This window comes from Arthrobacter sp. AOP36-C1-22, assembly GCF_052377515.1.
GTDB lineage: Bacteria > Actinomycetota > Actinomycetes > Actinomycetales > Micrococcaceae > Arthrobacter_H.
The window spans coordinates 1-55,933 of sequence record NZ_JBQSWW010000016.1 but is presented as its reverse complement, the minus strand read 5'-3'; the positions used below and the strand labels follow the sequence as shown (position 1 = coordinate 55,933).

Annotated in this window: 53 protein-coding genes, 1 tRNA gene and 1 riboswitch (1 of these 55 cut by a window edge); of the genes, 17 read left to right on the top strand and 37 right to left on the bottom strand. The window is 67.4% G+C overall.

Annotated features, from left to right (window positions below):
- Both ACT3S6_RS10355 and ACT3S6_RS10350 read right to left on the bottom strand, forming a co-directional pair.
- Positions 1-2,377, bottom strand: the 5' portion of a protein-coding gene (locus ACT3S6_RS10355) for an ATP-binding cassette domain-containing protein (RefSeq protein ID WP_444554873.1). 62 nt of this gene lie to the left of the window's left edge; 2,377 of the gene's 2,439 nt are visible here — the first part of the coding sequence; the start codon lies at positions 2,375-2,377; its stop codon lies off the left edge, out of view.
- Positions 2,378-2,381: 4 nt separating this feature from the next.
- Positions 2,382-3,002 (bottom strand): ECF transporter S component, encoded by a 621-nt coding sequence (locus ACT3S6_RS10350; protein ID WP_444554872.1) that lies wholly within the window; start codon positions 3,000-3,002, stop codon positions 2,382-2,384.
- 53 nt (positions 3,003-3,055) lie between these two features.
- Positions 3,056-3,182, bottom strand: a riboswitch (TPP riboswitch).
- A 69-nt stretch (positions 3,183-3,251) separates the two neighbouring features.
- Between ACT3S6_RS10350 and ACT3S6_RS10345 the strand changes: the two genes are divergently transcribed.
- Positions 3,252-3,521: a DUF4235 domain-containing protein gene (locus tag ACT3S6_RS10345; protein ID WP_444554871.1), complete on the top strand. Its 270-nt coding sequence runs from the start codon at positions 3,252-3,254 to the stop codon at positions 3,519-3,521.
- A gap of 6 nt (positions 3,522-3,527) precedes the next feature.
- On the opposite strand, the gene mnhG is transcribed toward ACT3S6_RS10345, so the two are convergent.
- The 6 genes from mnhG to ACT3S6_RS10315 are packed head-to-tail and all read right to left on the bottom strand — an operon-like array spanning position 3,528 to position 10,038.
- Positions 3,528-3,926 (bottom strand): monovalent cation/H(+) antiporter subunit G, encoded by a 399-nt coding sequence (gene mnhG / locus ACT3S6_RS10340; protein ID WP_444554870.1) that lies wholly within the window; start codon positions 3,924-3,926, stop codon positions 3,528-3,530.
- Positions 3,923-4,189, bottom strand: coding sequence for a monovalent cation/H+ antiporter complex subunit F (locus tag ACT3S6_RS10335; RefSeq protein WP_444554869.1), 267 nt, complete (start codon positions 4,187-4,189; stop codon positions 3,923-3,925). Before ACT3S6_RS10335 ends, mnhG begins: the two co-directional genes overlap by 4 nt.
- Positions 4,186-4,854 carry a Na+/H+ antiporter subunit E gene (locus ACT3S6_RS10330; RefSeq protein ID WP_444554868.1) on the bottom strand — a complete coding sequence of 223 codons (669 nt, stop codon included), beginning with the start codon at positions 4,852-4,854 and terminating at the stop codon, positions 4,186-4,188. Before ACT3S6_RS10330 ends, ACT3S6_RS10335 begins: the two co-directional genes overlap by 4 nt.
- Complete coding sequence (locus ACT3S6_RS10325; RefSeq protein ID WP_444554867.1) at positions 4,851-6,482, bottom strand: Na+/H+ antiporter subunit D; 1,632 nt, start codon at positions 6,480-6,482, stop codon at positions 4,851-4,853. The genes ACT3S6_RS10330 and ACT3S6_RS10325 overlap by 4 nt, the downstream gene beginning before the upstream one ends.
- Positions 6,479-7,051 carry a Na(+)/H(+) antiporter subunit C gene (locus tag ACT3S6_RS10320; RefSeq protein ID WP_444554866.1) on the bottom strand — a complete coding sequence of 191 codons (573 nt, stop codon included), beginning with the start codon at positions 7,049-7,051 and terminating at the stop codon, positions 6,479-6,481. The genes ACT3S6_RS10325 and ACT3S6_RS10320 overlap by 4 nt, the downstream gene beginning before the upstream one ends.
- Positions 7,048-10,038 (bottom strand): Na+/H+ antiporter subunit A, encoded by a 2,991-nt coding sequence (locus ACT3S6_RS10315; RefSeq protein ID WP_444554865.1) that lies wholly within the window; start codon positions 10,036-10,038, stop codon positions 7,048-7,050. The genes ACT3S6_RS10320 and ACT3S6_RS10315 overlap by 4 nt, the downstream gene beginning before the upstream one ends.
- Before the next feature lie 150 nt (positions 10,039-10,188).
- Between ACT3S6_RS10315 and ACT3S6_RS10310 the strand changes: the two genes are divergently transcribed.
- Together ACT3S6_RS10310 and ACT3S6_RS10305 are read left to right on the top strand one after the other, a co-directional pair.
- Complete coding sequence (locus ACT3S6_RS10310; protein ID WP_444554864.1) at positions 10,189-11,532, top strand: MFS transporter; 1,344 nt, start codon at positions 10,189-10,191, stop codon at positions 11,530-11,532.
- A complete protein-coding gene (locus tag ACT3S6_RS10305) occupies positions 11,529-12,296 on the top strand; it encodes an SDR family oxidoreductase (RefSeq protein ID WP_444554863.1) in 768 nt (255 codons plus the stop codon). Before ACT3S6_RS10310 ends, ACT3S6_RS10305 begins: the two co-directional genes overlap by 4 nt.
- A gap of 6 nt (positions 12,297-12,302) precedes the next feature.
- Here the strand turns inward: ACT3S6_RS10305 and dcd are convergent, their stop codons facing one another.
- On the bottom strand, positions 12,303-12,884 hold the full coding sequence (gene dcd / locus ACT3S6_RS10300) for a dCTP deaminase (protein WP_444554862.1): 582 nt from the start codon (positions 12,882-12,884) through the stop codon (positions 12,303-12,305).
- A 103-nt stretch (positions 12,885-12,987) separates the two neighbouring features.
- Between dcd and ACT3S6_RS10295 the strand changes: the two genes are divergently transcribed.
- Complete coding sequence (locus ACT3S6_RS10295) at positions 12,988-13,929, top strand: M15 family metallopeptidase (protein WP_444554861.1); 942 nt, start codon at positions 12,988-12,990, stop codon at positions 13,927-13,929.
- Positions 13,930-13,953: 24 nt separating this feature from the next.
- Here the strand turns inward: ACT3S6_RS10295 and ACT3S6_RS10290 are convergent, their stop codons facing one another.
- Entirely contained in the window at positions 13,954-15,660 is a 1,707-nt protein-coding gene (locus ACT3S6_RS10290; RefSeq protein ID WP_444554860.1) for a fumarate hydratase, read from the bottom strand.
- A 132-nt stretch (positions 15,661-15,792) separates the two neighbouring features.
- Between ACT3S6_RS10290 and ACT3S6_RS10285 the strand changes: the two genes are divergently transcribed.
- From ACT3S6_RS10285 to ACT3S6_RS10255, 7 genes are all read left to right on the top strand, one after another.
- The gene (locus tag ACT3S6_RS10285) at positions 15,793-16,281 is read left to right on the top strand and encodes an SseB family protein (RefSeq protein WP_444554859.1); all 489 of its coding nucleotides are present in this window, start codon (positions 15,793-15,795) and stop codon (positions 16,279-16,281) included.
- A 109-nt stretch (positions 16,282-16,390) separates the two neighbouring features.
- Positions 16,391-16,873 carry a cation:proton antiporter regulatory subunit gene (locus tag ACT3S6_RS10280; protein ID WP_444554858.1) on the top strand — a complete coding sequence of 161 codons (483 nt, stop codon included), beginning with the start codon at positions 16,391-16,393 and terminating at the stop codon, positions 16,871-16,873.
- A gap of 9 nt (positions 16,874-16,882) precedes the next feature.
- Positions 16,883-18,076, top strand: coding sequence for a cation:proton antiporter (locus ACT3S6_RS10275; protein WP_444554857.1), 1,194 nt, complete (start codon positions 16,883-16,885; stop codon positions 18,074-18,076).
- A 94-nt stretch (positions 18,077-18,170) separates the two neighbouring features.
- Positions 18,171-18,241 (top strand) — tRNA-Gly (locus ACT3S6_RS10270).
- 57 nt (positions 18,242-18,298) lie between these two features.
- Positions 18,299-18,730: an aspartate 1-decarboxylase gene (gene panD, locus ACT3S6_RS10265; protein WP_444554856.1), complete on the top strand. Its 432-nt coding sequence runs from the start codon at positions 18,299-18,301 to the stop codon at positions 18,728-18,730.
- Between the two features lie 4 nt (positions 18,731-18,734).
- Positions 18,735-19,664, top strand: coding sequence for an AEC family transporter (locus ACT3S6_RS10260; RefSeq protein ID WP_444554855.1), 930 nt, complete (start codon positions 18,735-18,737; stop codon positions 19,662-19,664).
- A 67-nt stretch (positions 19,665-19,731) separates the two neighbouring features.
- Entirely contained in the window at positions 19,732-20,427 is a 696-nt protein-coding gene (locus ACT3S6_RS10255; RefSeq protein ID WP_444554854.1) for a hypothetical protein, read from the top strand.
- Positions 20,428-20,626: 199 nt separating this feature from the next.
- On the opposite strand, the gene ACT3S6_RS10250 is transcribed toward ACT3S6_RS10255, so the two are convergent.
- The 7 genes from ACT3S6_RS10250 to ACT3S6_RS10220 form a co-directional block, all read right to left on the bottom strand.
- A complete protein-coding gene (locus tag ACT3S6_RS10250) occupies positions 20,627-21,856 on the bottom strand; it encodes an MFS transporter (RefSeq protein WP_444554853.1) in 1,230 nt (409 codons plus the stop codon).
- Positions 21,814-22,317, bottom strand: coding sequence for an MFS transporter (locus ACT3S6_RS10245; RefSeq protein ID WP_444554852.1), 504 nt, complete (start codon positions 22,315-22,317; stop codon positions 21,814-21,816). Before ACT3S6_RS10245 ends, ACT3S6_RS10250 begins: the two co-directional genes overlap by 43 nt.
- A 67-nt stretch (positions 22,318-22,384) precedes the next feature.
- Positions 22,385-22,885: a MarR family winged helix-turn-helix transcriptional regulator gene (locus ACT3S6_RS10240; RefSeq protein ID WP_444554851.1), complete on the bottom strand. Its 501-nt coding sequence runs from the start codon at positions 22,883-22,885 to the stop codon at positions 22,385-22,387.
- Between the two features lie 146 nt (positions 22,886-23,031).
- Positions 23,032-24,249 carry a cystathionine gamma-synthase gene (locus ACT3S6_RS10235; protein WP_444554850.1) on the bottom strand — a complete coding sequence of 406 codons (1,218 nt, stop codon included), beginning with the start codon at positions 24,247-24,249 and terminating at the stop codon, positions 23,032-23,034.
- 1 nt (position 24,250) lies between these two features.
- Positions 24,251-25,639, bottom strand: a complete 1,389-nt coding sequence (locus ACT3S6_RS10230) for an O-acetylhomoserine aminocarboxypropyltransferase/cysteine synthase family protein (protein ID WP_444554849.1) — start codon at positions 25,637-25,639, stop codon at positions 24,251-24,253.
- A gap of 86 nt (positions 25,640-25,725) precedes the next feature.
- Positions 25,726-28,116, bottom strand: a complete 2,391-nt coding sequence (metE, locus tag ACT3S6_RS10225) for a 5-methyltetrahydropteroyltriglutamate--homocysteine S-methyltransferase (RefSeq protein ID WP_444554848.1) — start codon at positions 28,114-28,116, stop codon at positions 25,726-25,728.
- Between the two features lie 63 nt (positions 28,117-28,179).
- Positions 28,180-29,115, bottom strand: a complete 936-nt coding sequence (locus tag ACT3S6_RS10220) for a methylenetetrahydrofolate reductase (protein ID WP_444554847.1) — start codon at positions 29,113-29,115, stop codon at positions 28,180-28,182.
- A gap of 491 nt (positions 29,116-29,606) precedes the next feature.
- On the opposite strand from ACT3S6_RS10220, the gene ACT3S6_RS10215 reads away from it, so the two are divergent.
- Positions 29,607-30,599: a hypothetical protein gene (locus tag ACT3S6_RS10215; protein WP_444554846.1), complete on the top strand. Its 993-nt coding sequence runs from the start codon at positions 29,607-29,609 to the stop codon at positions 30,597-30,599.
- A 6-nt stretch (positions 30,600-30,605) separates the two neighbouring features.
- Here the strand turns inward: ACT3S6_RS10215 and ACT3S6_RS10210 are convergent, their stop codons facing one another.
- The 10 genes from ACT3S6_RS10210 to ACT3S6_RS10165 all read right to left on the bottom strand — a co-directional run bounded on the left by ACT3S6_RS10210 (position 30,606) and on the right by ACT3S6_RS10165 (position 41,436).
- Positions 30,606-31,892, bottom strand: coding sequence for an MFS transporter (locus ACT3S6_RS10210; protein ID WP_444554894.1), 1,287 nt, complete (start codon positions 31,890-31,892; stop codon positions 30,606-30,608).
- Positions 31,893-31,897: 5 nt separating this feature from the next.
- Entirely contained in the window at positions 31,898-32,338 is a 441-nt protein-coding gene (locus tag ACT3S6_RS10205) for a MarR family winged helix-turn-helix transcriptional regulator (RefSeq protein ID WP_444554845.1), read from the bottom strand.
- A gap of 155 nt (positions 32,339-32,493) precedes the next feature.
- The gene (locus tag ACT3S6_RS10200) at positions 32,494-34,443 is read right to left on the bottom strand and encodes an NHL domain-containing thioredoxin family protein (RefSeq protein WP_444554844.1); all 1,950 of its coding nucleotides are present in this window, start codon (positions 34,441-34,443) and stop codon (positions 32,494-32,496) included.
- A gap of 131 nt (positions 34,444-34,574) precedes the next feature.
- On the bottom strand, positions 34,575-35,408 hold the full coding sequence (locus tag ACT3S6_RS10195; protein ID WP_444554843.1) for a hypothetical protein: 834 nt from the start codon (positions 35,406-35,408) through the stop codon (positions 34,575-34,577).
- Positions 35,398-37,536 carry a cytochrome c oxidase assembly protein gene (locus tag ACT3S6_RS10190; RefSeq protein ID WP_444554842.1) on the bottom strand — a complete coding sequence of 713 codons (2,139 nt, stop codon included), beginning with the start codon at positions 37,534-37,536 and terminating at the stop codon, positions 35,398-35,400. Before ACT3S6_RS10190 ends, ACT3S6_RS10195 begins: the two co-directional genes overlap by 11 nt.
- Positions 37,537-37,630: 94 nt before the next feature.
- Positions 37,631-38,908 carry a Dyp-type peroxidase gene (locus tag ACT3S6_RS10185; RefSeq protein ID WP_444554841.1) on the bottom strand — a complete coding sequence of 426 codons (1,278 nt, stop codon included), beginning with the start codon at positions 38,906-38,908 and terminating at the stop codon, positions 37,631-37,633.
- Complete coding sequence (locus tag ACT3S6_RS10180) at positions 38,908-39,441, bottom strand: copper chaperone PCu(A)C (RefSeq protein WP_444554840.1); 534 nt, start codon at positions 39,439-39,441, stop codon at positions 38,908-38,910. Before ACT3S6_RS10180 ends, ACT3S6_RS10185 begins: the two co-directional genes overlap by 1 nt.
- 176 nt (positions 39,442-39,617) lie before the next feature.
- Positions 39,618-40,310: a copper resistance CopC family protein gene (locus ACT3S6_RS10175; protein ID WP_444554839.1), complete on the bottom strand. Its 693-nt coding sequence runs from the start codon at positions 40,308-40,310 to the stop codon at positions 39,618-39,620.
- Between the two features lie 47 nt (positions 40,311-40,357).
- The gene (locus tag ACT3S6_RS10170; protein WP_444554838.1) at positions 40,358-40,996 is read right to left on the bottom strand and encodes a hypothetical protein; all 639 of its coding nucleotides are present in this window, start codon (positions 40,994-40,996) and stop codon (positions 40,358-40,360) included.
- 155 nt (positions 40,997-41,151) lie between these two features.
- On the bottom strand, positions 41,152-41,436 hold the full coding sequence (locus ACT3S6_RS10165; RefSeq protein WP_087001218.1) for an HU family DNA-binding protein: 285 nt from the start codon (positions 41,434-41,436) through the stop codon (positions 41,152-41,154).
- Between the two features lie 306 nt (positions 41,437-41,742).
- Here ACT3S6_RS10165 and ACT3S6_RS10160 point away from each other — a divergent pair, with 306 nt between their 5' ends.
- Positions 41,743-42,417, top strand: a complete 675-nt coding sequence (locus ACT3S6_RS10160) for a J-domain-containing protein (RefSeq protein WP_444554837.1) — start codon at positions 41,743-41,745, stop codon at positions 42,415-42,417.
- Positions 42,418-42,519: 102 nt separating this feature from the next.
- Here ACT3S6_RS10160 and rpsN read toward each other — a convergent pair whose 3' ends face one another.
- From rpsN to ACT3S6_RS10140, 4 genes are all read right to left on the bottom strand, one after another.
- Positions 42,520-42,825 (bottom strand): 30S ribosomal protein S14, encoded by a 306-nt coding sequence (gene rpsN, locus ACT3S6_RS10155; RefSeq protein ID WP_087001213.1) that lies wholly within the window; start codon positions 42,823-42,825, stop codon positions 42,520-42,522.
- Between the two features lie 4 nt (positions 42,826-42,829).
- Positions 42,830-42,997: a 50S ribosomal protein L33 gene (gene rpmG, locus ACT3S6_RS10150; protein ID WP_087001211.1), complete on the bottom strand. Its 168-nt coding sequence runs from the start codon at positions 42,995-42,997 to the stop codon at positions 42,830-42,832.
- 1 nt (position 42,998) lies between these two features.
- Complete coding sequence (rpmB, locus tag ACT3S6_RS10145; RefSeq protein ID WP_087001209.1) at positions 42,999-43,235, bottom strand: 50S ribosomal protein L28; 237 nt, start codon at positions 43,233-43,235, stop codon at positions 42,999-43,001.
- 435 nt (positions 43,236-43,670) lie between these two features.
- Positions 43,671-44,144 carry a MarR family winged helix-turn-helix transcriptional regulator gene (locus tag ACT3S6_RS10140; RefSeq protein WP_444554893.1) on the bottom strand — a complete coding sequence of 158 codons (474 nt, stop codon included), beginning with the start codon at positions 44,142-44,144 and terminating at the stop codon, positions 43,671-43,673.
- Positions 44,145-44,321: 177 nt separating this feature from the next.
- On the opposite strand from ACT3S6_RS10140, the gene ACT3S6_RS10135 reads away from it, so the two are divergent.
- On the top strand, positions 44,322-46,274 hold the full coding sequence (locus ACT3S6_RS10135; protein ID WP_444554836.1) for an acyl-CoA dehydrogenase family protein: 1,953 nt from the start codon (positions 44,322-44,324) through the stop codon (positions 46,272-46,274).
- A gap of 11 nt (positions 46,275-46,285) precedes the next feature.
- Here ACT3S6_RS10135 and ACT3S6_RS10130 read toward each other — a convergent pair whose 3' ends face one another.
- Entirely contained in the window at positions 46,286-47,020 is a 735-nt protein-coding gene (locus ACT3S6_RS10130; protein WP_444554835.1) for a class I SAM-dependent methyltransferase, read from the bottom strand.
- Between the two features lie 236 nt (positions 47,021-47,256).
- Here ACT3S6_RS10130 and ACT3S6_RS10125 point away from each other — a divergent pair, with 236 nt between their 5' ends.
- Positions 47,257-47,946, top strand: coding sequence for an alpha/beta hydrolase (locus ACT3S6_RS10125; RefSeq protein ID WP_087001203.1), 690 nt, complete (start codon positions 47,257-47,259; stop codon positions 47,944-47,946).
- Positions 47,947-48,067: 121 nt separating this feature from the next.
- Here the strand turns inward: ACT3S6_RS10125 and ACT3S6_RS10120 are convergent, their stop codons facing one another.
- A complete protein-coding gene (locus ACT3S6_RS10120) occupies positions 48,068-48,523 on the bottom strand; it encodes a GNAT family N-acetyltransferase (RefSeq protein ID WP_087001201.1) in 456 nt (151 codons plus the stop codon).
- 170 nt (positions 48,524-48,693) lie between these two features.
- On the opposite strand from ACT3S6_RS10120, the gene ACT3S6_RS10115 reads away from it, so the two are divergent.
- Positions 48,694-49,725 (top strand): hypothetical protein, encoded by a 1,032-nt coding sequence (locus tag ACT3S6_RS10115; protein ID WP_444554834.1) that lies wholly within the window; start codon positions 48,694-48,696, stop codon positions 49,723-49,725.
- A gap of 287 nt (positions 49,726-50,012) precedes the next feature.
- Positions 50,013-50,864 carry a metal ABC transporter solute-binding protein, Zn/Mn family gene (locus ACT3S6_RS10110; protein ID WP_241895348.1) on the top strand — a complete coding sequence of 284 codons (852 nt, stop codon included), beginning with the start codon at positions 50,013-50,015 and terminating at the stop codon, positions 50,862-50,864.
- A 73-nt stretch (positions 50,865-50,937) separates the two neighbouring features.
- On the opposite strand, the gene ACT3S6_RS10105 is transcribed toward ACT3S6_RS10110, so the two are convergent.
- The 4 genes from ACT3S6_RS10105 to ACT3S6_RS10090 all read right to left on the bottom strand — a co-directional run bounded on the left by ACT3S6_RS10105 (position 50,938) and on the right by ACT3S6_RS10090 (position 55,764).
- On the bottom strand, positions 50,938-52,077 hold the full coding sequence (locus ACT3S6_RS10105) for a baeRF2 domain-containing protein (protein WP_087001195.1): 1,140 nt from the start codon (positions 52,075-52,077) through the stop codon (positions 50,938-50,940).
- Between the two features lie 124 nt (positions 52,078-52,201).
- On the bottom strand, positions 52,202-53,560 hold the full coding sequence (gene mgtE, locus ACT3S6_RS10100) for a magnesium transporter (protein ID WP_441380731.1): 1,359 nt from the start codon (positions 53,558-53,560) through the stop codon (positions 52,202-52,204).
- A gap of 273 nt (positions 53,561-53,833) precedes the next feature.
- Positions 53,834-54,343 (bottom strand): GNAT family N-acetyltransferase, encoded by a 510-nt coding sequence (locus tag ACT3S6_RS10095; protein WP_198962398.1) that lies wholly within the window; start codon positions 54,341-54,343, stop codon positions 53,834-53,836.
- Positions 54,344-54,354: 11 nt separating this feature from the next.
- On the bottom strand, positions 54,355-55,764 hold the full coding sequence (locus ACT3S6_RS10090; protein ID WP_444554833.1) for an L-serine ammonia-lyase: 1,410 nt from the start codon (positions 55,762-55,764) through the stop codon (positions 54,355-54,357).
- Between the last annotated feature and the right edge of the window lie 169 nt (positions 55,765-55,933).

The window sequence follows — 55,933 nt, the reverse complement described above, 5'->3', positions numbered from 1 at the left end:
GGGACAGGCCTCCGGCCACCAGGGCCCCGTCCCGCCAGGAGAAGGTGGCGGTCCGCGCCCAGGTGCGGCGGGTCCCGCCGAAGCCCTTGGCCTCCATCGTGACCGCCAGCCGCGAGGCGCGGCGGATGGCCTGGACCATCAGCCCCAGGCTCTGCCCCGCATTGGCCCGCAGACGCTGCACGAATCCTCCTTGGGCGCCCACGCCCCGGGCCCGGCGGGCCATGCCCAACGTCACCCATTCCTCGGCCAGCAGCCCGATCAGGCGCATCCCGGCCAAGGCACCCAACACGAAACGGTGCGGAAGCCTGGCTTGTTGGGCCAGGGCATTGGCCAGATCGGTGGGGTCGGTGCTCGAGAGGACGATGACCGCGGGAACCGCTACCGCGAAGATCCGCAGTCCGGTGGCCACCCCGGAGACCAGGGACCCCTCGCTGATCGTGGCCACCCCCAGGTCCAGCAGGACCGCGCCGGCATCGTTGCCGACCAGCGCGGTGCCCCAGGCGGCAAACAGCGCCGCCACCAGTAAAGGCCACGCCCGCAGGAGGAAGCGTCCCGGGGCGATCCCCCCGAGCCGGAGCAGCAGCAGGCTGGCCAGGACGACGATGCTGGAGGTCACCAGGTCCAGAGAGGCGATCAACGGCACCGTGGCCAGCACCACCGCAGCAAGCTTGGCCAACGGGTTGCACCGCCCGAAGAAGCTCGCCCGGGCCCCGGCATCGGGTTCCAGCCCCGGCATCCCCCCGGAGGCCCGGGCGGTGGTGGGGTCCGGGCCCTGCGGTGTGGTCCTGCCCGGTTCCCGGCAGGGGCGTCGATCGGCGACGACCTCGACCGTGGAGGCCCCCAAGGCGGCGGCGAAGCCCGCATCGTGCGTGACCGCGACGACGGCGACGCCGTCCTGGAGTTGTTCGCGCAGCAACAGCGCCAGTTCCCTCCAGGTATTGGCATCCTGGCCGAAGGTCGGTTCGTCGAGGATCAGTAGTCGGGGGCGGGCGGCGAGCACGGTGGCCACCGACAGCCGGCGCTTTTCGCCTCCCGAGAGGGTGAACGGGTTCGCCTCGGCCAGATGCCTCAGCCCCAACCGGTCCAACAGCTCATCGACCCGTCCGGTGATTTCCTCGTCGGTGTACAGCCGGGTCTTCGACCCCGGTCTGCGGGCCCGTCGTGGGCCGAAGGCCAGTTCCTCGCGCACGGTGGCGGTGACGAATTGGTGCTCGGGCTCCTGGAAGACGGTGCCGATCCGGGCGACCAGTTCCCCGGCCCGCCACCGGTAGGGCCGGTCGGCGTCCCCGGGGTCGGAGGCCCCCGCGGCGCCCTGGTCGCCGCTGAGGCCCGGCAGGGCGGCGACGCTGCCGGCCCGTTCGGGCAGCAGCCCGGCCAGGGTCAACGCCAGTGTTGATTTGCCCGCCCCGTTGGCCCCGGTGATGCACAGCGCCTGCCCGGCGTCGATCCGCAGGTCAAGACCCGATACGGCGGCAGGACCCTGGGCCGTTCTGGACACGGCCAACCCCCGTCCCCTCAACAGGCCGGCGGCCGGTGCTGCCGGCTTCAGCCGGGCCGGCAGCACGGGAGTGTGGCCGGGAACCCAGACCCCGGCGTCGATGAGCCGGTCCCGGATGGGTCCGGGGGCGAAGAGCCGGGCCGGTGTGCCCTGGTAGGCGATGCCGCCGCCGGGCTCCAGGACGATCACGCGGTCCACGGCGTCGGCCCAGGCCGCCAGCCGGTGTTCGACGATGATCATCGTCGCCCCGCTGGCGCCCACGGCGTCGATCACTGCGTCACGGACCTCCAGCACCCCCTCGGGGTCGAGGTTCGCGGTGGGTTCGTCCAGCAGGACCAGTCCCGGGCGCATGGCCAGGATCCCGGCCAGGGCCAGTCGTTGCTTCTGTCCCCCCGACAGGGAGGAGGTGGGGTGGTCCAGGGGCAGGCTGAGCCCGACGGCGTGCAGGGATTCGATGACGCGGGGCCAGATCAGTTCCGGATCCACCGAAAGGTTTTCCGCCCCGAAGGCGACGTCGTCCCCCACCCGGGCCTGGACGATCTGGGTCTCGGGGTCCTGCTGCATCAGCCCGGTCCGGCCGTGGGCGGCCGCGGCGGGTCGGCCATCGATGAGCAGTTCCCCTGCGGAGGCGTTGTCCTCATCGTCCTGCAACACCCCGGCCAGGGCATGCATGAGGGTCGATTTACCGGCCCCAGACGGGCCGACGAGCAACACCTTCTCCCCGGCGTCGATGTCCAGGTCCAGCCCCAGCACGGCGGGCTCCTCGCGTCCGGCATGCTGCCATCCCCAACCGCTGGCCCTGACCGCCGCCGCGCGGACGTCGCCGACCCCGGTGGCCGGTGAAGGGCCCCGGGCCCCGGTCGGTGCATCATGTGTCATCGGTTCAACCCAGGACCCGTTCCTGGGCGGCCTTCCGCGACGCCATCGAGGACAAGGCCCCGGTTCGCGACAGGGCCCGGGTCAGTGCCCAGGATCCCAATCCGGCGATGACCAGGCCCGAAATGGCCATGAACACCACATAGGCCAGTTTCATGCTCTCGGTGTAGTCGGGGAACCAGGAGAAGACGAAGGCGTCGTTCACTCCACCGAAGATCCCGGTCAGCAGCCCGGCGAACAGCGCCACCGGCAGCGACCAGCGGCGGTAGAGCAGCACGGCGAAGACGATTTCGGCGCCGAGGCCCTGGATGATCCCCGAGGCCCAGACCGTCCAGCCGTATTCGGAGCCCAGGAGCGAGGAAACGACCGCGGCTACCATCTCGCAGAACAGTGCGGCCCCTGGTTTGCGGATGATCAGTGCCCCCAGGACGGCGGGGAAGAGCCACATTCCGGCCAGCAGGGCGGATGAGGGCGGGAAGGCCACGAAGATGAAGTCGAAGGCGTGGTGGGTGGTGTTCCAGGCCCAGAAGATCACCCCGGAGGCCACGGCGATGACGGAGGCGACGACGATGTCCACGACGCGCCAGGTGTAACGGGCGGTCGGTGCCGCCGAGAGGGTGCTGCTCATGTGGTGTTCCTCCTTGGGTCCAAGGAGGGGAGGACCCCGCGGCGGTTCCGCGGGTCCTGAGATTCTCGACTCCCTTCGCCGGTACGAGCCGGAGCAGGTTCGAGGGTCTGCGGTGTTCCGCACTCTCAGCGTCGAAGATTCCGGCCGTGGCCGGTCGGCGACGCTCCCCTGTCGTAGGTGATTCAGTAGGGCCGAGTCTACAGCGCGTTATGCTGGGCAGGTAATCACCTACCGACGGGAGAATCGTTCGTGAACGCATTATTGAAGATCGTCGGCGCGGTCGTGTCGATCGGCGTCGGCTTCGTCGGCGGCAAGCTCGTGGACACCATCTGGTACAAGGTCACCGGAGAGAACCCCCCGAAGCCGAACGACAAGGAAGCCCAGGCCGAGGCATCGATGCGTCATGCGCTCGGGTTCGCTGTGGTCTCCGCCGTGGTGTCCGCAGTGATCCAGGTCCTGACCAACCGTGGCACGCAGCGGGCCATTGCCCGCTTCAACCACACGGCCGACGAGGTCTGATCCTCGTCAGCGGCCTTCGTCCAGGCGGCGCTGGGCCTCGGAGACCACTTCATTGAGGTCGTCGAGGACCAGCGTCTCCTGTTTGAGGTGCCGGGTCCGGTAGCCGGCACGACCGACCATATGGGCGGTCACCGGGGCGGTGAGCAGCTGGAAGAACCAGGCCAGCACCAGTATCGGCACCGCGGACCAGGCCCTGATCTGCAGGGCGACGGAGAGCAGCATCAGGAACAATCCCAGGACCTGCGGTTTCGTGGCCGCGTGCATGCGGGAGAAGAGGTCCGGGAAACGCAGCAGGCCGATGCCTGCGGCCACGGACAGCAGAGCCCCGGAGACCATGCTGATCACCACGATCCAGTCCAGGACCTGGTCCAGCGTCCCGCCCTCGGTCAGTCCAAGCACGATCATTGCCCCCTCCGATCGGTGACGTAGCGGGCGATGGTGACCGAACCGATGAAGGCCACCAGCGACCCGACGACGATGAACACGATGTGGTTCAGATGCCGGTTCACGACCATGTCCACGCAGAGTCCGCACAGGATGATGATCAACAGGACGTCCAGGGCCAGAGTCCGGTCCAGGATCGACGGGCCCCTGGCCAACCGGATCAGTGCCATGACGGCGCCAAGCGCCAGGGCGACCCCGGCGATCCAGGCAGCGACGATGATCATGGGTGCTCCTTCATCGATCGGTTCGCTCGTGCTGCGGGGTCGGGGCCTGCGGGGCCCTCGGCGTCCAGGGCCGCCAGTTCCTCCCGGCTGCCCATCATCCGGATGATCCTCGCTTCGATGGACCTGACCTGCCGCCGGAAGTCCTCGGCCTCCTGGACGGTGTTGATGTCCAGCACGTGCAGGTAAAGCGTGGAGGTCGTCCGGTCGATCTCCACGACGAAGGACCCCGGGATGAGGGTCAGCACATGCCCCAGGACCGTGGCCATGAGGTCTTCCTGGCTGCGCATGCGGATGCCGATGACCGCGTTGCGCACCTTCGGCCCGCGCCGGAGGACCACGAGCACCACCTGGATGCTCGCCCGCACGATTTCACGCAGGAACAACACCGTGAACACCAGCCCCTGCCAGGGGTTGAACCGGCCGGAGAGCTCCACGGGAGGCAGTTTGAAGGTCGTCACCACCCCCAGGGCGATGACGAACCCGAAAATCAGGTTCCCGGGGCTGAAGTCCCGCCAGAGGGCGCCCCACACCAGGACCAGCCACAACATCAGGGGAAGTTCGATCAGGAAGCGGGCACGACGCCGTCGTGCCCTGGCCCGGGCGCTGCGGGCCCCGGTGAGCAGTTCCGAGGGCCGTGCCGGACGCGGATGCCGGTGCGGGCTCATCGTCCGCCTCCCGTCTCGGAGGCGCCCAGGACGGCCTCGATGTAGGGCGTGCGTTCGAGCATCTGCTGCGAGGCCTGGTCGGCCAGGTCGAAGAGCGGCCCGGCGAAGATGGTCAGGGCCACCCCCAGGGCCACCAGCACCCCGGTGGCGAAGACCATGGTCGGGGGCAGCACGGCCGCATCCCCCCGTCCGCTCAGGCGATGTGGCTGGGTTTTGACGCCGGTCGTCCCGGTGGCGGGACGGCGGGCCTCCTCCGCGGCGATCAGCAGGATCGGGTCGGCGTCCTCGGCGTCCTCGGCGCGACGCCAGAACGCCCGGTTCCAGACCCGGGCGACGGCCAACAGGGTCAGCAGGGAGGTCACCAGGGCCCCGGCCAGCAGGACCCAGGCCAGCGGGGTCCCCAGGTCCACGCCGCCGCGCAGCAACCCGACCTTGCCCAGGAACCCGGAGAACGGCGGGATGCCGGCCAGGTTCATCGCCGGGATGAAGAACAGTACCGCCAGCACCGGTGACAGCTTGGCCAACGACCCGAGCCGGTCCACGTTCGAGGTCCCGCCCCGGCGTTCCATCAGCCCGGCGACCAGGAACAGCGAGGTCTGCACGATGATGTGGTGGGCCACGTAGTAGACGGTGGCCGCCAGGGCGACGGCGCTGCCGGTGGCGACCCCGAACATCATGTAGCCGATGTGGCTGGTCAACGTGAAGGAGAGCATGCGTTTGAAGTCGGCCTGGGCGAGGGCGCCGAGGATCCCCACGAGCATGGTCAGCAGGGCGACCACCAGCAGCGCCGTGTTCAGCCGGCCCCCTGGGAAGAGCAGGGTTTCGGTCCGGATGATCGCATAGACACCCACCTTGGTCAGCAGGCCGGCGAACACGGCCGTCACCGGCGCAGGAGCCGTCGGGTAGGAGTCGGGGAGCCAGAAGGACAGCGGGAACACCGCGGCCTTGACGCCGAAGGCGACCAGCAGCATCACATGCAGGATCTGTTGGGTTCCGGGGTCGATCTCGGCGAGCTTGCCGGCCAGATCGGCCATGTTCACGGTCCCGGTCGCGGCGTAGACCAGCCCGATCGCCAGCAGGAACAGGATCGAGGAGACCACCGAGACCACCACATAGGTGACCCCCGCACGGATCCGGGCCGTGGTCCCGCCCAGGGTCAGCAGCACGTAGGAGGCGGTCAGCAGGATTTCGAAACCGACGTAGAGGTTGAACAGGTCGCCGGCCAGAAAGGCGTTGGACACCCCGGCGACCAGGATCAGGTAGGCGGGGTGGAACACCGAGATGGGCCCGTCCTCGTCCCCGTCGGCCATGCCTTGGCCGGTGGCGTAGAGCAGCACGGTCAGGCTGACCGCCGTGGAGACCACGAGCATCAGTGCGGAGAACTCGTCGACCACCATGGAGATCCCGAACGGTGGGGCCCATCCGCCGATGACGACCGCTTGCGCCCCATGTCTCCAGGCCGATACCAGGAGCCAGGATTCCAGGGCGAGGGTCAGGCACAGGGTCCCGATCGTCGCGGTGCGCTGGGCCAGCGGGTGCCGTCGCAGCACGAAGGCCAGGGCGGCGCCCAGGATGGGCAGCAGCACCGCCAGGGGGGCGACGTCGATCGCGGCCAGGTCGTCCATCATCGGGCCTTCCTGTTGCGTCGTTTGTTGTTGGTTCCCGCACTCTCCTCGGAGGAGGCCTGCCGCAGTTCGCTGGCCAGCCGTTCCCCGGCGACCCGGGCGGCCGCCGCCCTCCGCGATTCCTCGGTGTGGCCCCCCTCCCCCTCGTCATCGATATCGGCCGGGAACTCCGAGGTCTCCAGCTCGACTTCGGAGTCCTCCTCGAAGTCGAAGGTGTCCTTGGAGGCTACCCGGCGGTCCTCGGCGTCGTCGGTGAGTTCGTCCCGGCGGGCGATGACCCAGGACCGGTAGATCATGGCCAGCAGGAACGCGGTGACCGCGAAGGTGATGACGATGGCGGTGAGGATCAGCGCCTGCGGAAGCGGGTCGGCATAGTCCTCCGCCGGGGTCCCCGCCTCGTAGAGGGGGGCGAGCCCGCTGCGCCCGCCGGCGGCCAGGATCAGCAGGTTCACCCCGTTGCCGACCAGGATGATGCCCAGCAGCACCCGGGTCAGACTGCGTTCGAGCAACAGGTAGATCCCCGCCGCGAAGAGCACGCCCATCACGATCAGCAGGGTCATGTTCACACTCATTGCCGGTCCCCCGCCCGTTGGACGACGGGCCGGCGAGGCCGGCGCACCCCGCCGGAGAGCAGTCCGCGCTTCTCGGTCTTCTCATCGATCTCCGAGCCGAGGCTGCGCAGCACGTCCACGACCAGCCCCACCACCACCAGGTACACCCCGATGTCGAAGAACGTGGAGGTGACGAATTTCTGCTCCCCGAAGACGGGCAGGGCGAATTCAAGGACCGCGGTCTGGAACAGTTGGCCGCCCAGCAGCAGGGGGACGACGCCGGAGAGGGCCGAGGTGGCCAGACCGAGGCCCAGCAACGTGCCAGGGCTGATGGGGGTGGCTTCGGCGAGTTCGAACCGCCCGCCGGCCAGATAACGGATGGTCAGGGCCAGTCCGGCCAACAGCCCGCCGGCGAATCCGCCGCCGGGGGAATTATGTCCGGCCAGCAGGAGGTAGATGGAGAAGATGATGATCGTGTGGAAGACCAGCCGGGCAACCACTTCGAAGATGATGGACCGGCGTTCGGGGGCCAGCGTCTTGCCGGCCACCAGCCAGGCGTCCTTCGCCGACTGGGCGAAATGCCGGGCGGTCGCCAGGGCCGCCGCGGCGCGGGTGCCGCCGGGCTGTGGTCTGGCCCGCCCCACGGATCCGGGTTCCGCCTCGACCACCCGGTGCCTGATGTCGCCCCGGCCGCGGACGAAGATCAGCGAGGCCACCCCGGTGGCGGCCACGGCCAACACGGTGATCTCCCCGAAGGTGTCCCAGACACGGATGTCCACGAGGGTGACGTTGACGATGTTCTTGCCGGCCCCGCCGAAATAGGCCAGTTCCGGGAAGGACAGCGACACCGGGTCCGCGGTACGTGAGGCCATGGCGGCTGCGGCGATGCCGATCATCGCCACCCCGAACCCGATCCCCAGCAGGGCCCGCGCCATGCGGTGCCCCGTGGGGTTCAGCGTCCAGAGCGGTGGGGGAAGCACCCGCAGCGCCAGCACCATCGCCACCAGGACGATCGTTTCCACCAGCAATTGGGTCAGCGCCAGGTCCGGGGCACCCTGCAGGGCGAAGATGAAGGCCATGCCGTACCCGGTGACGGAGACCATCAACACGGCCAGGAAGCGCCGGTTGGCCCGGATGGCCGCCAGGGCCCCGACGATCATGCAGAGTCCGGCGATCAGTTGGGCGGGGGTGTCGAACCAGACGATGTTCTCCGGCAGGGGTGTCTGGTTGGTCAGCCCCGCGACCGCCGGGACCACCAGGGCAACCAGGAGGATGACGCCCAGGTAGAACGGCAGCGAACCACGCTGGGTCCGCCCGGTGGTCCAGACGGAGACCTCGTCGACCGCGTTCAGCGACCACTTGTACACCTGCTCGGCTTCGAGCAGTGCCGGGACGCGGGACTGCAGGGCGCCGAATCCGGCCCGCCACCGATGCACCAGCAGCCCGGCGGCGATGACGAGCACCGAGAAGCCCAGCACCGGGGTCGGACCGTGCCATAGGGCCAGCTGGACCGGGTGCTCGGAGGCCGGGAACAACGAGGCGAATCCGGCCGCAGCCTTCCCCAGCGGCGTCGGGAGGAACCCGAACACCACTGTTGCCGCGGTCAGGACCGCCGGCGCCGCCAGGAAGGACCACGGGACGGCCTTGAACGCCGTGGCCGGCATGCCCGGTTTGGAAGCGAAGCCGCCCCAGATGAATCGTGCGCTGTAGGCGACGGTGAAGACGGAGCCGAGCAGCACCCCCAGGAACACGATGATCCCCGCGATGTCATGAGCACCGGCCAATAGGACCTCGAGCACCGATTCCTTGGCGACGAAGCCATACAGCGATGGGATGCCGGCCATCGAAGCCGCCGAGATCACCGCGACGACGAACAGTTTCGGAGCGGTCCGCCACAGTCCCGACAGCAGTCTCACGTCGCGGGTTCCCGCCTGATGGTCGATGATCCCCACGACCAGGAACAATGCCGCCTTGAAGAAACCGTGGGCCAGCATCAGGGCCAGCCCGGCGAGGGCGGCATCCGCGGTGCCCTGCCCCACCACCAACATGATGAAACCCAGCTGGGAGACGGTCCCGTAGGCCAGCACCAGTTTGATGTCGGTCTGTCGCAGGGCCCTCCAGCCACCGACGAGCATGGTCGCCAGCCCCAGCCCGATGATCATCCCGTCCCAGTAGGTGGTCCCGGAGAATCCGGGGGCCAGGCGGGCCACCAGGTAGACCCCTGCTTTCACCATGGCGGCGGCATGGAGGTAGGCGGATACCGGGGTTGGTGCGGCCATGGCACCGGGGAGCCAGAAATGGAAGGGTACCAGTGCCGATTTACTCACGGCCCCGAGAAGCACCAGGGCGATGGCGATATCGATGACGGTTCCGCGCGAGGCCAGTTCCGGGGCCATCGCCATGATTTCGGAGAGCCGGTAGGTGCCGGCGGTCTGGCCGATCATCACCAGGCCCAGCAGCATGGCCAATCCGCCGAAGGTGGTCACCAGCAGCGCCTGCAGGGCGGAGCGGCGGGCGAAGATGCGGGTCCGGGCGAAGCCGACCAGCAGATAGGACAGGATCGTCGTGATTTCCCAGAAGATGAACAGCAGGATCAGGTCATCGGCGATCACCAGCCCGAACATGGCCCCGGCGAAGGCCAGCAGCTGGGCGCCGAAGGGCCCGATGTTGGCGTCCTCGTTCTTGAAATAGCGCGCGCAGTAGAACAACACCAGCGCACCGACGCCCAGGATCAGCAAGCTCAGGACCGCGGCCAACGCATCCATCCGGAAAGCCAGGTCCAGTTGCAGGACGGGGATCCAATGGAGCAGTAATCCAGGTGGCGCATTCGGTTCCCCGGCGGCCGCCGATTGGTCGGCGGAGATGAAGGAATCAAAGTTGACCAGCAGCCACACGAATGCGGCGGCGGGGACGGCACCGAGGAGATAGAACGAAGCCCGGCCGAAGCGGCGGAACAAAAGCGGCGCCACGGCGCTCACCGCAAAGAGCGCGATGAGGACCACGGCCACGATGTTCTCCTGAGGGGTTCTGGGCCACGCATGGTTCGATACTGCAGCACTCGGTCAGGTAATTAATTTAGTTTAACAGTTCATCAATCCGATTCCGTAGAAAGCACCTTAATAGGCCGGTAATTTCGCGCAGGGCGTTACGCTTCAGGAATGAGCCCGAACGCCACGCCCAAGGCGCTGCCCGAGCGCGGAGCACGAACGATCTCGAAACAAGTCATTGCCTGGGCCTCCTGGGACTGGGGCGCCTCGGCGATCAACGCGGTGATGACGACCTTCGTGTTCACCGTCTACCTGACCAGTTCCGCGTTCGGGGATACCGATTCCAACACCTCCGCGCTGTCGCTGGCGCTGACCGTCGCCGGTTTCACGATCGCCCTGTTGGCCCCGGTGACCGGCCAGCGGTCGGATGCGGGCGGCCGCCGCCGCTTCTGGCTGGGCGTGAACACGGCCCTGGTGGCCCTGGCCACCGCCGCCGCCTTCTTCGTCTTCCCCGATCCGCGCTTCCTGGTGCTGGGGGTCGGTCTCATCGCCGCAGCCAGCGTCTTTTCCGAATTCGCCGGCGTCAACTACAACGCCATGCTCCCGCAGATCTCCACCCCGAAGACCATCGGCAAGATCTCGGGCTTCGGATGGGGCATGGGCTACGTCGGTGGCATCCTGGCCTTGTCCCTGGTCTTGTTCCTCTTCGTCCAGCCCGTGGTCGACTGGCCGGGTTCCAACACCGACAACGCCTTGAACATCCGGCTGGTCGCGGTCTTCTCCGCCCTCTGGTTCTTCGGTTTCGGGCTGCCGGTGCTCTTCGCCGTCCCCGAGGTCTCCCGGCGGCAGAAGATGGCCAAGGTCAGCATCCTGGAGTCCTACAGACAGCTGGGCCGCAACGTCGCCTCGCTCTGGCGCACCGAGCGGAACACGGTCTTCTTCCTCATCGCTTCGGCCGTGTTCCGCGATGGGCTGGCCGCCGTCTTCGCCTTCGGCGGGGTGATCGCCGCCGGAACCTTCGGCTTCGAACTCTCCGAAGTGATCGTCTTTGCCATCGTCGGGAACCTCGTGGCTGCCGCGGGCGCCCTGGTCGGTGGGGTGCTGGATGACAAGATCGGCCCCAAGGCGGTCATCATCGGCTCCCTCGTGGGCCTGCTCGTCGCCGCTGGGGGGGTGTTCCTTTCCCCCGACGCCACCGGCTTCTGGATCTTCGGCCTGATGCTGACCCTGTTCGTCGGGCCCGCACAGGCCTCGTCCCGCGCGTTTCTGGCCCGGCTGGCCGCCGAAGGCCGCGAAGGCGAGCTCTTCGGCCTGTATGCCACGACCGGCCGCGCGGTCTCCTTCCTGGCCCCGGGCTTCTTCACCCTGGCCATCGTCCTGGCCACGAGCCACGTGGCTGAAGGCGGCGCCCAGCGCTACGGCATCCTCGGGATCATGCTGGTCCTGCTGTTCGGATTGCTCCTGCTGCTGCCGGTGCGCAAACCCACCCCCTCAACCGATCAGGAGAACGCATGACCATCCCCCCGAACACCCCGGAATCAACCGTCCGTGTCGCCGTCGTCACCGGTGCCGGCTCGGGGATCGGCCGGGCCGTGGCCCATGAGCTACTGGATCACGGCTGGTACGTCGCGCTGGCAGGACGACGGTCCGGGGCCCTGGAACAGACGGCACGGGCCAACGACCGGGCCCTGGTCGTCCCCACGGACATCACCGACCCCCAGCAGGTCGAGGCCCTGTTCTCGACGGTGACCGGAACCTGGAACCGGGTGGACGTCCTGTTCAACAACGCCGGCGCCTTCGGCCCCCGCGCCTCGGTCGACGAGATCCCGCTTTCGGATTGGAACGACGTGGTGGCCGTGAATCTGACCGGCAGCGTGCTCTGCGCCGCAGCGGCCGTCAGGGCGATGAAGTCCCAGGATCCGCAGGGCGGCAGGATCATCAACAACGGGTCGATCTCCGCCCACGCACCGCGACCGCAATCGGTGGCCTACACGACGACGAAACATGCCATCACCGGGCTGACGAAGTCCATCGCCCTCGATGGGCGCACCTCACGGGTCACCGCCTCACAAATCGACATCGGCAACACCGCCACCGAATTGACGGCGGGATTCACCACCGGGACCCTCCAGGCCGACGGCAGCACGAAGAACGAGCCGGTCTTCGACGTCCATCATGCGGCCCGGGCGGTGAGGCAGCTGGCCGAACTCCCCTTGGAGGTCACCGTCGACTCATTGGTCATCACGGCCACCGGCATGCCGTTCACCGGTCGCGGCTGAGCCGGTTCAGGCCTGCAGGTCGGTGCGGTGGAAGTTCAGGTGGCTCCGCGACGCCGTCGGACCGCGTTGGCCCTGGTAGCGGTTCCCGTAGGGTCCGGAACCATAGGGGTGCTCCGTCGGCGAGGTGAGCTTGAAGAAGCAAAGCTGGCCGATCTTCGATCCCGGCCACAGTTTGATCGGCAGGGTCGCCATGTTCGACAGTTCCAATGTCACATGCCCCGAGAAGCCTGGATCGATGAAGCCCGCGGTGGAGTGCGTGAGCAGTCCCAGCCGGCCCAGCGATGACTTCCCTTCGAGCCGGGCCGCGACGTCGTCGGGCAGCGTGACCCGTTCGTAGGTCGAGCCGAGCACGAATTCCCCCGGGTGGAGGACGAACGCCTCGGTGGGGTCGACTTCCACCAGGCGGGTCAGCTCCGGTTGGTCCTGCGAGGGGTCGATATGGGCGTATTTGTGGTTGTCGAAAAGCCTGAAATAGCGGTCCAGGCGGACGTCGACGCTGGCGGGCTGGATCATCCCGGGCTCATACGGGTCCAACCCGATGCGCCCGCTGTCCAGTTCGGTCCGGATGTCGCGGTCAGATATCAGCACGGTTCCCAAAATAGCCTATGCCGGGCCCCCGGCGTTATCCTGTAGCTCGGTGGGTCGAACGGCCCTGCGAGGTCCGCAGGCTGCTCCACGCACCACACACACCATGATGACTACACCCGACACGCTCCGCCGTCTTCCCGCAGTGGCGACCAGCATCGCGCTCGCGGCTGCCTTCCTGCTGCCTGCCGCCACGGCCCAGGCCTCCCCCGTCGGTGACCTGCAAAGCACCCAGGCCACGCCCTCCAGCGCGGCCACCGCAGAGGCGACGCCCGGGAAGAATTCGAAGTCCTCCACCTCCGATCACCAGTACGCCGCCTACAGCACCGACCCCGCCTCCCCGTTGGTGCTGGTCAACAAGGATCATCCGTTGCAGCCGCGCGACTACGCGCCCAAGGATCTGGTCTCGGTCTCCGGAAACGGCACCGAGATGGTTCCCCGCGCCGCCAAGGCCATGAAGAAGCTCATCGCCGGCGGCGCCCGGGATGGGCAACGACTCACGGTCATCAGCGCCTACCGCTCCTATGACCACCAGCTCGCCCTCTTCCAGCGGTACACGAGGAAGTACGGCAAGGACTATGCCGCACGCATCTCGGCCAAGCCGGGAACCAGCGAACATCAGCTCGGGCTTTCCGCCGACGTCGGAGCCGCCAGTGGCCAATGCGCCCTGAAGGCCTGCCTGGCCGATCTGCCCTCCGGCAAATGGATCGCCGCCCATGCCGCCGACTACGGTTTCATCGTCAGGTACCCCCAGGACGAGCACGAAACCACCGGCTACAACTTCGAGCCGTGGCATCTGCGCTATGTCGGCACCAAGGCGGCACAACGGATGGACCAGCAGGACATGGCCACCTTCGAAGAGTATTCCGATCATTTGGTGGCCGACCGGAAGAAGCAGAAGTCCAAGACCGCGAAGAAGGAAGCCGCGGCAGAACGGCAGGCCGCCCGGGAAAAGGCGGCCCGCGACGCCGAATGGGAGCGTCAGGAGCGCCGCGCCGAGGAAACCCGCTGGTGGCCCGACTGGGCCCGCAGCGCCTTCACCGAGTAGCCTTCCGGCCCCGGTCCGGGGCGCCTAGCCCGCCCGGACCGGGATCGCGGTGAAGGTCGGGGTCAGGGTCTCGGCGAAGAAGTCATTGCCCTGGTCGTCGACCACGATGAAGGCCGGGAAGTCCTCCACCTCGATGCGCCAGATGGCTTCCATCCCCAGCTCCTCGTACTCGAGGACCTCGACCCGGCGAATGCAATCCTGCGCCAACCGGGCCGCGGGGCCGCCGATCGAGCCCAGATAGAAGCCGCCATGCTTCTGGCAGGCATCGGTGACCTGCCGGGACCGGTTGCCCTTGGCCAGCATGACCATCGAACCGCCGGCCGCCTGGAACCGGTCGACATAGGAATCCATCCTCCCCGCCGTGGTCGGGCCGAAGGACCCGGAGGCCATGCCCTCGGGGGTCTTCGCCGGGCCGGCGTAGTAGACGGGGTGGTCCTTCAGGTACTGCGGCATCTCCTCCCCGGCATCCAGTCGTTCGCGGATCTTCGCGTGGGCGATGTCGCGGGCCACCACCAGCGGACCGGTCAACGACAGGCGGGTCTTCACCGGGTGTCTGGATAGTTCGGCGAGGATCTCCGGCATCGGACGGTTCAGGTCGATCCTGACCACCGAGGAGCCACCGGTCCCGCTGACACCGTCGGTGTCGCCGTCGTGCGCGGCGACCGCCGGGTGATCCGTTTCGGGCATGAAGCGGGCCGGGTCGGTTTCAAGCTGTTCGACGAAGACGCCTTCGGCAGTGATCTTCGCCAACATCTGGCGGTCGGCCGAGCAGGAGACGGCGATCGCCACGGGAAGCGAGGCACCATGGCGGGGCAACCTGACGATGCGGACGTCGTGGCAGAAGTATTTGCCCCCGAACTGGGCTCCGATACCGAAGTGGCGGGTCAGCTCCAGGACCTTCTCCTCCAGGTCGATGTCGCGGAATCCCCTTCCGGTCATCGCCCCGGTGGTCGGCAGGTGGTCCAGGTATTTGGCCGAACCGTATTTGGCGGTCTTCAACGCGAATTCGGCGCTGGTTCCCCCGATGACGATCGAGAGGTGGTACGGCGGGCACGCAGCGGTGCCCAGCGAGCGCAGCTTCTCGTCGAGGAAGGCCAGCATGGCATTCTCGTTCAGGATCGCCTTGGTCTCCTGGTAGAGGAAGGACTTGTTCGCTGATCCCCCGCCCTTGGCCATGAACAGGAACTTGTACTGTTCCTCGTGGCCGGGCTCGGTGTCGGCATAGAGCTCGATCTGGGCCGGCAGGTTGTTCCCGGTGGAGGTTTCCTGCCAGGTCGTCAGCGGGGCGAGCTGCGAATAACGCAGGTTCAACTGGGTGTAGGCATCGTAGATGCCCTGCGAAAGGGCCTTCTCGTCCGGGCCTTCGCTGAGCACCTGCTGGCCCCGCTTGCCCATCACGATCGCCGTGCCGGTGTCCTGGCACATCGGCAGGACCCCGCCGGCGGCGATGTTCGCGTTCTTCAGCAGGTCAAGCGCCACGAACTGATCGTTCGCGCTGGCTTCCTCGTCGTCGAGGATGTTGCGCAACTGCTGCAGATGGGCAGGACGCAGGTAATGGGAGATGTCATGCAGGGCGGTGCGGGCCAGATGCGCCAGGGCCTCGGGGGCGACCTGGAGGAAGCTCCGTCCCCCGGGGCCCTCGAGGCGGCGGACCCCCTCGGTTCCGATGAGGCGGTAGGGGGTGTCGTCCTGGCCGATCGGCAGCAGTTCCTCGTACTGGAACTCGGTCATGGGGCATCCTTGGCATCCGGTGGGTTGGTTGCCGCCCAGTCTAATTCGGCCCGCGTCCGAACCCCGAACCGCCAGCTACTTGATCCGGGGCACGGCTTGCACATCCTCTACGGGCGTGATCGGCTGGAAGGCATGAGCGACGAGCCAACGCAGAACCCATCCGAAAATCCGGACCCCGACGAACCGCAAACGCACCTGGAGACCGTGCTACAGCAGGGCCAGGCCGATGAGGCCATGGCCGGTCAGGTCATTGCGACCTTCCTGTCCGAGGAAGTCTTCTTCCTCAGCCGCGAGGAAGTAACCGAGGAGACCGACAACGTCCAGCCGCTGCTGCTGCAGAACAAGGACGGCGAGCCCGTAATCGCTCTGTTCACGCAGGTGAACCGGATCCCCGAGGCCTACACCACCGAGGCCCCCTACGCCGTGCGCGTGGTCGGCGCAGCGGTCGTCGACAACCTCAACGGTGCCGGTGTGGTCCTGAACCCGGGCCACCAGCTCGGTTTCGAGATCCCTGCCGAAGGCGTCGACGCCATCCGCCGCGATTTCGCCCCCGATGGTTCCCCGGCACCGCAGGAGCCCACCGAGGGCACCGCCGACGGCGAAGCAACCCCGGAGGCCTGAGCCCCGACACCACCATCACCCAAGGGCCGTCGCCGGAACACCGGCGGCGGCCCTCTGTGTTCGGTGCCCCGGGGCTGCCAGGGACTGCCCCGGGGTCTACGCTGGTGTCATGAATCTGGAAGAAACGCCCCTTCCGGGCATCGGCACGCGCCGCGACGTCATGTTGGCCACGGGACGACGCGTCGGCGTCGTGATCAAACGCGAGGGCGGCATGGAGCTGATCATCTCCGAAAAGCAGGACCCCGATGCCTGCCAGGCGGCCATCCCGCTGACCTCGGAGGAAGCCGCGGCGATCGGCGGCCTGCTCGGTGCCCCGCAACTGGTCTCCGATCTTTCCGCGGAGCATCGCGAACTACCGGGGGTGAACACCCAGCAGTTCGTCATCAGCCAGGACAGCCCCTACGCCGACCACACACTGGGTGACACCCATCTGCGCACCCGCACCCACGCCTCCATCGTCGCTATTTCCCGTAGTGGCCAGGTATTCGCCTCCCCCTCGCCATCATTCGAACTCGAAGCCGGTGATGTCGTCATCGTGGTCGGCACGGCCGAGGGCCTCGACAAGGCCGCCCACCTGCTGAATCACGGATAGGGCCTGCCCGTGGACCCCACCACCATCGTCCTGATCGAACTCGGCGCCGTCTTCCTCGGCCTCGGGCTTCTCGGACGTCTGGCGGCCCGGGTCGGCATGTCACCGGTCCCGCTGTACCTGCTGGGCGGGTTGATCTTCGGCCATGGCGGCCTGGTCCCGCTGTCGGGGATCGAATCGTTCGGGGACGTCGCCAGCGAAATCGGCGTGGTCCTGCTGTTGCTGATGCTGGGGCTGGAATACACCGCCAAGGAGCTGGTCACCGGTCTGCGCCGGTCCTGGTTGGCAGGTCTGGTCGACCTGGTCCTGAACTTCGTCCCCGGTGCCGCCCTGGCCCTCATCCTGGGATGGGGGGTCATCGGCGGTCTGGTCCTCGGCGGGGTCACCTACATCTCCTCCTCGGGGATCGTGGCCAAGGTCCTGACTGATCTGGGGCGGTTGGGCAACCGCGAGACCCCGGTAGTGCTGTCCATCCTGGTGCTCGAGGACCTCGTGATGGCCGTCTACCTGCCCATCCTCACCGCGGCCTTGGCCGGGGTGAGTTTCTGGGGTGGGTTCCGGGCCGTGGGCGTCGCCCTGCTGGCCGTGACCCTGGTGCTGCTGCTGGCCCTGCGGTATGGACCCCAGATTTCCCGGCTCGTCCACTCCCCCGATCAGGAGAACTTCCTGCTCAAACTCATCGGCGCCGCGCTGCTCGTGGCGGGCCTCGCCGCGGCCTTGCAGGTCTCGGCGGCCGTGGGCGCCTTCCTGCTGGGCATTGCGATCTCCGGTTCCACGGCACATTCCGCAGCCAAGGTCCTGGCCCCCCTCAGGGATCTGTTCGCCGCCATGTTCTTCGTCCTGTTCGGCATCAACACGGACCCGGCGACGATCCCCCCGGTCCTGGTCCTGGCCCTGGCTTTGGCCCTGGTGACCTCGGTGACCAAGGTCCTCACCGGGGTCTGGGCCGCCCGTCGGGCCGGGATCGGCGTACCGGGCCGGATCCGCGCCGGCACGGCACTGATCGCCCGGGGCGAGTTCTCGATCGTGATCGCCGGACTGGCCGTCGCCGGTGGAGGTGCCTCCCCGGAACTGGCCGCCCTGGCCACCGCCTATGTCATGTTGTTGGCCGTTCTGGGCCCGATTGCCACCAAGCTGGCCGAACCGGTGGCGCGGGCCCTGACGGGCCGCCCGGGCCGGTCCCCCCAACGGGCGGGGCATGATTAGCACGCTGGGTGGGTGGAGTTCCAATATGCATGTGAACGCCCATTGGGCTATGCTGAGATGCACCCGCGGGTACGAACGGACCGGCGGGTGTTTTGCGGGCGTAGCTCAATGGTAGAGCGCCAGCTTCCCAAGCTGGACACGCGGGTTCGATTCCCGTCGCCCGCTCTCTTCATGCCAGGGCCGGGAGTCCAACCACCGCACGGCGCGTAGACTAGGAGTGCCATGAAACGCACAATGTTCAAGTCGAAGATCCACCGCGCCACTGTGACCCATGCCGATCTGCACTATGTCGGTTCGGTGACCGTCGACCTCGATCTCCTCGAAGCCTCCGACATCCTTCCCGGGGAACTGGTCAGCATCGTCGATGTCACCAACGGCGCCCGGCTCGAGACCTACACCATCGCCGGGGACCGCGGAAGCGGGGTCCTGGGGATCAACGGTGCCGCCGCACATCTGGTGCATCCGGGCGATACGGTCATCCTCATCAGCTTCGCCGAGATGGAGAATGCCGAAGCACGCAGCTATGTGCCGCGCATCGTCCATGTCGACGCCAACAACACGATGATCGCCCTGGGGAGCGACCCCTCCGAGTCGCTGTCCACCAATGCCGTGCGCCCACCGCACGCCATCGCCGGCTCCGCCGCGGACTCCTAGGACCGTGCTCGGGGTCCTCTCGGGATTCTCGATCGTCTGGGCCGTCATCATCGTCGGCTACCTCGTCGGACGCACGGGGGTCCTCGGACCCGAGGCCCGCTATGTCCTGAATCGACTGACGTTCTTCGTCGCCAGCCCGGCCCTGCTCTTCGTCACCGTCGCCGACGCCGATCCCCGCGCCGTCCTGGGGCCCAGCCTGGCCGTGGCGGCCATCAGCGCCACGGGTGTTGCCCTGCTTTATTTCGGTGTCACCGGCTGGTGGTTGCCCCGCGGGCGCCCCGAACGACTGGTCGGGGCCATGAGTGCCTCGACGGTGAACTCGGCGAACCTCGGGCTGCCGATCGCCGCCTATGTCCTGGGCAGCACGGCGCATGCGGCCCCGGTGATCCTCTTCCAGCTGGCCCTCTGGAGTCCCGTCTTCCTGTCCCTGCTGGATTCAAGCACCTCGGGCCGACGTACCACCCCGACCGCCCTGGTGCTCAGCACCCTGCGCAACCCGATGATCGTCGCCTCGTTGGCGGGACTGTTGTTCGCCGTCTTCGACTGGACGCTCCCGCAGCCGATCGCCGACCCCGTCGAGCTCATCGCCGGTGCATCCATTCCGGCGATGCTCCTGGCCTTCGGCATTTCCCTCGTGGGTTCCAAACCCCTGGAAAAAGCCACCCACCGACGCTCCGACGTCCTGATCGGCACCGGGTTGAAGCTGATCGCCCACCCGGTGCTGGCCTGGCTCGCCGGGGCCCTCCTGTTCCGGCTGCACGGGGCGGAACTGTTTGCCGTGGTCATCATGGCTGCATTGCCCTCGGCCCAGAACGTCTTCGTCACGGCTTCCCGGTATGAGCAGGGCCTGGTGGTCGCCAAGGACACCGTCCTGCTGACCACGATCGCCGCCGTCCCGGCGATGATGCTCGTTCCCTTGCTGCTGAACTCCTGAATCAGCCGGTAGGGGAAAGAGGGTGCGGCGGCTTCGGAAGGCCACCGGCACCCGGGATAATTGATGCGTGGCTAGGAAGCGTCTTGAAATCAGTTGGATCGGATCGGTCGGCTCCGCCTTGGGCGCCGTCACCTCCGCGGTGGTGTTGTCCACCTTGGGTGTGGGCGGAACCATCATCGGGGCCGCGCTGGGTAGCTTGGTGATCACCGTCGGCGGGTCGATCTACTCGCAATCCCTGCAGCGGACCAAGGACCACGTGGGCGAAAGGGTCAACGTCGGGCGCCCCAAGCCCCGGCCGTCCAACGGCGCGCAGCCACCACATGCGACAGCGCGGGACGCCGGCCCTGTTGGAACGAGCGTCGATGAGGTCGACAAACCATCGAAGGACGCCGGGCGCGGAATCCTGCAACGGTTGCCGTGGAAGCACATCATCGGCGTCACCGTCGCCCTGTTCGCCATCACCATGGCCCTGATCCTCGTCTTCGAGCTCTCTGCCGGGCGCAAGGTGTCCTCGTTCACCGGCGGTACCAGCGGAACCGGCGGCACCTCGATCCCGGGGATCAGCGGGACCACCCACCAGAGCGATGACTCCGGAACCATCAACCAGGACCCGGACGCCCCGGCAGGAGACGACGCGCCCGACCAGGAACAGCAGCAGGAACCGAACCAGGAGCCCGCACCGCAAAACCAGGAACCCGCCGCCCCCGACGCGCCGCAGGAACCCGCCCCGGCCCCGGCACCGGATCAGCCTGTGGAGCCGTAGGCCACCAGCTGCCAGCGGAATCTGGACGGGACGTCCAGTACCGGAAAGCCAGCAAACTCCGACGGGGCTCACAGTGCGGTCAAAGGACCGTTTCCTAGTATTGAAAGTGCCTCATCAAGGTGCGAGTGATGCATAAGGTCCCAGCCGTTCCCCCTCGGCTGGGACCTTTTTGCGTGTCACGGCGCCGCGAACCTGGCCCCTAGGGTGCCGGCGGCCGGTGCAGGTCCTGATCGTTAGCCCGGTGGCGCCCCTTGGCCGGTAGCTCGGCTGGGGCGGCAACGTCCTGCGCCTCGGACCGTCCGGGCTCCTCAACAGAGGGGGATTCCTGAGCCGGTTCCGCCCCTCCCACCTCGGTACGTAGTGCCTGTTTATGAATGAACACCACCAGGACAAGCCCGGCCAGCATGACCGGAACGCCGTAGAGGAACAGAGGCGGCAGTGCCTCGGCGAACCCCTGGGCGATGAGTTCCTGGACCGGGGCCGGGAGCTGGGCCAAGAGTTTCGGTGTTAGTGAGCTGACGGAGTCCGCGCTGAAGCCCCCCTTTCCGGCGCTTGCCGGAAGCGATGAGAAGGCATCGGTCAACCGGGAGACGAAGAGCGCCCCGAACACCGAGATGCCCAGCGAGGCCCCGATCTGACGGAAGTAGGACGCCGAACTGGTGGCTACTCCCACGATCCGGTGGGGGACGCTGTTCTGTACGACGACGACGAGGTTCTGCATCGAACACCCCACCCCGAGCCCGACGACGAACATGGCCAGGGCGGTGTACCAATACGGGACGCCCACCCCGATCTGCGCCAGCATGAACAACCCCGTGGCACCAATGGCGGGCCCGACCAGCAGCCACACCTTATAGCGCCCGGTGGAGGAGACCAGCCGCCCGGTGGTGATCGTGGCCAGGAGCATGCCGGTGGTCATCGGGATCAGCATGAGGCCGGATTCGGTGGCGTTGACCCCCTCGACCATCTGCAGGTAGGTCGGCAGATAGGCGATGGTGGCAAACATAGAGATGCCGATGGTCACCCCGGCCAGGGCCGGGAGGATGAAGTTGCGTTCGGTGAACAGGGTCAACGGGATGATCGGCTCGGCGGCCCGACGTTCGGCCAGCACGAACACCACCGCCGACACGACTGCCACGGCGCCCAGGACCAGCACCTGGACGCTGCCCCAGGCGTAGGTGGTTCCACCCCAGCTGGTGATGAAGACGGCCGCCGCGCTGAACACGGCCAGAGTCAGGGTGCCCAGGACGTCGATCCGTGGTGCTGCCCCGGAGGGCCGGGGCAGGTGCAGGGCGAAGATCACGGTCCCCAGCGCCGCCAGGCCCAGCGGGATGTTGATGTAGAAGATCCACCGCCAGCCCATGTTGTCGGTGAAGAAGCCGCCGATCAGCGGCCCCGCGACGGAGGCCAGACCGAATACGGCGCCCATGAAGCCCATGTATTTTCCGCGGTCACGGGGGGGGAGACGAGGTCGGCGATGATGGCCTGCGCTCCGATCATCAGGCCACCGCCGCCAATGCCTTGGATGGCGCGGAAGATGATCAGCTGGATCATGTTCGTCGCGGTCCCCGACAGGATCGAGCCGGCCAGGAAGACGACGATGGCGAACACGAAGACCGATTTGCGCCCGTAGAGGTCACCGGCTTTGCCGTAGATCGGTAGGCCTATTGTTGCCGCCAGCATGTAGGCGGTGATCACCCAGGAAATGTGCTCGAGCCCGTTGAGGTCGCCGACGATGCTGGGCAGGGCCGTCGCAACGATCGTCTGGTCCAGTGCTGCCAGGAGCATGGCCAGCAGCAAGCCGGTGAAGGCCCAGACGAACTCGCGTTTGGTGCGGACCGGTTGCCGGTCGTCACGAGCTGGGGATTCTTGTGCCGTGTCGTGTGCCATGTGGGTTCCTGCGGTTCTGGAGGGGAGGTACGGGTGGTGTTGCCGGCCTCCCGGACAGTGAAAGCGTCTAGCAGGAGGGAGACGGTGTCGAAGCAGCCGGGGCGCCCGGCCAGCCGTCGGCACTGAGCAGGACCTTGAGCAACAGTCGTCGAAGTTCGACGCGCTCGTCCTCGGCCAGTCCCGAGAGGAGGTTCAGCTCCGCCTCCGTGGAAGCCGCGGCAACGTCGCGAGCGATCTCAGTTCCGGCACTGGTAATGGCGACGATGATGCGTCGTCGATCCGTGGGGTCGGGGCGTCGTTCAATGAGACCGCTGCGTTGGAGGGATTCCACGTAGGTGCTCACATGGGATCGGTCGGTGTTCAGCCGGGTCGCCAACTCGTGGGGAGCCAACGGGCCGAGATCCACCAACGCCATCAATACCGCGTAGTGAGGGAAGCCCAAACCGCGGTCTTTGAGCGTGGCGACCATGCCTGCTTTACCCAGTCGGGCCAAGTTTCCGGCCAGATAGGTCGTCCGGGACATGAGCGATGGCGGTGGAAGACCGACCTGCTCTTCAACTTGAGGCATGGGACCATAATAGCGCGATGCCACTACCGACGAACAGGGTTCTGGACTGCTGGATTCAAGCCTCGCGGTTCGTCAGGCCCCGGGTCCCGACCTACCGGAACCAGCCGTGGCCGTCCCCGTTACCGAGCTCATCAGCCACGCCCGGGCTACCGGGCGCCCACCGGCACGCGTAACGAGGCGACGGTGGCCAGCGCCTGGTCCAGGTCCCCCCGCAGGTCACGGACGTCCTCCACCCCGACCGAGAGCCGCACCAGATCCGTGGGGGCGGCCAGCTCGGTGCCGCGCACCGAGGCGTGGGTCATTTCCGAGCTGTAGCAAACCAGGGATTCGACTCCGCCGAGGCTGACCGAGAGGCCGAAGAGACGCGTGGAAACGGCGAATTTCCGGGCGGCGGCCTCCCCTCCGGCCAATCGGATCGAGACGATGCCGCCGAAGCCGTCCATCTGCCGAGCGGCCAACTCGTGCCCGGGATCTTCGGGGAGTCCCGGATAGTGCACGGCGGCGATCTCCGGCTGAACCCGGAGCCATTCGGCGAGCGCGAGCGCATTGGCCCCGTGCCGGTCCATGCGCAATCCCAGGGTCTTCAGCCCGCGGGCGGCCAGATAGCAATCCTGCGGCCCGGCGACGGCCCCGGCGGCGAACTGCTGGAAGCCCACCAGTTCGGCCACCGGCTGCCCGCGGTGGAGGGCGTCGGAGACGACGACGGCTCCCCCGAGCACATCGGAGTGGCCGCCGATGTACTTCGTGGTCGAATGCACCACGACGTCGGCCCCCAGGTCCAGGGGGCGCTGCAAATAAGGCGAGGCAAAGGTGTTGTCCACGACCAGCAGCGCCCCGGCGTCGTGCGCTATCCGCGCCCATCCGGCGATATCGGCGACGGCCAGCAACGGGTTCGACGGCGTTTCCAGCCACAGCACCACGGTGCCGGAGGGGCGCACCGCTGCCCGGACCGCCGCCAGATCGGTGATGTCCACCGCGGTGTTCTCCACGCCCCAGCGGCCCAGGACCTGGGTGATGAGCCGGTGGGTTCCGCCGTACCCGTCGGCACCCAGGATCACGTGGTCTCCCGGGGAGAGGACGGCACGCAGCAGGGCATCCTCGGCGGCGATGCCCGAGGCGAAGGCGTAGGCCGAGGCGCCGTGTTCCAGGGCGGCGAGCTGGGTTTCGAAGCCGTTGCGGGTGGGGTTGGAACCACGTGAATACTCGTGTCCCCCGCGCAGGACGTTGATGCCGTCCTGGATGAACGTGCTGGTCTGGTAGATCGGTGGGATGACGGCCCCGGTCAGCGGGTCCGGTTCCTGCCCGGCATGGATGGCCGTGGTGTTGAAGCTCCGCGGCTGGTCGGTGGCACCATGGATGGTCATTTCAGGCCCTGCTTCCTGCGGTGGAGGGGGCGGAACGGCCCCGGTGGTCGGTGGGGACGGCTTCGCCGACGACGGCGTCCAGGCACCGACACAGATCGGCGATGAGGTCCTCGGGGTCCTCCAAACCAATGGACAGCCGGATGGTGGTCGCCCCGATGCCGGCCGCCGTGCGCTGGGCCGCACTGAGCCGGCAATGGGTCATGGCCGCCGGATGGGCCACCAACGACCGGGTGTCACCCAGGTTGGCGACCAGCTTGAACAGCGACAGGGCGTCGATGAAGGGCCCCACCGTCTCGGCGGTGGCCGCCAGGTCGAAGGAGAACACGGACACCTGCCGCCGCCGGTCGGGTCCCCCGGCGTCGTCCAGGCCGGGGTGGTGGACGCGGGCGACGGCGGGATGGGTGTCCAGGAACCGGGCCACCCGCAATGCGTTGGCCCCGTGCCGTTCCAGACGCAAGCCCAGGGTCTCCAGGCCGCGGCTGATCTCTGCGGCTGCCGGCGCGGACAGGCTGGGACCGAGGTCGTGCAGGTATTTGCTGCGGGCCAGGGCCAGATAGGCGGCCCGGCCGTGGCGTTCACTGAGAACCTGTCCCCCGTATCTGGCCTTCGGGGTGGCCAGTTGCGGCCATTTGCCCGGGTCGGCGGCGAAGTCAAAGCGTCCGGCCTCGACGATGACCCCGGCCAGCGCGGTGCCGTGGCCGCCCATGAACTTGGTGGCCGAATGCACCACGATGTCGGCCCCGTGGTCGATCGGCCGGTACAGGGCAGGGGTGGCCAGGGTGTTGTCCACGACCACCGGGACGCCTGCTGCGTGGGCGATCGTCGCGATCGTGGCGACGTCGGGCAGCGTGGACAACGGGTTGGTGATCGATTCGACCAGGACGGCCCGGGTGTCGGGCGTGATGGCCCGTTCCCAGGCGCCGGGATCGTCCTGGTCCACGAAGTCGACGCGGTAACCGAAGTCGGCGAAGGAGTCGGTCAGCAGGTCCACGGTTCCGCCGTAAAGCTGGGAGGAGGCCACGACATGGTGCCCTCCGGGCAGCCGGGCCCCGTCCTCATCGCGTCCCCCACCAAGCAGGGCGAGCAGAGCGATGGCGACCGCCGATTGTCCGGTGGCCGTCGCGATCGCCCCGATCCCGCCCTCCAGCGTGGCCACCCGTTCCTCGAAGTCGGCCACGGTGGGGTTTCCGGTCCGCGAGTATGTGAAGCCGGGGGTCCGCAACGCGAACATCTCCACGGCGGTGGCATGGTCGGGGAATTCGAAGGCCGCCGAATGCACGATGGGTGGGGCCACGGCAAAGTGCGGGGCGGCGGGGGTGTAGCCGGAGTGGATGGCCGCGGTGGCCGGGCCGATGGGTGCTGCGGGACGTTCCGGGGTGCTGGTGCTCATGGCGGGGCTCCTGGTCCAGAGGCTGGGTGGTGGAAGGTGGTCTCCGGTGCCGTGCCGGCCGGAACCGGCACGGCACCGGAAGGGGATCAGGCTCCGGCGACGACGGCCGGTTCCCCGGCGGTGAGCCCGCTGCGGGCGGATCTCGCCGCGGCCACCAGATGGCGCAGCGACTCCTCGGTTTCGGCGTAGCCGCGGGTCTTCAGCCCGCAGTCGGGGTTGATCCACAGCCGGGAGGCGTCCAGCCCCTGCAAGGCGGTGTCGATGAGCCCGGCGATCTCCTCCTCGGTCGGCACCCGCGGGGAGTGGATGTCGTAGACCCCGGGCCCGATGCCGCGGCGGTAGCCGAAGCCGGCCAGGTCGGCGACGACCTCCAGGCGGGAGCGGGCCGCCTCGAGGCTGGTGACATCGGCGTCGAGACCGTCGATGGCGCTGATGACCTCACCGAATTCCGAATAGCACAGGTGGGTGTGGATCTGGGTGGCATCCCCGACCCCGGAGGTGGCCAGCCGGAAGGCGGAGACGGCCCAGTCGAGGTAGGCGTCCTGGTCGGTGGCCCGCAGCGGCAGCAGTTCACGCAGGGCCGGCTCATCGACCTGGATGATGGCCGTTCCTGCCTCCTCGAGTTCGGCGATCTCCCCGCGCAGGGCCAGGGCCACCTGGTTCGCCGTTTCGGCCAGCGGCTGGTCGTCGCGGACGAAGGACCAGGCCAGGATCGTCACCGGTCCGGTGAGCATCCCCTTGACCGGGCGGGCCGTCAGCGACTGGGCGTAGCGGGTCCATTCCACGGTGATGGCCTCGGGCCGGATCACGTCCCCCCACAGGATGGAGGGCCGGGTGCAGCGGGACCCGTAGGACTGGACCCACCCGTGCTCGGTGGCGGCGAAACCATCCAGGTTCTCGGCGAAGTACTGGACCATGTCGTTGCGTTCGGCCTCGCCGTGCACCAGCACGTCGAGGCCGATGTCCTCCTGCAGTTCGATCACCCGAGCGATTTCACGGCGCAGGAACTGCTGGTAGTCGGCCTCGGACAGGGTTCCCTTCCGCGCCGCGGCGCGGGCGGTGCGGACCTCGGTGGTCTGCGGGAAGGAACCGATGGTGGTGGTCGGCAGCAACGGCAGCGACAGGCGTTCGCGCTGGTCTCCGGCCCGGGCTGCGGCGTCGCCGCGTTCGAAGTCCGCCGGGGCCAGCGCGGCGGTACGCGCCCTCACAGCCTCGAGGTGGACGCCGGCGCCGTGTTCACGGGCGGCCCGCGCCGCGGTGGCGGCGTCGAGCTGCGTCCGGATGGCCCCGGAGCCTTCGGCCAGGCCGCGGGCCAGGGTCAACACCTCGGTGGCCTTCTCGTCGGCGAAGGCCAGCCAGTCGGCCAGGTCAGCGGACAGGGAGGTTTCCACGTCGAGGCGGTGCGGGACGTGGAACAGCGAGGTGGTGGTGGCCACCGAGGGGGCCGTGGTGGTCTCCGCCAGGTTCTCCAGCGTGCCCAGCGAGGCGTCGAGGTCGTTGCGCCAGATGTTCCGTCCGTCGACGATCCCGGCGACGAAGCGGGTCCCGAAGGCCCCGATGCGCAGCAGCGTCTCCGCCTGGGGCAGGGCCCCGCGCCGCAGATCCGCGTGGACGGCGTCGACCCCGAGTTCGGCCAGCACCGCCAGGGTCTCCCCCGGGGTGTCCCGCGACCCGGCGGTCCCGTAGCCGGTGGTGACCAGCACGGCAGGACGGTGTCCGCCGTGGTAGGAGGTTCCGCCGTCGTCGGCGGCCAGCAACGAACGGTAGGCGCGTTCGACGGTTCCCGTATGGGCGGCCCCGCGGTCGGTGACCAGACCGGGTTCGTCGAGCTGGATCCATTCGGCTCCGGCATCGGCCAGGGCGGCGAGGATCCCGCGGTAGGCGGCGACGACGTCGTCCAAGCGGTCGAGCGGGTCGAAGCCTTCCGGTGCCCCGTCCTCGGCCTTGGCCAGCAGCAGGTAGGTGACCGGTCCGACCAGGACCGGGCGCAGCGTCCTGCCGGCCCGCCGGTGCCCGGCGATCAGGCTGGTCAGTGCGTGGGCCAACGGGGCGAAGGGGGTCTCCGGGCCGATTTCGGGCACGAGGTAGTGGTAGTTGGTGTCGAACCATTTGGTCATTTCCAGCGGCTGGCGCTCGGCATCACCGCGGGCGAGGGTGAAGTAGCCCTCCGTGTCGATCGATCCGTCGGGACCTGCCAGGTCCGCGAAGCGGGCCGGCAGGGCGCCCAGGGCGACCGTGGCGTCCAGGACCTGGTCGTAGAGGGAGAAGTCGGCCGGGATGGAGGAGTCGGTGGCGGAGAGGCCCAGTTCGGTCAGCCGGGAGATGGTGCCCTCCTGCAGCGCCTGGCTGGCGGCCTGCAGTCCGGCCGCGTCGAGCCGTCCGGCCCAGTGGGCGTCCAGTGCCTTCTTCAGTTCGCGGTTCGGTCCGATGCGCGGGTAGCCGAGGATGGTTGCTGCGGGGAAGTTCGCGGTGCTCATGGTGGTGCTCCTGTCGGTGGTGGTCATTGGGTGGGTGGTTCGGTGGGGCGGTGGTGACGCGGCTCAGGCGGGTACTGCCGTGAGCCGGCCGTACTGCGGGGCGGGATCGCCGAACCGGCCGGTGAGGCCGAGGCGGTCGACCACGTCCAGCGGGCCGCGGTGGTCGTTGAAGGTGTACAGATGCAGACCGGGGGCCCCGTCGGCCAGGGCGCTGCGCCCGAGCTCCACCGCGGTTTCGACTCCGATCCGGCGGCGTTCCTGCCCGTCGCGGGCGGCTTCCAGCCGGTGGGCCAGCACCGGGTCCGGGGCGATTCCGGCCAGTTCGCTGAGTCGGGTCAACCGCCGGACGGAGTCGAAGGCGATCAGCCCGGGCACGATGGGGATGCCCACCCCCGCCTCGCGGGCGCACTGCAGGAGGTGGGCGTAGTCCCCGGGACGGAAATACACCTGGCTGATGGCGAAGTCGGCGCCGGACCGTTCCTTGGCCAACAGCACTTCGACGTCGTGTTCGAAGGACGGTGATTCGGGATGGCGTTGCGGGTAGGCGGCGACGCCCACGGAGAGCCGTCCGCCGCAGAGGGCGGCGGAGTGGCTGCCCTCCACGTCGCGGATGAGTTCGATGAGGTCCCCGGCGAAGGGCAGGTCCCCCCGCGAGGTGCTTCGGTCCTCCGGCAGGTCCCCGCGCAGGGCCAGGACCCCGCGGACCCCCAGGCCGATGAGGCGTTCGACCAGGGACGTCAACGAGGCCCGGCTCTCCCCGACGCAGGTCAGGTGGGCCAGCGGGCGCAACCGGGTGTTGGCGGCCAGATGCCCGACCAGTTCCAGGGTGGCTTCGCGGCGCTGTGGTGCCCCGCTGTAGGTGACGGCGACGTAGTCGGGTCGGGCGGCCGCCAGTTCCCCGATGGTCTTCACGACCTTCGGGACCGCCGCGTTGTCCAGCGGCGGGTAGAGCTCGAAGGACAGGGCCGGTGGGGCCGTGCCGTTGCTGTCATGGGGCATGTGGTTCCTCGCAGTGTCGGTGCGAGGGAGCGCACCGGCCTGCGCCGGATCGAACGATCCCCCGGGGCCACGGGCGGCCGTGGTTCCGAGGGGTCCGCGGATGCGTCTCCATCGCTTCTGGCGGGAGCACCGGTCGCCTGGTCCCCGGTCCTTCCGGGGGGCGGTGGTTGCTGCGGCGTCATCGATCCAGATCTCTCGGCCGCTCTTGATGGGTTGGTCCAACCATCTAACGCAGCCCCGCAGCGCCACGGCAAGCGGCGTCGACCCGGCCGCGTCATGATCGGGAACATGACCCGATGTTGCGCGGATCCGGGCTCGTATGCCGTCATCCGGGGCCCTGGATGCGTCATATGACGGCTCCATGACGGGAGGCCTCGGCAGGCGGTGGCGGGCGGGCCCACAGCGCCCTATACTCTCGCGCGTCGCCGGTTCCTGCCTCGCCGTCGTCGGGGGTCCACCGCGGCGCCGGCATTCCCGGTAACGTGGAGCAGGTGAAAAACGCTTCCCCGCCCATCCGTGTCCTGGCCGCCTGGCTGGCCGCACTGATGGTCCTTGCCGTGGCCGCGGTCATCACCATCACCCTGGTGAACCAGAAGGTCTTCAGCCCCGAACAACAGGTGGGCCAGTACTTCTCCCTGCTCCAGGAGGGCGAGGGCGAGCAGGCGATGGGGCTGCTCGATCCGGAAACCCCGCAGGGCAACTCCGTGCTGCTCGACGGCGAGGCACTGCAGGCCTCCGTGGAACCGATCCAGGATTTCCAGGTCGAAGACGCCCGGGAGGTCACCGATGGCGCGGTGGAAGTCGCCACCAACTACACGGTGGACGGGCAGAAGCACCAGACCATGTTCCATCTGAAGCGCAGCGGCCGGGACTGGCTGTTCTTCGACCGCTGGCATTTCGCCGCGACCGACATGCCGCAGCTCTCGGTATCGGCCGATACCACCAACCAGGTGCGCGTCAACGGCGAGGATGCCCCGCTGACCAAGGGCACCGCCAAGCTTCCGGTCTTCCTGCCGGCCGTGGTCGACGCCAGCTACCGCGAGAAGTACTTCCAGGGGGCCAAGCGCCGGGTCGTCGTCGATTCCCCCTCCGCGGCGGGGACCGATGGGTTGGAACTGACGACGAAGCCGACCAAGGAACTGGTCCAGGAAATCGACGACCAGTTGCATGAATATCTCGATGATTGTGCCGCCCAGCAGGTCCTCAAGCCCGCAGGATGCCCGCTGAGCTACAACACCGAATCCCGGGTGGCCGGCGATTCGATCCATTGGAAGATCACCGATTACCCCGAGGTCAAGGTCGGCCCGTACGACGGCGGATGGGTCCTGCGCTCGCTGAAGGTCGGCACCTCGTTGAATCTGGTGGAGCAGAACCTGATGACCGGCGCCAAGAGCGGGAACACCGTCAGGCACGACTTCGGGTTCACCGCCAAGCTGGAGGTCTCCGGGGACTCGGTGACCGTCACCCCCGTCGTCGGGGACTGAACCGGACTACGCCGTCGGTTTCCCACTGCTGGTGGGGACCCCTCCCCCGCGGGTGTCCTGGGGGTCCTGGGGGTCCTCGACGGTGGCGAAGACCGGTTTGTTCAGCTTGCCCTTGCGCACATGCTGCAGCGCCCAGAGCCCTGCGGCCAGGGCGATGAGCCCTCCGGCCGCGATCGACCAGCGGGCTCCGAATTCGGTGCCGAGCCAGCCCACCAGCGGGGCACCGATCGGGGTTCCGCCCTGGATGACCATCACGTAGATGGCCAGCACCCGGCCGCGGAACCGCGGTTCGACGGAAAGCTGGATCGAGGTGTTGCAGCTGTTCAGGAACGTCAGGGAGGCCAGCCCGACCGGGACCAGGGCGATGGCATACAGCCAGAACGTCGGCATGACCGAAGCGGCCGTGGTGAAGACGCCGAAAAGGATCGCCCCACCGATCAGGTAGCGCAGCCGGAACCGTCCCCGGCGGGCCGCCAGGAGGGCCCCACCCAGGGTGCCGACGGCCATGACCGAACCCAGCAAACCGTATTCGCCCGGGCCCACCCCGTAGACCCCGGTGGCCATCATCGCGTTGGTGATCTGGAAGTTCAGTCCGAAGGTGCCGATCAGGCCGGCCAGGACCAGGATCATCACCAGATCGGGGCGGCTGCGCACATAGTGCAGCCCCTCGCGGATCTGTCGCTTCCCGCGGACCGCCGGTTTGGGGGTGTGGAGCAGTTCGGGCTTCATCTTCCAGATCGAGAACAGCACGGCGGCGAAGCTGGCGGCATTGATCAAAAAGGCCGGGGCGGTGCCCACCGCGGCGATCACCAGTCCGGCGACCCCGGGGCCCGCCAGCCGGGCCAGGTTGAAGGAGGCGCTGTTCAACGCCACCGCGTTGGGGACGTCGTCGGGGCCGACGATCTCCGAGACGAAGGCCTGCCGGGCAGGAGAGTCGAAGGCGCTGGCGAGGCCGAGCACGAAGGCCAGGGTGTAGACATGCCATAGTTCGGCGGTTTCGGTGAGTACGAGCAGCCCCATGACCAGGGCGCAGAGGCCCATGACGCTCTGCGTGACCAGCAGCAGCTTGCGTTTGTTGTACCGGTCGGCGACCAGTCCCGCATAGGGGCCCAGGAAGAGGATCGGGACGAACTGCAGACCGGTGGTGATGCCGGCGGCCGTCCCCGAGTTGTCGGTGAGGATGGTGAGCACCAGCCAGTCCTGGGCCACGCGCTGCATCCAGGTGCCGATGTTGGACACCAGGGCACCGGAGACCCACAGCCGGTAGTTCGGCGATCCCAGGGCCTTGAACATCTTGCTCACCAGGCGTTCATCTCCTTGAGGAGTTCGGCGGCGCGCCCCAGGACGGCCCGGTCGGCGGGGCCCAGCTCGGCGACGTGCCGTGAGAGCCAGGCGGTGCGCTGGCCCCGGACGTCCTCCACGATGGCCCGGCCTGCGTCGGTGATGGCGATGAGGACCTGCCGGCCGTCCTCGGGGCTGGTCCTGCGTTCGACGTAGCCTTGTTCTTCGAGCGCCTTGGCGATCCGGGTCATCGAGGGCGCCTGGACGCGCTCTCGCTCGGCCAGCTGGCCCAGGGTGCGCGGTTCCTTCCCGAGGCAGATCAGGACCGAATACTGTCCTGCGGTGACCGCCCCCGCCCCGACGTCGACCCGGAGCCGACGCGATACACGCATGATCGCCACCCGCAGGTGGACGGCGAGGTCGTCATCGACGACCGGTTCGGGGGCATTCGGGGACACTGGACTCCTGGTCACGATTCCGGGGCGGACGGGCGGCATCCACCACGGGGAATTAGTTGCTTAGCACTGCTAACCATACTCCGCTGGTTTCCCGTGCGCCATGGTTCCCGTCACGAACCCGGGAGCGCTCCGTCATGGAGCGCCCCCGCAATGACTCAGTCCAGTCCGCGCAGATCCAACGTCAACCCGTCATCGCCGTCCCGACGCAACACGACCGGGATGCCCCAGTCCTGCTGGTACAGGTGGCAGGCGGCATGATCGGGGATCGCTCCCCCGGCTTCGCCGTCGCAGGCCGCGGCGCGGGCCGTGATGTGCAGGACGCCCTCGGGGACCTCGGGGTTCAGCTCCAACTGCCGGTGCAGCCCGGTGGAGGTCCCCCCGCCGGAGAGGAGCAGTTCCTCGGGTGAAGAGGAGATCTTCAGCTGGGTGGGATCCCCCCACCGGTCGTCGAGCTTCTGCCCCGTCGGAGCGGAGAAGCGCACGCTGATCCGGTGCCCGCCCGGGGCGACCGGAGTCTGCGGGCGCTGGGTCTGCGAGGCTCCTTCGTCGACGCTGAGCGCCTCATGGGGCAGCGGCAGCCGGACCAGCCGGTGCTGGTTCGTCTCGACCACCAGCAGGACGGGGTCCCCGTCGAGCGAGGTGTCCAGCAGGACGTCCGAGGGCTCGGCGAGGTCACGGGCCAGGGTGGTGACCGACGACGTGCCCGGATCGTAGCGGCGGACCGCCCCGTTGTAGGTATCGGCCACCGCCACCGAACCATCCGGCAGCACGGCCACCCCCAAGGGGTGCTGCAGGCGTGCCTCGGCGGCCTGGCCGTCACGGAACCCGAAGTCGAAGAGCCCGGTCCCGATGGCCGTCTCGACCGTGTCGACGGATCCTGACTGGCCCACGCGCAGCACGCGCAGGGCCGAGGTCTCGGAGTCCGCCACCCAGATCTCCCCTGCGGGCCCTTCGGCCAGTCCGGAGCTCTGGGCGAACCAGGACCTGCCGGGGGCCCCGTCCTCCAGGCCTTCGAGCCCGGTGCCGGCGAAGACGTCCAGGGCCCCGGTCACCGGGTCGAAGGCGAATATCTGGTGGGTTCCGGCCATCGCGACGATGACGCAGGAGGCCTTCGCGGACCAGAGCACGTCCCAGGGCGAGGACAGCGAGGTGTTCAGCGGGTCGTCCCCGAGATCGCTGATCCAGGCATCCGGGTCGTTCGCCGCCTCACCGGCGGCGAGTGCCTGTTCGGCGTCGAGCAGGCGTTGGATGCCGTTGCCGGCGACCGTGGTGACGTTGCCCGTGGCCAGGTCCACCCCGCGCAGCCGGTGGTTGACCGTGTCGGCGACGACCAGGTCGTAGCCGGTCCGACCGGCGACCTCGGCGGGCAGCAGGGCCAGGCCCTGCGGTTCGTTGAAGGAAGCCGCCTGCGCCGTACCGTCGGCGTGACCGCGTTCCCCGGAACCGATGGTGCGCAGCACCGTCTTCAGATCCGAGTCCAGTTGCACGATCCGGTGGTGTCCGGTGTCCCCGACCAGGAACGTGCCATCGGGCAGGGTCAGGACCTTGCCCGGGAAGCGCAGGTCCCCTTCCCGCGGGGCGGGGGCGACGTACGGGCCGTCTCCGCGGTTCAGTGTTCCCTGGGCCTCGTGTTCGGCCACGAGCTCCTCGATGAGCGATTCCAGGCCCGGGGCATGGCCCTCCCCGGAGAGGTGGGCGGCCACGTAGCCCTCGGGGTCCAACACCACCAGGGTCGGCCAGGCCCGGGCCGAGTAGGCCTGCCAGGTCTCCAGTTCCGGGTCGTCCAGCACCGGGTGGGCGATTTCGTAGCGTTCCACGGCGGAGGCGAGTGCGACGGGGTCGGCTTCGTGTTCGAACTTCGGGGAGTGGACGCCGACGATGACCAGCAGGTCCCGGTACTTCTCCTCCAACGGGCGCAGTTCGTCGATCACATGCAGGCAATTGATGCAGCAGAAGGTCCAGAAATCGAGGATGACGATCTTGCCGCGGAGTTCCTTCAGCCCCAGTTCCTTGCCGCCGGTATTCAACCAGTTGCGGCCCACGAGCTCGGAGCCGCGCACCCGGTAGGCGGCACGGACTGAATCGGTGGTGGAATCTGCACTCATGTAACGGCTCCCGTTGGTAGTTGGCTGGCATGGGGTCCCAACCCCAGTATGGCTTCAGTTGTTCCCGGCAGCGGGATCGATGACGCCCCACGGCACCGAAACCCGCCGGCGCGCAGGCCGCGTGGGCCGGCTCAGCCCAGGTCGTTCAGCGTGGCGGTCAGGATCCCGTCGGCCATGGTGGCGAACTTCGGGTCGTCGATCCCGCGGGGCCCGATGAACGAAACCATCGCGACCTGACCCGCCCGTTCGCCGATGAGGACCAGTGCCTGCTGTTCCAGCTCGCTGCCCGTCGAGGCCCTGCTCCAGAGCAACGCCGATTCCGCTCCGGCCTCCGGGCTGGTTTCGGGGGCGCTGCTACGCAGGGGGACCTCGGATCCGGAGATCGACAGGGTCACTTCGGAGCAGTCCCCGAGCATCTGCTTCACGGTGGCATAATGCTTGCGCAGCTGGGCCCGGTCGGTGACCCGGGCGACTTCGATGGATCCGGTGGCTTCCACCCCCTCGGCGGCGAAGTCGGTGCGGGCCGGGTCCTGGCCTCCTTGGGCCGGGGACCAGTTCAGCTGCCGGACCGCGTCCAGGCAGGAGGCCGGCTTTACGGTCGCCCCTTCCAGGGTGTCCTGCGGATCCGCGGACAGGGACTCCAGTTCGGCATCGGAGGCCACCGCGGAGAGCGTGAAGTTATAGGAGGCCGCCCGTTCCACGCCGGCGGCCACGGCCTCGGCGGCAGCACCCGAGGGGGCGGGCCGCGAGGAGGCTGCTGCCGGCGGGGCCGTGGCACTGCCCGACCCCTCGGCGGCCTCCCCCGAGGCGGTGGACTCGCCCCCGGCGTCGGAGGAACAGCTGGTCACCGCGATCACGATGGCGACGATGAGGACCGCCAAGGCCAACCAGCGGGCCACGACCAGTGCCGTCTTCTGGGCCCGGACCCCCGGCGGGGGTGTCCTGCCGGCTGGTTTACCTGCCACTGGCGTCGTACCTCCGGTCCTGCTCCTTCAGTTGCGCGAACATCTGGTTGTAGGCAGCCAGATCGGCTTCGTTGTTACGATCGGCTTGTCGGTCCCGGCGCACGGCTTCGCGGGTGTCGGACCGGTTCCAGGTCACCACCACCCCCAGAGCCAGCATCAGCGTGGGTACCTCGCCGATCCCCCACATGGCCCCGGCCCCGAGCTTCTGGTCGGCCAGGGGGGTCGGGCCCCAATCCCGGCCCATGTTGCCGAACCAGCTGGCCTGCATCAGCGATTCGCTGCCCATGATGGAGACGCCGTAGAAGGCGTGGAAGCTCATCGTGGCCAGCAGGATGACCAGCCGCATCGGGTAGGGCGCCCGGCGGGGCAACGGATCGCCGTCGATCATGTTCAGGGCGAAGATGTAGCCGGTGAGCAGGAAGTGCAGGTTCATCAATTCGTGCCCGGTGTGTTCGGCCAGGGCGAAATGGAAGGCGTCGGTCGCGTAGAACAGCACGATCGATCCGGCGAAGTTCGCTGCCGCGAACAGCGGGTGGGTGACGAGTTTGGAGAACCGCGAGTGGATCCCTGCGAGCATCCATTCACGGGGCCCACGAGTCCCGTCGGCGCGTGCGGGGATGGCCTTCAACGCCAGGGTCATGGGCGTGCCCAGGACCAGGAAGAACGGGGCCACCATGGTCATCGCCATATGCCCGACCATGTGCATGGAGAACAGGACGACGCCGTAGACGGCCATCGCCCCGGAGGTGATGTAGAACAGGGCGATCAACCCCAGGAACCAGGACACCGTGCGCATCACCGGCCAGGAATCGCCGCGACGGCGCAGCGTACGGATCCCCTGGAGGTAGGCGATGGCCAGGAAGATGACCACGGCCAACCAGAGCCAGTCCATGCGCCAGACGGTCAGCCAACTGGATCCGGTCAGTTCCGGGGGCAGATCGTAGCCGGTGAGGATGCGCGCCGGAGTTGCTTCGGGGGGCAGTTCCTCGGGGACCGGAGGCGCGGTGCGCGACAGGGCCGTCGCCACCGCCATGGTCGCCGCCATGACGATCACTTCGCCGGCGACGATCCGCCAGGCGGTCGTGGTCGCCCGCAGTTTGCCGGCCATCAGCTTCGGGATGACCCAGCGCCGGTGTCCCAGCCCCATCAATCCCAGCACCAGGGTCAGTACCGCCTTGATCAGCACCAGACCGCCATAGCCGCTGAGCAGCTGCGACCAATGGTCCATGCGGACGGTGGCACTGACCACCCCGGAGGCGAAGACCACGAAGAAGGACATGGTCGCCAGGGCCGAAAAGCGGTGCAGGACGACGCCGGCGAGCACCGGCCGGGTGGAGGAGAACTTCCCGGGGGCCGGGGTCTGGAGCTGTGGGGCGACGCAGGCCAACACGACGATCCCGCCCACCCAGATGCACAGGCCCAGCAGATGCAGCAGGATCCCGTTGACCGCGCCCCAGTGGTCGTCGCCTCCGGCGGCGTGGCCGATCAAGGACAGCGGGATGATCCCGAAGAGCGAGAAGACGGCGCTCAGGCCCACCCCCACCGGGGAACGGACCACGAAGGCCAAGGAGCTGGCCACCGCGGCGATCACGATCATCCAGGCCCACGCCTGGCCCAGCGAGATGTTGAGGATGTAGTCCTTCATTGAGTCCGTGTAGGCGGCATCCGCTGAAAGCGGCAGGCCGGAGACGTCGGAGAAGGTCAGGATCAGCACGGCCACCGCGGCCAGGGTCCACACCATGGCCGCTCCGGCCGCGATGTTCATCGTCCGGGCGAAGGCCGGGTGCACCTCCCCACCGTCGGTCCCGTGCGAGCCCTTGCGGGCCCGATGCGGTTTGGTCGACCTCGGCAGGACGGTGGCCGCGAAGACCAGGGCCCCGATGGTGACGGCCATGGCGCTGTGGTGGATCAGGGTGGCAAAGGGCAACGCCCACCGGGTGAAGGCCCCCGGGTCCGAGAGTTCGGTGCCTTTCGCCGCCCCAGAGAACTGCAGGGCCAGCACGAGCACGAGGGCGCCGATCGGGATCGCCGGCAGCACCAGGTCGGGGCGCCACGTCGACGCGGGCCGACGTTCCGGGCCACGGGGGCCCGCGCCGGACACCTTCTCCGGTAGTACGCCCTGGCTCATCGTTGCATCCCTGTCCGCATGCCTTCCATTCTCTCACCTTCGACCCGGACCGCACTGCCGTCGTGGCCCGGCTCACCCCCGGGCCCGACGCCGCTCATCCGAACAACTCCTCCCCGATGAACCCGCCCTCGGGACACCCCGGAGGGATGGCGTAAACGGCCGATCCGATCGGGGTGGTCCATTCGTTGAGCATGTCCGATTCGTCCAGTCGACGCTGGATCGGCAGGAACTGGCGGTCCACATCGGCCTGGTAGGAGGCGAAGAGCAGCCCCGAACCTGGCAGCCCGTGGGAGTCCGCGGCCCCGTCGTCGTAATTATAGGCCCGGCGGACGATCTTCTCCCCGGGCTTCTGCGCCGTGGCCCGGGCGACATGGCTCTGCGGGGAAATGACCTTCAGACCCCCGTCGTCGGTGGCGCCCAGGTTCGGCACATCGTGTTCCTTGCTCCCGGTCAGCGGGGCGCCGGTGCTCTGGTGCCTGCCCAGTGCGAAGTCCCGGCCGGGCCGGTCGACCCGATCCCATTCGTCCAGGTCCATGGCGATCCGGCGCAGCACCAGCGAGGTGCCTCCCGGGGTCCAGGCCGGGATCCGGTCCCCGCCCCAGAGGGCCTGCTCGCGGGCCTCGCGCAACGGATTTCCGGTGCCGTCGAGCTGGCCGAAGAGGTTGCGCATGGTCGCCCCCTCCTCGGCCGAACCATAGGCGGTGCGGAATCCCGTCTGGATCCACCGCAACCGGGTGAAGGAGCGGGCGTCCTTGAGCAGCATCCGTTGGGCATGGGCCAGGGCCAGCGGGTCGTCCGAGCAGATCTGCAACAACAGGTCCGTCTGCCCGTACTCCTCGGTGAGTTCGTCGATCCCGAAGGCCGGCAACGGGCGCAGCCATTCGGGCTTCTGCGCCGGGACGACGGCATCCAGCAACCCGGGGCCGAACCCGAACGTGATGCTCAAATTCGACGGGGAGACCGCCAGCTCCGGTTCGCTGTCCGCCAGCGGCGGGCGCCCGGCACACAGCCGGGACGCGTCGTCGCTGAGCAGACGCAGGAGTCGGCGGACATCGTCGGCCGGTGGATGCTTCCGGCCCTTCGGGGCCAGCAGGTCCAGCCCCACGAACCCCGCATGCGCCTGGGCGGTGGTGTCGACCCCTGCCTGCCGGTTCCCGTGGAACCCGACGGTCGAGCCCGCGTTGGCCCCGTCCTCGTCGCGGCCCGCCGCCGGTTCCGGGGCTTCCTCCGAGGCCAGGGCCGCCGCCGTTCCACCGGCCCCCGCGGCGGCACCCACGGCGGCGCCGGCCGCCCCGAACAGGAAGCTGCGCCGTCGCGGATGGCGCGGGGAGACGGGGCATCCTTCCCCGGGTGTTCCGTTGTCGGGCACCATTACTCCTGCTCGCCGTATGATTCGTCGGCGCCGCTGTAGTCCTTCGTGGTGAACGGGACCGTTGCCGTGGAGCCGTCCGCGTACGTCAACGTGATGTCCACCGGGTCCCCGGCCTTCAGTTCGTCCTTGAGCTTCATCAACATGATGTGGTCTCCGCCCGGTGCCAGCTCGGCGCTCTGGCCGGGGGCGATGCTGAAGCCGCCGTCCTTCTCCTGCATCGACATCGACCCGGAGGTACCGGTCATTTCGTGCAGTTCGACCATGCCGGCCTCGGGGCTCTCGGCCTTGACCAGCACCGCCTCGGAGTCGGAGGTGTTGGTCAGGGTTCCGAAGGAGCCGCTCATATCGGTGTCGGTGGCCTTGGTCCAGGTGTCCTGGACCTCCACGGCGTGGGCCTGATCGGTCGCGGTGGACGCGGAGGGGGTGGAACCGGCCTCTGCGGCGTTCCCGGCACAACCGGCCAGGGCCACGGCGGCGGCGGCGACCAGGGCGGCGGTTGCGGTGGTGCGGGGGGTGGGAAGGGTGATGTTCATGGTCTGGATCCTTGGGGTCGTGGCGCAGGGGCGCCGGAAGCTGTGATGGGTCGGCCCGGCACGCCCCGCAGGGGGCGGCGGAGGGCAGGGCGTATCAGCGGATCCGCGACCCCGGGACGTGCCGGGGCGTGCCGGGGCGTGCAGAGCCTACTGAGGTCCCTCGGGTGGGGGCTGGGCTACTTGCCCGAGCCCGACTGACGGCGCACCTTGGCGAATACGACGCCGGCGGCGGCGATGACGGCGACGGCGAGGATCACCCAGATCAGGGCGGTCGGCAGACCCCCGTCGCTGGAGGCCTGCTCATCCGGGGCCTGGGTCGCCGAGGTGTCTTGCGCGGCGGGGGCCGACGAGGCCGTGTTCTGGGTCCCCTCGGCGGCGGAGGAGGAGCCGGTCGCCGGTGAGGAGGAGGGGGTCGAGGCTTCGGCCTCGCCACCCTCCACGGTGAAGGTCAGCGCCTCGTTGTTGTCGCTGGTCCCCTCGATCGGGTGTCCGTCGCTGGAGACCGCACGCCAGGTGAGCGTGTAGTCACCGGCCGGCAAGGCCTGCCCGAAATCCACGGTGAGCACATTGCGGCTGACCGAGGTGTCGGCGTCGTACTTCTTGCCCTCGGCGTCGGCGAGGCTGACCTCCGTGCCGATCGACTTGAGTTCACCGCTGAAGTTCAGGTCCACGGAGTCCAGCGGCTCGGTAACGGTCGCCCCGTTCTTGGGAGTGGAACCGATCAGCGAATCATGGGCCAGCGCGGCCGGTGCGGTGCTCAGCGCCAGCCCCATCAGCAGGGCGGCGGCGGCAGCAGCGAGGATCGCACGAAGCGTGCCGGGCCGCTGGCGGACCGCTGTTCGGGGGGCATGGGGGTGTTCGGTGTTCATCTTTGTCCTTTGGTATCCCCGTCTGGCGGGGCCTGCGTTCGACGTCTCTAGGATGCGAAGGCGGGAAGGACGGGCGGACCCCGGTCACGCAAGGCGCGCAGTGGCACACCCAGGTCGGGGAGACCGGGGACCTGGACCCAGACCAGGCGCGGCGGCCCGATGGAGGCGATCGGTGGACGGGGGCGCAGGATCCGGCGCGGTACGGCCAGGCCCAGGACCTGCATCAGGGCCAGGACCGCCAGCCCGCCCTTGCGCAGCACCAGGATGGTCAGGATGGCCGCGACCACGTGGGCGATCCACATGCCCAATGCCATGGCGTTCGCGTCCTGCGTGGCCGCCCCGGTCAGCAGGGCGTCCGGGTCGACGGAGATCAGGTGGCCGGCATGGGCGCCGGTGCCACCGGCAGACAGCAGATGGTGGTCGTGGCCACCGTGATGGCCCCCGAGCATGCCGAAGGCCGAGTGGTAGATCCCCTGGCTGATCAGCACGGCAGCAGCGGTGCGCCAGAAGGAAAGGGCCCGTCCGGCCAGGGCGGTGCAGGCGGCCCCGGAGAGGGCCAGGATCAACGCCAGCAGCGCCGGTTCGGGAAGCGCGCCTCCGGCCACCGTATGCGAGGCGGCCGCCAGGGCGGTTGCGGCCAGGGCACCGAGCCATCCACGCACCAGGCGCAGGCTTCGATACTCCACGACGGCTCCCCTTCATCGGGCCCGGCGGCCCTTCATGATCCATCAGGGATTCTACGCCATGTAGAAGCTTCTGCCGAAGCCGGTCCGCCCGGAGCCAGAACAGGGCCCGTTCCACCACCTGGTGGAACGGGCCCTGTCGACCGCTGGTGCGGGAACTACTTCTTGGAGACGGCAGCCTTCAGCTTCGAGCCGGCGGTCAGCTTCACGGAGTGGCCTGCCGGGATCTGGATGGTCTCGCCGGTCTGCGGGTTGCGGCCGGTGCGGGCGGCACGGTCGGTGCGCTCGACGGCGAGCCAGCCCGGGATGGACACCTTCTCGCCCTGGGAAACCTGCTCGACGAAGGTGTCGAACACCGAATCCAGCACGGCGTTCACGGCGACCTGCGAGTTGCCGGTCTTCTCGGCGACGACTGCAACGAGTTCACTACGGTTCAAAGCCAATGTATTTCCTCCTGGACTAATTCGTGCCCGCCCGTTTCCGGCCGGGTTGCCCTGCGGTTGCGGGGACTACTGTGAAGGAAACTATCAGGCCTCACTGACGGACACGCCCAGTTTTGGGGCGTTTGGCCGGAATTTTTTCGATATTCCCTGCAAATTGGCGGTTTTTGGGTCCCGACCGGGTATTTGGGGTCTTCATCCCACCCCGGCACCGACGGCACCGATCCACTGGCGGAAACCCTTGAGGGCCGGTGTCACGGGTCGCTACGCTGGAGCTCAGGAACCATCGGATCCAAGGCGGTGCCCACGATGAGCCCAGAACCTACCGCGTCCCATGACGCCGCCCGGTTGCAGGCCGCCCGTTACCGCGACGCGCAGGACGCAGTGTTGGAACCGGCTCCCGTGGACGAGTATGAACGCCGTTCCGGGGAACTCTTCAGGGCCAAGGCCGAACAGGCGGGGATCGAGGTCCAGGGTGCCCCGGAGGCACCGCCGGTGTTCCACTCCACGGACTCCGCCGGGCAGGTCGCCACCCCCAGCATCGACCGGGCCATTGCCCGGGGGGATTTCGACCACCTCGCCTATGCGGGCCTGCCGCTGCCCTCGCTGGATTCCACCGACCCCGACTGGTGGATGAAGTCGCTCATGCGGCGGGAGCGGATCAGTGGGGTCGGCCCGCCGGCCCTGCTGCTGCGAACCGAGGACGCCGCCCTGGACGACACGCTCGATGCCTTGCCCGGCGAGTTGGCCGTCCGCGAGACCGTCACCGATTTCAACGCCCGCATCCGGGAGGCCCGGCGCCAGCTGCTGGGTGGCCCACCGGTGATCACCGACCCCCGGGACCCCGACGAGGAGATCCGGCGCTGGCGGGAACGCCGGGCCGTTGACGGGCCGCCCCGCTCCCCCGCCGGCCCGACCGGGACACCCCGGCCCGCGGGGCGGTGGCGCCGCCTCTGGGTCTGGCTCTGGTCGCCGTCGACCTAGGGCAATCCGCAGGCCGCGGTGGGCCATGACCTGCTCCTGGGATTAAAAAAACCCGGGGCCCCTTCTGTTGCCAGAAGGGGCCCCGGGGAAAATCGCTGGTGTCTACCAGGACGACTTGGTGATGCCCGGAAGTTCGCCACGGTGGGCCATGTCGCGGAAGCGGACACGGGAGATTCCGAACTTCTGGAACGTACCGCGCGGGCGGCCGTCGATGGAGTCGCGGTTACGCACGCGAACCGGCGACGCGTTGCGGGGCAGCTTCTGCAGGCCCAGGCGGGCCTCTTCGCGTGCCTCGTCGGTGGCGTTTTCGTTGATCAGGGTCTTCTTGAGCTCGGCACGCTTCGCGGCGTAACGCTCCACGATGACCTTGCGCTGCTCGTTGCGAGCAATCTTGGACTTCTTAGCCATGTGTTTAGCGCTCCTCTCGGAAATCGACGTGCTTGCGGACGACCGGGTCGTACTTCTTCATGACCAGACGGTCAGGGTTGTTACGACGGTTCTTGCGGGTCACGTAGGTGAACCCGGTACCGGCAGTCGACTTGAGCTTGATGATGGGGCGTACATCCTGGACTCTTGCCATGTTAGAGCTTCACACCTTTCGCCAGCAGGTCAGCGACAACGCGGTCGATGCCACGGGCATCGATGGTCCGAATGCCCTTGACCGACAAGGTCAGCGTGACATTACGGCGCAGGGACGGAACCCAGTAGCGCTTCTTCTGGATGTTCGGGTCGAACCGACGCTTGGTGCGGCGGTGCGAGTGGGAGATGCTGTGTCCGAAGCCCGGAACTGCACCTGTCACCTGGCATACAGCTGCCATGATCACTCCTCAGTAGTAGTAAATATTGGCGGTACTCGATAAAACAGATCACAGCGCGGTGTTGCTGCCTCTGAACCTGCGTTGAAGAGTCCCGCCACCAGTTGTGACACCGTGTATTACTGCGACGTGCGAAGGTAACCAGGCTGGGTGAGAACCAACCGAAGCGCCTTACTTGCGCGAAAGACGGTGAATACAGCGTCCAGGTTGAGCATTTTTCCCTACTCGGTCGGGACGCGTTATTCGGTTTACGGGCAACCACGCGATCCCCTTGACCCACTCCTCACGGAGCACGCCACGACGAACACGTGACTTAACGCCTTACCATCCTAGAACGGCGGGCCGCAGATGACAAACTGCAGGGTACGACGCCGGTACCCCTCTCCCGCGTCGACTCGCCGGTCCCTTCCGGGTCGCCGGCCGCCCCCACGGGAGTGCTCAGCGGAGGATCCAGTGCTGCGGGTCCATCCCGCCGACCAGTTTGCGTCCGATCCGGGTCAGATCCACGATGTCCTGCTCGTCCAACCCGTCGAAGACCAGCCGCCGCACCGACTCCACGTGTTCGGGCGCCAGGCCGCGCAGCATGTCCAGGCCCGGATCGCGCAGGTGGGCGACGCTGACCCGGGCGTCGTCGGTGCTCTGGGAGCGTTCGACCCAGCCGCGGCCCTCGAGCTTCTTCACCACATGGCTCAATCGCGACAGCGAGGCATTGGTTCGTCCAGCCAATTCACTCATCGGCAGCAACCGCCCCTCGGACTCCGAGAGCATCGCCAACACGTGGTAATCAAAGAGCGTGATGCGTCCTTGCCGGTGCAGTTCGGTATCGAGCAGGCTCGGCAATTGCATCGAAAGGGCCATCAGTGCCATCCAGCACTCACGTTCCTGGGCTGAAAGCCAGCGGGTCGCGGTCATGGAAACCATGATGACACATGAACATTCAGCTAAATCCACGCGGCCGCCACCGGGGAGGAACCCCTCTTGATCCGGCGGCGTAGCCTTGAGGGACAGCGTGTGGGCCACCGTCCCGCGGCAGGCCCCGGTGCTTTCCACCGCGCGGCCTGCGGCACGCCGAGGTCCGAGGGAGTGGTCATGGACGCCACCGTTTCCAGCAGCACGATCGATGAAAAAACCGCCCGCGCAGTGGCCGAAGCAGCCCGCGATGCCGGTGACGCCCGCCCGAGTTTCGCCCAGGGCCTGTATCTGGGCAAAACCGATTTCGGGCTCATCCACCCGCATCCACGCCCCACCGCCGAGCAGACCGAACGCGGCGAAGCCTTCCTGGCGAAGTTGCGGGAGGCCGTCGCCTCCTTCGACGGGCGCCTGATCGACCGTGAATCCCGCATCCCCGACGAATACATCACCGTCCTGAAGGACCTGGGGGTCTTCGGGATGAAGATCCCCACCAGGTATGGCGGGCTGGGCCTGACGCTGGCCTACTATGGCCGGGCCCTGATGCTGTTGGGTTCCATCAGTCCCAGCATCGGCGCCCTGGTCTCGGCGCACCAGTCCATCGGCGTCCCCGAACCGGTGAAGATGTTCGGAACCGCCGAGCAGAAGGACCGTTTCCTGCCCCGCTGTGCCGCCGGTGCCATCACGGCCTTCCTGCTGACCGAGAACGACGTCGGTTCGGATCCGGCGCGTCTGGGCACGACGGCGACCCTGGCCCAGGACGGGCAGTCCTACGTGCTCGAGGGGGCCAAGTTGTGGACGACGAACGGCTCGGTGGCCGATCTGGTCGTGGTCATGGCGCGGGTACTCCCCCACCCCGGCCCCGACGGCACCCGGGAACGCGGGGGCATCAGCGCCTTCGTCGTCGAAGCCGATAGCGAGGGCCTGGTGGTGGAGAACCGCAATGTGTTCATGGGCCTGCATGGCATCGAGAACGGGGTGACCCGCTTCCACGGCGTCCGTGTTCCGGCGGCCAACCTGCTCGGGCGTGAAGGCCAGGGATTGAAGATCGCGTTGAGCACGTTGAACACCGGCCGCCTGTCCATCCCGGCGCTATGCGCCGGGGCCGGGAAATGGAGTCTGAAGATCGCCCGCCAATGGTCCTCCGTCCGGGTCCAGTGGGGCCTGCCCGTGGGTGAGCACGAAGCGGTGTCGAAGAAGATCGCCTACATCGCGGCGACCTCGTTCGCCGTGGAATCCGTCTTCGAGCTCTCCGCCGCACTGGCGGACGCAGGCATGAAGGATGTGCGGATAGAGGCGGCCCTGGCGAAGCTGTTCTGCAGCGAGAAGACCTCGCAGATGGCCGACGAGCTGCTGCAGATCCGCGGCGGCCGGGGGTATGAGACGGCTGATTCCCTGGCGGCCCGCGGCGAACGCGCCGTGGCGGTGGAGCAGTTGGTGCGTGACCTGCGGATCAACAGGATCTTCGAGGGCTCCACCGAGATCATGCATCTGCTGATCGCCCGTGAGGCGGTGGACGCCCACCTGAAGGCGGCCGGGGATCTGGCCAGCCGGGATGCCACCACCCAGGAGAAGATCCGTGCCGCTGCCGGGGCCACCGGGTTCTACGCCAAATGGCTGCCGACCCTCGCCGCGGGTCCGGGCCTGTTGCCGACGTCCTATTCCGGGGCCGGAAAGCTGGCCCCGCATCTGCGGTACGTGGAACGGGCTTCGCGCCGGCTCGCCCGGCACACCTTCGCCGGAATGGCCCGTTGGCAGGCGGGACTGGAGACCAAGCAGGCCTTCCTGGGCCGGGTGGTGGACATCGGCACCGAACTCTTCGCCATGTCGGCGTGCGTCTCACGCGTGGAGTTGCTGCGCGAGACGGAGCCGGGGCGGGCCCACGGCGCCGCCCGGCTCGCAGACGCCTTCTGCCACCAATCCCGCCACAGGGTGGAGGCGCTGTTCGATGACCTATGGGAGAACTCCGATGCCACCGATGCCCAACTGGCCAAGGAAGTGTTGGCGGGGGACTACGAGTGGGCGGAGGAAGGGGTGATCGACCAGTCCGAAGGCACCGGTCCGTGGATCGCCGGCTGGTCCGATCCCGAAGAACACCGCCCGGATCTGCGCCACCCCTACGGAAGTGACTAGAGGCCGCCCGATCAGGCCTTGGACAGCGAGTGCAGCAGGTACCCGTAGTCCAGGGCGGTCCGGCCGGGATGTGCTGCGATATGGGCGTCGGCGACCTCGGCCGGGAACTCCAGCCGCAGGACGGCGTCCCGGTCGGTCGCGGTCTCGAACCTCCAGCTGCTCATCACCTCGCGGGTGGTCGCCCCGCGGGTGGCCCACCACTCACGAATGAAGTCCCCGCTGCCCTGGTAGGTCTGAGCAGGGTCGGAGGCGCGCAACAGTTCGGCGAATTCGCCGTGGGTCTGGTCGTTGTCGATCACCACCAGGGTCCCGCCCGGCTTCAGTACGCGCAGGGCCTCGCGTAGACCGGGGAGGCAGTCGTTGGTCGGGGTCGGGAAGAAGTAGGCGAACCGGGCATGGATGACGTCCACGCTGGCATCCTCCAAGGGAAGGTGTTCGGCCGACCCATGAAGGACCTGGACGTTGGCCAGCTCTTCGCGCCGGACCCGGTGTCGGGCCAATTCGAGCAAGCCCGGATCGGGTTCCACGCCGATGACCGCCCCTGCTGTCTCCGCGTAGTGGGTGAGCCAGAATCCGCTGCCGCAGCCCAGGTCCACGACGGTGCGCCCCGAGAGTTCGGCGGTTTCCCGGAGGGCTTGCCACAGGGTGCCTTCATGGTCGATGGCCTGGTTCTCGATTTCATACAACCCGGGGTCCCCTGCCTGATTCGGGGCAGGAGTGAAGTCCGGCAGCTGTGTTTTGTCCATCTGCCCAGCGTATGCGCGTCACACGCCCACCCCCACTCCTGGGTCAAGTCGACCGTTGCATCGACCAATGAAATCCGCCGCCCCCTCACCGGACAAGTCACCGGACGGGCCTTACGGAACGATGGCGGCTCAGTGCTCTGGGCAACTCATATTTTGAGCGGGTGTGTCCGGTGGGGGACCGGCATACGGGACCAGTCTGGCGGGGTCCTAAATTCTGTCGTTGGTAACATCGCGGCATGGCCAACGTTGTCCTTGTGCACGGAACGACACAGTCTGCGGCGGGCTTTCGCCGTCTGATCACCTCGCTCGAACATCGAGGTCATCGGACCGTCGCCGTGGATGTGCCCAGTGGGGCGGCTACTACCGCCGAAGAGTATGCCCGGCTACTCGCGGCACAGATTCCTGCCGGCTTCGACCATCCGCTTATCGCGGCGCACTCGGCGGCAGGACTCCTGATGCCAGCGTTGGCCCGCGAGCTGGATGCAAACCACCAAGTGTGGTTAGCGGCTGCGGTCGCCGACTATGTCGGAAGACGCAGCCTGCTCGCCGAAATCAAGCAAAGCCCACTGGATGTTTTCAACACCGAATGGGTGGGTATTGACCCGACCAGCGACCCAGTCTTGGCCGCGTACTTCCTGTTCCATGATGCGAACCTTGCCACCTTGAAGGAAGCCCTGCTGACCATCGCGCCTTGCGACTTATCTGCTGTCTATGCTGAGACCCCGCCCGAGGATCCGGCACGTATTTCCTCCACTTACGTGCTGCCCACCGGAGACCGCACGTTGTCCACAACGTGGATGCGGCGGGTCGCAAGGCAGCGATTGCGTTGCGAGCCCATCGAAATCGCTGCGGCGGCGCACAACTTTTACGCCGCCAGGTCCGAGGATGTAGCTGCCATCATCGATGAAGTGGCAAAGACACTTTGATCCAAAGGGCGCGGCATGAGGGTACCGTCCAACGTTACGATCCCGCCTTCACGGCGTTGACGTCCCGTTGAAGATTCCCTATCAGAAGCATCTCCTGAGAGGTCTTCACAGGACATGATTTCTACCGTTCGTACTCAAACCTCTTTACGAGCAGTTCTTCTGCAGGCTCAAATCCATGCCTGGCATAGAAGGTCTGTGATTCGTCTGAAGGTGACAGGACGATACGGGCCGCGTTGATGCCCTGTGAGAACTGGATCGCGGCTTCCATGAGACGGCCGCCAACTCCTCCGTTGCGGTAGTCCTCAGCAACAAAAGCATTTCCGAGATAAACCCAGCACGATGATTTCTTTCCGGGCTTCGGCATCCGTTCGAACACCATCAAATTCAGCATTCCGATCAGTTTCCCGTCTAGGTCTGCAACGAACATCGTGCGGGGGTTGTTCGCCTCCCAGCTGAGGTAGTCGCTCGCAAAATCCGGATCCTCGATCGGCTCGATTGTCTGCTCCGCTACCCATTCAGTACGCATCTTGATGAGATCTGACGTATCTGTCGGGAGTGACTGGCGGACGATGAGCATCCGTGCACTCTACACAATTACCGTCCGAATCGAGCCCGTTTATGAGGCAAGAAGTGTCCGGTAAAGGTTTCCCAAACGGGAGCCTACCTCCGTGCAGACCCCCGGAAACTCTGGGAAGGCGATCCTCACAAACCAAACAGTTACCCGCGAGCGTGAGGGACAATTGGCGCATGTCAGAAAGATTCGAGTGGGAGCCCGACCTCGCGCGGGGCGAGTGGCTTCGCACAATGGAAGCCGAGTCGTTCGGCAGCCTCCTGTCTGTGGTGCCCCGCGGTTTCGAGGCCTACGCGCGCGTTTTCCACCCCGTCGAACGTGACCGCCCGCGCGAGACGAAGACCTGGCTGGGACTCGATGAGAGTGCATTCTTCGAGGGTGTCCAGGATATTGGGGCGTCGCTCGAAACAGAGCGCGCCACGTGGGCGGACGCTGCAGCCTCGTTCAAGACCACCATGCACGCAGAGGCGCAATACGCGAGTCTTTTGCGGCGGGAATACGGCCATGCTGGTGGCGCCATCGCCGCAGACGGCTGGCGCTATGGTGACTCGTTCGAGGGATGCCTTGACGTCGACTCCCTCGCGGCAGCAGCCCAGGTGCTTGCACGCCACACATCGACTCCGGATTCCGGTATCGCCGCCATCTGGGAGGGATGGGGCGGCCTGGTGAGTTCGGCCGGAGTTGGCCACTATATGGTCGAGGAGCATGAAGGGATGCCCGTCCGCTACACCGACGAGGCTCCTGTCGCCCGTGACGAGCAGCCGCTTCGCGATCGACTGACGAAGGCCGCGCGGCGCTGGAGCGCGAGGATGAGGTCGTTGAGGGAAGCCCTTCCACGGCGCCAGCCAAAACCAGGATCCGGGCTACTTGCCCGTGAGATCGCCACCGGCAAGCCGTTCGAATTACATGGCGACACGGGACGGAGCTACATCCTGTTCGAGGCGGGCGCGGATGACTTCGCGGATGCTGCATGGCCCGCCCACGCACCGTGGGTGGATGAATACATGGGGGCGCAGTCGCCCAGTATCTTGTGGCCCGACGATCACTCGTGGGTCCTGGCCACCGAAATCGATTTCGATTCGACGCTCATCGCGGGAACGGCGGGGCTCATCCGCGAGCTCGAACGGACGCCAGGGCTCGAGGTGCTACCGATCCACGCCGGCGCCGGCCTGTCCTGTGAGGGCGATGCGATCAATCGTCCCCAGTGACGTCCCGAGCCGGGGACTCCGAGTCCAGTCTCACTAGGAACGGGCGGATAGGCCTACGAACAGGTAGATCCGCCGCTCCCGCATGCCCTCACGGATACAGCCGTCGGTCGACTCGATCGCGAGATGCAAACGATTCTCATTTAGTATAAGCTGTGAGGGTTTCCATCAGCTCCCCTGAAAGGTCGCCCATGCATTTGCGCTTTGCCGTCGCCCCCGTCCTCCTGATCGGACTAGGACTGTCAGCCTGCTCGGGCACGGCTACCGGCGATGATACTGAAACCTTGACAGTGGTCACTTCCACGAGCGCCTACGCAGACATCGTCAGCCAGGTCGCTGGCGATGCGGTGCAGGTCGATTCGATCATCAACAAGCCCTCCCAGGACCCGCACTCCTATGAGGCAACTCCTCAGGACAAGCTCACCCTCTCCCACGCGGACCTCGTCGTGGAAAACGGTGGCGGCTACGACGCCTTCATCGATCCGCTGACCAAGGATCTGGGAATCAAGGATGAGCAGATCGTCACCGCCGTCGACTATTCAGAGACGGCCCACGCAGCAGAACACGACACGGAAGCGGAGGCCGACCCAAAGGATCACGACGGGCATGACCACTCCAGCTTCAACGAACACGTCTGGTACGACCTCCCGACCGCCTCTGCCGTAGCCATGGAAGTCGCCGATCGGCTGGGCGAGCTGAAACCGGAAGAGGCAGAAACCTTCACCGCCAATGCCCAGGAGTTCGACACGAAGATCGACACCTTGGACCAACGTCTCGGGAAACTATCCACCGAGGCAAAAGGTCACCAGTACGCCATGACCGAACCGGTGCCCTTCTACCTGCTGGAGCAAGCCGGCCTCTCGGATGGGACTCCCGCAGGCTTCAGCGGCGCCATCGAGGAGGGCAACGACGTTTCCCCGCTGATCCTCAACGCCTTGGACAAGAAACTCTCTTCGGGAGACATCGCCCTGCTGGCCTACAACCCCCAGACCAGTAGCCCGCAAACCCAGAGCGTCCGCTCCCAGGCCGAGAAGGCGGGAGTGCCCGTGGTCGAGTTCAGCGAGACCCTACCCCAGGACACCGACTATCTCGGATGGATGAGCTCGAATATCGACGCCATCCAGAAGGCCCTGAAGAACTAGGCGTCGGGGACCGCAAAAAAGATCCGCAGCCGAAGCCCCAAGCTTCCACTGCGGATCTTTTTTCCGCTTCGGTTCAGGCTGCTTCGGCCTTGGGCCAGCGCAACAGGGCGGCGATACCTGCCCCGTTGGGAAGCACGCCGGCCGGGACATAGCGGATCGAGGCATCGGTCATGGCTACCGCACGCAGCAGGACCTCGGGCGCTGGCCATGAACCCAGCGCATCGGAACCTTCGATATCGGCCCCTTCGGAGGCGAGCCACGGCTCCGCTTCGAGCGCCAGCAGGGAATGGTCGTCTTGGAATTCGGCGACGACGACCGTGGCGGCTTGCCCCTGTTGCAAGGCCCAGACGACCTCTGCGAAACCGAGTACCGCCCCGGGCTGGGTGGCGTTGGCCTGGTTGGTGATGCGTTCGGAAAGTTCGCGAATATCCTCGGCCAACAGTGCGGCAACGTGGGCTTCGATATCCTTCTCCACGGCAGAGGAATCGGCGCCCCCGGTCCGGGTGTGCTGATCAAGTGTCACCGCCAGGGCCCGTGTCGGCTCGGCGAGTTGGGACAAGACCAGCTCCCTGGCCTTCGTATCCCCGGAGAGGACCACGAGCCGGGCCCGGGTGTCTCGGGCTATCTCGTCGATCAGCCGGGCGATCTCATCGGCGTTCCGACGCCAAATCTCCGCCGTCTGGTGTTGGTTCTTCGATTCTTCGTACCTGCCGGGGACCCGGCGGGCGTGATGGGCTTCGTCGCGATCCCCGGCAATCCGGTATTCCTCGGCGACACCGGCAACTGCCGAATGGCGCAGCCGCACTTCTCCCCCATCGCGGCCGACTTCGGCGACCAGATAGGGGAACTGTCCGCCGTGGGCGCGTGCCAGCGGGACGAGGTTGGGGAACTCGCTGCAGTCAACCTGCGGCGCTTCGGTCTTCACGCCTTGGACCAGCTCGTCGAGGACGACCTGTCCGTCGCAGACGGCAACGAAACGTGAGACCGGGGCAGGCCTGCCTTCGGCCGGGCGCAGTGCCGAACGCATCGCTTCTATGTCGGGGGCGCTGGCCTGTTGGCTTTTCAAAAGTTGGGCAACTGTATCGGGCAGGGCATCGGCAGCTTCATGGGCTGCCGTCGTGCCGAGCGAGGCGTCTACGAAGGCCGTGCACCACGGACCTTCTTGTCGAAATAACGTGGCATCAATTCCGCTGGAACCTGCCCTATTTGCCATGGGGAAACTCCTTCCCACGCGACGCCTTCGCCGCGTGACTACTGGGTCCGTGAGCCCACCGTAGCATCGCCGAGACGCGGCGAACAGAGCCCGTTTTTTCGCATGGACAGCCCTCAGCGCACCCCTAGATACCCAGCACTGCCTTCGCGATCAGGAAGTACAGGATAAGGCCGGCGGCGTCCACGAAAGTGGTAATGAAGGGGTTGGAGAACACCGCAGGGTCGGCCTTGATGGCCTTGCCCAGCAGGGGCATGATCCCCCCGACCGTTGCCGCCATCGTGCAGACCCCGCCTAGCGTCAAACCGATCACCCAACCAATATCGGGACTGTAGATCAACGCCGCGATGACGAAGCCCAGCGCCCCCAGCAGCAAACCGAGCATGGCACCCACCCGGATTTCCCGCACGAAAACGCGCAGGATGTCACGGGTACGAACATCCCCCAGAGCCAAAGCACGAGTCACCGTGGTGGCAGCCTGGTTGCCGGTGTTGCCGCCGGTGCCGATCAGCAGCGGGATGAACGACGTCAGCACAACCACTTCGGCCAGGGTCGCCTCGAATTCGTGGAGGACCCGGACGGTGAGCGTGGCACCAACGGCCAGGACCAGCAGCCACACCACCCGGGATTTCACGATCTCCCAGATCGGGGTGGAGAGGTAGGGCCGGCGCAACGGCTCGGTACCACCGCTGCGGGCCGCGTCCTCGGATTCGGCGGCCTCAATGATCCGCAACGCATCGTCGACGGTCAGGATGCCCAGTAGCCGGTTTTCGGTATCAACCACCGGCAGCGCCAGCACCTGCAGGTCGGCGCAGCGCCGGGCAGCGGTTTCCTCGTCCACGGTGGCCCGCACGGATTCCGCATCCACCATGATCTCGCCGACCGTTTTCAGCGGATCGGCACGCAGCAGGTCACGCAGGCTGATGATCCCCACCAGGGTCCGGCCGGCATCGGTGACGGGCAGGGTGTAGATGGTCTCGGCGTCGTCCAGACCCCTGCGGACCTTTTCCAACGCCTGATCCACGGTGGTCCAGGGGTGGGCGCTGATGAATTCGGGGCTCATGCTGCGCCCGATCGATCCCTGCCCGTATCCGAGGATGGCGTCGGTCAGGGCCCGTTCCCGGCTGGACAGACCCAGCAGAAGTCGACGGGCCACCACCGAGGGAAGTTCGTCGAGCAGGCCCACCCGGTCGTCCGGGCTCAGGTTGTCGAAGACCTCGGCGACATCGGAGTCTTGCAAGCCCTGGATGAGCTCGGATTGCAGTGTCGGGTCCAGCCGTTCAAACACGGCCAGGGCCCGCTCCTTGTCGAGCAGCCGGTACAGTACCGCCCGGTCGCGGTCGTTCAGCCGTTCCAGTTCGTCGAGTGTTTTCGAAATGGGCAGGCGGGCCACCAGCCCACCGGCTGCCGCTAGATCATCGCGATTGAGGGCCTGCTTCAGGGCCTCAAGGGTGTCATCGATTTCGATGGTGTCTTCGGGGTTCATAATCCGGGTTCCCTCCGGTACGCGCCCCGTGAGGGGCGCTAGCTGATGACTGCGCGCGGCGCAGCGGAATACCGACGAACCACAAGGGACGACGGCGAGGTGTGTGGACCCGCGGCGGGCGCGGGTTCTCGACTTGGTCCGTCGTCCATCTGCGGGTCACCTCCCGATTCGGCAAGCCATACGCGGGCACGGGCCATCAGCCCGGCAGGCGTCGATCAGCGAAGCACGCCGATCACGACGGCTCCAAGGCCCACCCTATTCCGAACCCGCGAGCTACACCAAAGCGGTAGCGATCCAATAGCGGCGTTTGGAGTGGCCCGGAAGCAGTTCAACGGTATCTTCGTGGATGCCACCAGCGCGTTCGATGACGGCGGCAGAGGCATGGTTGGTTTCGTCACAGGTCACCAGTACCTGGTCGATCCCCAACTCAGCGGCCCGGCCCAGTGCCGCGGCCAACAGGACTCCCGCGTAACCGCGGCCGCGGAAACCGGGGCGGACGCCAAACCCGATATGGCCGCCGATGGTAGCGAGCATCGGGGTCAGTTCGTGCCGCAGCGAGACCCGGCCCAGCAGCAGGCCAGCGTCCTCGGCCACGAGGAAGGTGTGGGGCACCCGTCCGGGCGCCAGACCCTCGCCGCGCTCCCCCGCCTCCAATCCGGCAAGGTACCCGGCAAAGTCCTCTCCGGCGTCGTAGTCCAGCAAGAAGTCGAACCCCTCGAGGGACATTTCTCCGTGGGCGACCAGCGCCTGCTCCTCATCGGCTGCCGAGAGACGGCGCAGCACGGGGGAAGGTCCTAGCACTCCACCACGTTCACTGCGAGGCCACCCATGGCGGTTTCCTTGTACTTATCGCTCATATCCTTACCGGTTTCGCGCATGGTCACGATGACTTCATCCAAGGAGACCCGGTGTTCGCCATCGCCCATCAATGCCATCTTGGCTGCGTTGACGGCCTTGGAAGCGCCGATGGCATTGCGTTCGATGCAGGGGATCTGTACGAGTCCGCCGATCGGGTCGCAGGTCAGCCCGAGGTTGTGTTCCATGGCGATCTCGGCGGCGTTCTCCACCTGGGCCGGGCTACCGCCGAGCACCTCCGCGAGTCCGGCGGCGGCCATGGAGGAGGCCGAACCGACCTCGCCCTGGCAGCCGACCTCGGCACCTGAAATGGAGGCCTGTTCCTTATAGAGCACGCCCACTGCGGCGGCGGCGAGGAGGAAGCGCACGATGATCTCTTCCTTGTCCTCACCGGTGGCGTAGTCGATGCCTGGCAGGTAATGCGTGGCGTAGAACATGACTGCGGGGATGATGCCTGCCGCCCCGTTGGTCGGGGCGGTCACCACGCGGCCGCCGGTGGCGTTCTCCTCGTTGACGGCCAGGGCGACGAGGTTAACCCATTCCTGCCAGTAGCGCGGGTCGCGGTCCTTGTCCTCCTTGCTCAGGCGCTCATGCCAGTCGGGGGCACGACGGCGGACCTTCAGCCCGCCGGGTAGCAGTCCTTCGCGGGCGATGGCCGAATCCTTGCACTGCTCCATCACCTCCCAAATATGCAGCAGGCCGGCACGGATCTCCTCGCGGGACCTGTAGGTCAGCTCGTTGGCGAGCATGACGTCGGCGATGCCCATTTCGCTGGCGTGGCAGTGCTCGAGCAGTCGAGCAGCGGTGGTGAAGGGGTAGGGGATCTCTTCATTGACTTCGTCGAGTTCGGCCGCGGCGGCTTCCTCATCGCCGTCACGGACAATGAATCCACCGCCCACCGAATAATAGGTCTCATCCAACAGGACACCGCCGGAGGCATCCAGGGCCTGGAAGCGGATGCCATTGGTGTGGCGGGGCAGGATGGTCAGCGGACGCTGGACCATGTCATCGGCGGAATAGGACAGATCCTTCCGGGCCCCTAATTCGGCGGCCAGGCGCAGGGTTCCGGTGGCGGCGATGTCCTCCAGCCGCTCCTCGACCTGGTCGGGCAGGATGCTCTCGGGCTCGAACCCCTCCATCCCCAGCAGGACTGCGGTGAACGTCCCATGGCCCTTTCCGGTGGCGGCGAGCGACCCGTAGACGTCGATCTGCAGATCGGCGGTGGATCCGGCCAGCTGCGCTTCCACGAGGTGCGCGGCGAAACGCTGGGCGGCACGCATGGGCCCGACGGTATGGGAACTCGAGGGGCCGATGCCGATCGAGAAGAGGTCGAAGACGCTGATGGCCATGGTGTGGTTTCCTTTGCACGAGGTGGGTGCGGTCATGCGTCGGGCCCGGGGTTCGATGCCCCCGGGCCCGACGACGCCCCTGAGGGGCTGGAGGCGGCTCAGCAGAGCTGAGGCAGCTCCGGGTAGAGCGGGTGGGCGGTGGCCAGGGCGGTGACCCTGGCCTTCAACC

Coding starts and splice junctions, on each gene's coding strand:
- ACT3S6_RS10295 (WP_444554861.1), top strand. CDS start 12,988: ATGATGACTACACCCGACACGCTCCGCCGTCTTCCCGCAGTGGCGACC.
- ACT3S6_RS10280 (WP_444554858.1), top strand. CDS start 16,391: ATGAATCTGGAAGAAACGCCCCTTCCGGGCATCGGCACGCGCCGCGAC.
- ACT3S6_RS10130 (WP_444554835.1), bottom strand. CDS start 47,020: ATGGACAAAACACAGCTGCCGGACTTCACTCCTGCCCCGAATCAGGCA.
- ACT3S6_RS10160 (WP_444554837.1), top strand. CDS start 41,743: ATGAGCCCAGAACCTACCGCGTCCCATGACGCCGCCCGGTTGCAGGCC.
- ACT3S6_RS10245 (WP_444554852.1), bottom strand. CDS start 22,317: ATGGCACACGACACGGCACAAGAATCCCCAGCTCGTGACGACCGGCAA.
- ACT3S6_RS10325 (WP_444554867.1), bottom strand. CDS start 6,482: ATGATGGACGACCTGGCCGCGATCGACGTCGCCCCCCTGGCGGTGCTG.
- ACT3S6_RS10240 (WP_444554851.1), bottom strand. CDS start 22,885: ATGCCTCAAGTTGAAGAGCAGGTCGGTCTTCCACCGCCATCGCTCATG.
- ACT3S6_RS10115 (WP_444554834.1), top strand. CDS start 48,694: ATGTCAGAAAGATTCGAGTGGGAGCCCGACCTCGCGCGGGGCGAGTGG.
- metE (WP_444554848.1), bottom strand. CDS start 28,116: ATGAGCACCGCGAACTTCCCCGCAGCAACCATCCTCGGCTACCCGCGC.
- ACT3S6_RS10185 (WP_444554841.1), bottom strand. CDS start 38,908: ATGGTGCCCGACAACGGAACACCCGGGGAAGGATGCCCCGTCTCCCCG.
- ACT3S6_RS10230 (WP_444554849.1), bottom strand. CDS start 25,639: ATGAGCACCAGCACCCCGGAACGTCCCGCAGCACCCATCGGCCCGGCC.
- ACT3S6_RS10290 (WP_444554860.1), bottom strand. CDS start 15,660: ATGACCGAGTTCCAGTACGAGGAACTGCTGCCGATCGGCCAGGACGAC.
- ACT3S6_RS10285 (WP_444554859.1), top strand. CDS start 15,793: ATGAGCGACGAGCCAACGCAGAACCCATCCGAAAATCCGGACCCCGAC.
- ACT3S6_RS10190 (WP_444554842.1), bottom strand. CDS start 37,536: ATGAGCCAGGGCGTACTACCGGAGAAGGTGTCCGGCGCGGGCCCCCGT.
- ACT3S6_RS10305 (WP_444554863.1), top strand. CDS start 11,529: ATGACCATCCCCCCGAACACCCCGGAATCAACCGTCCGTGTCGCCGTC.
- ACT3S6_RS10220 (WP_444554847.1), bottom strand. CDS start 29,115: ATGCCCCATGACAGCAACGGCACGGCCCCACCGGCCCTGTCCTTCGAG.
- mgtE (WP_441380731.1), bottom strand. CDS start 53,560: ATGAACCCCGAAGACACCATCGAAATCGATGACACCCTTGAGGCCCTG.
- mnhG (WP_444554870.1), bottom strand. CDS start 3,926: ATGATCGTGCTTGGACTGACCGAGGGCGGGACGCTGGACCAGGTCCTG.
- ACT3S6_RS10175 (WP_444554839.1), bottom strand. CDS start 40,310: ATGAACACCGAACACCCCCATGCCCCCCGAACAGCGGTCCGCCAGCGG.
- ACT3S6_RS10310 (WP_444554864.1), top strand. CDS start 10,189: ATGAGCCCGAACGCCACGCCCAAGGCGCTGCCCGAGCGCGGAGCACGA.
- ACT3S6_RS10135 (WP_444554836.1), top strand. CDS start 44,322: ATGGACGCCACCGTTTCCAGCAGCACGATCGATGAAAAAACCGCCCGC.
- ACT3S6_RS10120 (WP_087001201.1), bottom strand. CDS start 48,523: ATGCTCATCGTCCGCCAGTCACTCCCGACAGATACGTCAGATCTCATC.
- ACT3S6_RS10210 (WP_444554894.1), bottom strand. CDS start 31,892: ATGTTCAAGGCCCTGGGATCGCCGAACTACCGGCTGTGGGTCTCCGGT.
- rpmB (WP_087001209.1), bottom strand. CDS start 43,235: ATGGCAGCTGTATGCCAGGTGACAGGTGCAGTTCCGGGCTTCGGACAC.
- ACT3S6_RS10350 (WP_444554872.1), bottom strand. CDS start 3,002: ATGAGCAGCACCCTCTCGGCGGCACCGACCGCCCGTTACACCTGGCGC.
- ACT3S6_RS10235 (WP_444554850.1), bottom strand. CDS start 24,249: ATGACCATCCATGGTGCCACCGACCAGCCGCGGAGCTTCAACACCACG.
- rpmG (WP_087001211.1), bottom strand. CDS start 42,997: ATGGCAAGAGTCCAGGATGTACGCCCCATCATCAAGCTCAAGTCGACT.
- ACT3S6_RS10090 (WP_444554833.1), bottom strand. CDS start 55,764: ATGGCCATCAGCGTCTTCGACCTCTTCTCGATCGGCATCGGCCCCTCG.
- ACT3S6_RS10250 (WP_444554853.1), bottom strand. CDS start 21,856: ATGGGCGCCGTATTCGGTCTGGCCTCCGTCGCGGGGCCGCTGATCGGC.
- ACT3S6_RS10180 (WP_444554840.1), bottom strand. CDS start 39,441: ATGAACATCACCCTTCCCACCCCCCGCACCACCGCAACCGCCGCCCTG.
- ACT3S6_RS10125 (WP_087001203.1), top strand. CDS start 47,257: ATGGCCAACGTTGTCCTTGTGCACGGAACGACACAGTCTGCGGCGGGC.
- ACT3S6_RS10105 (WP_087001195.1), bottom strand. CDS start 52,077: ATGGCAAATAGGGCAGGTTCCAGCGGAATTGATGCCACGTTATTTCGA.
- ACT3S6_RS10320 (WP_444554866.1), bottom strand. CDS start 7,051: ATGAGTGTGAACATGACCCTGCTGATCGTGATGGGCGTGCTCTTCGCG.
- rpsN (WP_087001213.1), bottom strand. CDS start 42,825: ATGGCTAAGAAGTCCAAGATTGCTCGCAACGAGCAGCGCAAGGTCATC.
- ACT3S6_RS10200 (WP_444554844.1), bottom strand. CDS start 34,443: ATGAGTGCAGATTCCACCACCGATTCAGTCCGTGCCGCCTACCGGGTG.
- panD (WP_444554856.1), top strand. CDS start 18,299: ATGAAACGCACAATGTTCAAGTCGAAGATCCACCGCGCCACTGTGACC.
- ACT3S6_RS10330 (WP_444554868.1), bottom strand. CDS start 4,854: ATGAGCCCGCACCGGCATCCGCGTCCGGCACGGCCCTCGGAACTGCTC.
- ACT3S6_RS10335 (WP_444554869.1), bottom strand. CDS start 4,189: ATGATCATCGTCGCTGCCTGGATCGCCGGGGTCGCCCTGGCGCTTGGC.
- ACT3S6_RS10140 (WP_444554893.1), bottom strand. CDS start 44,144: ATGACCGCGACCCGCTGGCTTTCAGCCCAGGAACGTGAGTGCTGGATG.